The sequence below is a fragment of the Achromobacter veterisilvae genome (assembly GCF_900496975.1).
Taxonomy (GTDB): Bacteria; Pseudomonadota; Gammaproteobacteria; order Burkholderiales; family Burkholderiaceae_B; genus Achromobacter; species Achromobacter veterisilvae.
On the sequence record NZ_UFQC01000041.1, the window covers coordinates 1 to 55,850 of the forward strand.

The 55,850-nt window shown below is 67.8% G+C and carries 50 protein-coding genes and 1 tRNA gene (1 of these 51 running past the window's edge); 32 read left to right on the forward strand and 19 right to left on the reverse strand.

What is annotated here, in order from left to right:
- From AVE30378_RS26755 to AVE30378_RS26790, 8 genes are all read left to right on the forward strand, one after another.
- On the forward strand, positions 1-335 hold a 335-nt coding region (locus AVE30378_RS26755), incomplete at its 5' end, for a UDP binding domain-containing protein (RefSeq protein WP_279636211.1).
- A 12-nt stretch (positions 336-347) separates the two neighbouring features.
- Positions 348-1,373 (forward strand): SDR family oxidoreductase, encoded by a 1,026-nt coding sequence (locus AVE30378_RS26760; protein ID WP_129245324.1) that lies wholly within the window; start codon positions 348-350, stop codon positions 1,371-1,373.
- A 1-nt stretch (position 1,374) separates the two neighbouring features.
- The gene (gene murJ, locus AVE30378_RS26765) at positions 1,375-2,724 is read left to right on the forward strand and encodes a murein biosynthesis integral membrane protein MurJ (protein ID WP_129245326.1); all 1,350 of its coding nucleotides are present in this window, start codon (positions 1,375-1,377) and stop codon (positions 2,722-2,724) included.
- Positions 2,725-3,867, forward strand: coding sequence for a glycosyltransferase family 4 protein (locus AVE30378_RS26770; RefSeq protein ID WP_129245328.1), 1,143 nt, complete (start codon positions 2,725-2,727; stop codon positions 3,865-3,867).
- Between the two features lie 46 nt (positions 3,868-3,913).
- Positions 3,914-5,845, forward strand: coding sequence for an asparagine synthase (glutamine-hydrolyzing) (gene asnB, locus AVE30378_RS26775; protein WP_129245330.1), 1,932 nt, complete (start codon positions 3,914-3,916; stop codon positions 5,843-5,845).
- Between the two features lie 3 nt (positions 5,846-5,848).
- Positions 5,849-6,961, forward strand: coding sequence for a glycosyltransferase family 4 protein (locus AVE30378_RS26780; protein ID WP_129245332.1), 1,113 nt, complete (start codon positions 5,849-5,851; stop codon positions 6,959-6,961).
- On the forward strand, positions 6,958-8,115 hold the full coding sequence (locus AVE30378_RS26785; protein WP_165360313.1) for a glycosyltransferase family 4 protein: 1,158 nt from the start codon (positions 6,958-6,960) through the stop codon (positions 8,113-8,115). The genes AVE30378_RS26780 and AVE30378_RS26785 overlap by 4 nt, the downstream gene beginning before the upstream one ends.
- Positions 8,112-9,272, forward strand: a complete 1,161-nt coding sequence (locus tag AVE30378_RS26790; RefSeq protein ID WP_129245334.1) for a glycosyltransferase family 4 protein — start codon at positions 8,112-8,114, stop codon at positions 9,270-9,272. Before AVE30378_RS26785 ends, AVE30378_RS26790 begins: the two co-directional genes overlap by 4 nt.
- Positions 9,273-9,481: 209 nt before the next feature.
- On the opposite strand, the gene pgi is transcribed toward AVE30378_RS26790, so the two are convergent.
- Both pgi and AVE30378_RS26800 read right to left on the reverse strand, forming a co-directional pair.
- A complete protein-coding gene (pgi, locus tag AVE30378_RS26795; RefSeq protein WP_129245336.1) occupies positions 9,482-11,044 on the reverse strand; it encodes a glucose-6-phosphate isomerase in 1,563 nt (520 codons plus the stop codon).
- A 7-nt stretch (positions 11,045-11,051) separates the two neighbouring features.
- Positions 11,052-12,458: a phosphomannomutase/phosphoglucomutase gene (locus tag AVE30378_RS26800; RefSeq protein ID WP_129245338.1), complete on the reverse strand. Its 1,407-nt coding sequence runs from the start codon at positions 12,456-12,458 to the stop codon at positions 11,052-11,054.
- A gap of 321 nt (positions 12,459-12,779) precedes the next feature.
- On the opposite strand from AVE30378_RS26800, the gene AVE30378_RS26805 reads away from it, so the two are divergent.
- The 8 genes from AVE30378_RS26805 (at position 12,780) to AVE30378_RS26840 (ending at position 21,753) form a co-directional block, all read left to right on the forward strand.
- Positions 12,780-13,409 (forward strand): BPTD_3102 family carboxylase-like protein, encoded by a 630-nt coding sequence (locus AVE30378_RS26805; RefSeq protein WP_129245340.1) that lies wholly within the window; start codon positions 12,780-12,782, stop codon positions 13,407-13,409.
- Positions 13,410-13,488: 79 nt separating this feature from the next.
- Positions 13,489-14,904 carry an FAD-binding oxidoreductase gene (locus AVE30378_RS26810; protein ID WP_129245342.1) on the forward strand — a complete coding sequence of 472 codons (1,416 nt, stop codon included), beginning with the start codon at positions 13,489-13,491 and terminating at the stop codon, positions 14,902-14,904.
- 10 nt (positions 14,905-14,914) lie between these two features.
- Positions 14,915-15,631 (forward strand): response regulator transcription factor, encoded by a 717-nt coding sequence (locus AVE30378_RS26815; RefSeq protein WP_129245344.1) that lies wholly within the window; start codon positions 14,915-14,917, stop codon positions 15,629-15,631.
- Positions 15,628-16,980: a sensor histidine kinase gene (locus AVE30378_RS26820; protein WP_129245346.1), complete on the forward strand. Its 1,353-nt coding sequence runs from the start codon at positions 15,628-15,630 to the stop codon at positions 16,978-16,980. Before AVE30378_RS26815 ends, AVE30378_RS26820 begins: the two co-directional genes overlap by 4 nt.
- Positions 16,981-17,042: 62 nt before the next feature.
- Positions 17,043-17,792, forward strand: a complete 750-nt coding sequence (locus tag AVE30378_RS26825; RefSeq protein ID WP_129245348.1) for a phosphatase PAP2 family protein — start codon at positions 17,043-17,045, stop codon at positions 17,790-17,792.
- Positions 17,793-17,881: 89 nt separating this feature from the next.
- Entirely contained in the window at positions 17,882-18,610 is a 729-nt protein-coding gene (locus tag AVE30378_RS26830) for a FadR/GntR family transcriptional regulator (RefSeq protein WP_129245350.1), read from the forward strand.
- Between the two features lie 148 nt (positions 18,611-18,758).
- Positions 18,759-20,654: an LTA synthase family protein gene (locus AVE30378_RS26835; RefSeq protein WP_129245352.1), complete on the forward strand. Its 1,896-nt coding sequence runs from the start codon at positions 18,759-18,761 to the stop codon at positions 20,652-20,654.
- A gap of 196 nt (positions 20,655-20,850) precedes the next feature.
- Positions 20,851-21,753, forward strand: a complete 903-nt coding sequence (locus AVE30378_RS26840; protein ID WP_129245418.1) for an acyltransferase — start codon at positions 20,851-20,853, stop codon at positions 21,751-21,753.
- 25 nt (positions 21,754-21,778) lie between these two features.
- Here AVE30378_RS26840 and fahA read toward each other — a convergent pair whose 3' ends face one another.
- Both fahA and hmgA read right to left on the reverse strand, forming a co-directional pair.
- Entirely contained in the window at positions 21,779-23,098 is a 1,320-nt protein-coding gene (fahA, locus tag AVE30378_RS26845; protein ID WP_129245354.1) for a fumarylacetoacetase, read from the reverse strand.
- 94 nt (positions 23,099-23,192) lie between these two features.
- Positions 23,193-24,491 (reverse strand): homogentisate 1,2-dioxygenase, encoded by a 1,299-nt coding sequence (gene hmgA / locus AVE30378_RS26850; protein ID WP_129245356.1) that lies wholly within the window; start codon positions 24,489-24,491, stop codon positions 23,193-23,195.
- Between the two features lie 166 nt (positions 24,492-24,657).
- Between hmgA and AVE30378_RS26855 the strand changes: the two genes are divergently transcribed.
- Positions 24,658-25,569, forward strand: coding sequence for a LysR family transcriptional regulator (locus AVE30378_RS26855; RefSeq protein WP_129245358.1), 912 nt, complete (start codon positions 24,658-24,660; stop codon positions 25,567-25,569).
- 176 nt (positions 25,570-25,745) lie between these two features.
- On the opposite strand, the gene AVE30378_RS26860 is transcribed toward AVE30378_RS26855, so the two are convergent.
- The 4 genes from AVE30378_RS26860 to mutM all read right to left on the reverse strand — a co-directional run bounded on the left by AVE30378_RS26860 (position 25,746) and on the right by mutM (position 29,675).
- Complete coding sequence (locus tag AVE30378_RS26860) at positions 25,746-25,940, reverse strand: DUF2783 domain-containing protein (RefSeq protein WP_129245361.1); 195 nt, start codon at positions 25,938-25,940, stop codon at positions 25,746-25,748.
- Between the two features lie 18 nt (positions 25,941-25,958).
- Complete coding sequence (locus AVE30378_RS26865; protein WP_129245363.1) at positions 25,959-27,638, reverse strand: FAD-dependent oxidoreductase; 1,680 nt, start codon at positions 27,636-27,638, stop codon at positions 25,959-25,961.
- Positions 27,639-27,755: 117 nt separating this feature from the next.
- Complete coding sequence (locus AVE30378_RS26870) at positions 27,756-28,709, reverse strand: MBL fold metallo-hydrolase (RefSeq protein ID WP_129245365.1); 954 nt, start codon at positions 28,707-28,709, stop codon at positions 27,756-27,758.
- Between the two features lie 138 nt (positions 28,710-28,847).
- Complete coding sequence (gene mutM, locus AVE30378_RS26875; protein WP_129245367.1) at positions 28,848-29,675, reverse strand: bifunctional DNA-formamidopyrimidine glycosylase/DNA-(apurinic or apyrimidinic site) lyase; 828 nt, start codon at positions 29,673-29,675, stop codon at positions 28,848-28,850.
- Here mutM and AVE30378_RS26880 point away from each other — a divergent pair.
- The 10 genes from AVE30378_RS26880 to ychF all read left to right on the forward strand — a co-directional run bounded on the left by AVE30378_RS26880 (position 29,674) and on the right by ychF (position 39,556).
- Entirely contained in the window at positions 29,674-31,560 is a 1,887-nt protein-coding gene (locus AVE30378_RS26880) for a tetratricopeptide repeat protein (protein ID WP_129245369.1), read from the forward strand. The genes mutM and AVE30378_RS26880 overlap by 2 nt on opposite strands.
- Before the next feature lie 53 nt (positions 31,561-31,613).
- Positions 31,614-32,156: a lipoprotein insertase outer membrane protein LolB gene (gene lolB / locus AVE30378_RS26885; protein WP_129245420.1), complete on the forward strand. Its 543-nt coding sequence runs from the start codon at positions 31,614-31,616 to the stop codon at positions 32,154-32,156.
- A gap of 200 nt (positions 32,157-32,356) precedes the next feature.
- Positions 32,357-33,955 (forward strand): methyl-accepting chemotaxis protein, encoded by a 1,599-nt coding sequence (locus tag AVE30378_RS26890; RefSeq protein ID WP_129245372.1) that lies wholly within the window; start codon positions 32,357-32,359, stop codon positions 33,953-33,955.
- 88 nt (positions 33,956-34,043) lie between these two features.
- Positions 34,044-34,955, forward strand: a complete 912-nt coding sequence (gene ispE / locus AVE30378_RS26895) for a 4-(cytidine 5'-diphospho)-2-C-methyl-D-erythritol kinase (RefSeq protein ID WP_129245374.1) — start codon at positions 34,044-34,046, stop codon at positions 34,953-34,955.
- 1 nt (position 34,956) lies between these two features.
- A tRNA-Gln gene (locus AVE30378_RS26900) sits at positions 34,957-35,033 on the forward strand.
- Between the two features lie 140 nt (positions 35,034-35,173).
- Positions 35,174-36,124: a ribose-phosphate pyrophosphokinase gene (locus AVE30378_RS26905; RefSeq protein WP_006227587.1), complete on the forward strand. Its 951-nt coding sequence runs from the start codon at positions 35,174-35,176 to the stop codon at positions 36,122-36,124.
- Between the two features lie 146 nt (positions 36,125-36,270).
- Positions 36,271-36,888 carry a 50S ribosomal protein L25/general stress protein Ctc gene (locus AVE30378_RS26910; protein ID WP_129245376.1) on the forward strand — a complete coding sequence of 206 codons (618 nt, stop codon included), beginning with the start codon at positions 36,271-36,273 and terminating at the stop codon, positions 36,886-36,888.
- A gap of 97 nt (positions 36,889-36,985) precedes the next feature.
- On the forward strand, positions 36,986-37,582 hold the full coding sequence (pth, locus tag AVE30378_RS26915; protein WP_129245378.1) for an aminoacyl-tRNA hydrolase: 597 nt from the start codon (positions 36,986-36,988) through the stop codon (positions 37,580-37,582).
- Positions 37,582-38,367, forward strand: a complete 786-nt coding sequence (locus AVE30378_RS26920) for a CPBP family glutamic-type intramembrane protease (protein WP_129245380.1) — start codon at positions 37,582-37,584, stop codon at positions 38,365-38,367. Before pth ends, AVE30378_RS26920 begins: the two co-directional genes overlap by 1 nt.
- A 97-nt stretch (positions 38,368-38,464) precedes the next feature.
- Positions 38,465-39,556: a redox-regulated ATPase YchF gene (gene ychF / locus AVE30378_RS26925; protein WP_129245382.1), complete on the forward strand. Its 1,092-nt coding sequence runs from the start codon at positions 38,465-38,467 to the stop codon at positions 39,554-39,556.
- Positions 39,557-39,639: 83 nt separating this feature from the next.
- Here ychF and AVE30378_RS26930 read toward each other — a convergent pair whose 3' ends face one another.
- The 3 genes from AVE30378_RS26930 to AVE30378_RS26940 are packed head-to-tail and all read right to left on the reverse strand — an operon-like array spanning position 39,640 to position 42,019.
- Positions 39,640-40,272: a 4-carboxy-4-hydroxy-2-oxoadipate aldolase/oxaloacetate decarboxylase gene (locus AVE30378_RS26930; RefSeq protein WP_129245384.1), complete on the reverse strand. Its 633-nt coding sequence runs from the start codon at positions 40,270-40,272 to the stop codon at positions 39,640-39,642.
- 1 nt (position 40,273) lies between these two features.
- Positions 40,274-41,254 (reverse strand): Bug family tripartite tricarboxylate transporter substrate binding protein, encoded by a 981-nt coding sequence (locus AVE30378_RS26935; RefSeq protein ID WP_244235159.1) that lies wholly within the window; start codon positions 41,252-41,254, stop codon positions 40,274-40,276.
- A 39-nt stretch (positions 41,255-41,293) separates the two neighbouring features.
- On the reverse strand, positions 41,294-42,019 hold the full coding sequence (locus AVE30378_RS26940; RefSeq protein WP_129245386.1) for an RraA family protein: 726 nt from the start codon (positions 42,017-42,019) through the stop codon (positions 41,294-41,296).
- Positions 42,020-42,087: 68 nt separating this feature from the next.
- Here AVE30378_RS26940 and AVE30378_RS26945 point away from each other — a divergent pair, with 68 nt between their 5' ends.
- Entirely contained in the window at positions 42,088-43,020 is a 933-nt protein-coding gene (locus AVE30378_RS26945) for a LysR family transcriptional regulator (protein ID WP_129245388.1), read from the forward strand.
- Here the strand turns inward: AVE30378_RS26945 and AVE30378_RS26950 are convergent.
- The 3 genes from AVE30378_RS26950 to AVE30378_RS26960 are packed head-to-tail and all read right to left on the reverse strand — an operon-like array spanning position 43,007 to position 46,250.
- A complete protein-coding gene (locus AVE30378_RS26950) occupies positions 43,007-44,023 on the reverse strand; it encodes a Bug family tripartite tricarboxylate transporter substrate binding protein (protein ID WP_129245391.1) in 1,017 nt (338 codons plus the stop codon). The two genes, AVE30378_RS26945 and AVE30378_RS26950, sit on opposite strands and share 14 nt — an antisense overlap.
- Positions 43,972-45,036, reverse strand: a complete 1,065-nt coding sequence (locus AVE30378_RS26955) for an NADPH:quinone oxidoreductase family protein (protein ID WP_129245393.1) — start codon at positions 45,034-45,036, stop codon at positions 43,972-43,974. Before AVE30378_RS26955 ends, AVE30378_RS26950 begins: the two co-directional genes overlap by 52 nt.
- Complete coding sequence (locus tag AVE30378_RS26960) at positions 45,036-46,250, reverse strand: CaiB/BaiF CoA transferase family protein (protein ID WP_244235160.1); 1,215 nt, start codon at positions 46,248-46,250, stop codon at positions 45,036-45,038. The genes AVE30378_RS26955 and AVE30378_RS26960 overlap by 1 nt, the downstream gene beginning before the upstream one ends.
- A gap of 88 nt (positions 46,251-46,338) precedes the next feature.
- Between AVE30378_RS26960 and AVE30378_RS26965 the strand changes: the two genes are divergently transcribed.
- A complete protein-coding gene (locus AVE30378_RS26965) occupies positions 46,339-47,301 on the forward strand; it encodes a LysR family transcriptional regulator (protein ID WP_129245396.1) in 963 nt (320 codons plus the stop codon).
- A gap of 73 nt (positions 47,302-47,374) precedes the next feature.
- Here AVE30378_RS26965 and AVE30378_RS26970 read toward each other — a convergent pair whose 3' ends face one another.
- Entirely contained in the window at positions 47,375-48,388 is a 1,014-nt protein-coding gene (locus AVE30378_RS26970) for a Bug family tripartite tricarboxylate transporter substrate binding protein (RefSeq protein ID WP_129245398.1), read from the reverse strand.
- A 52-nt stretch (positions 48,389-48,440) separates the two neighbouring features.
- Positions 48,441-49,610, reverse strand: a complete 1,170-nt coding sequence (locus AVE30378_RS26975) for a M20 family metallopeptidase (RefSeq protein ID WP_244235161.1) — start codon at positions 49,608-49,610, stop codon at positions 48,441-48,443.
- Between the two features lie 80 nt (positions 49,611-49,690).
- On the opposite strand from AVE30378_RS26975, the gene AVE30378_RS26980 reads away from it, so the two are divergent.
- Positions 49,691-50,461 (forward strand): IclR family transcriptional regulator, encoded by a 771-nt coding sequence (locus tag AVE30378_RS26980; RefSeq protein ID WP_129245402.1) that lies wholly within the window; start codon positions 49,691-49,693, stop codon positions 50,459-50,461.
- A gap of 14 nt (positions 50,462-50,475) precedes the next feature.
- Here AVE30378_RS26980 and AVE30378_RS26985 read toward each other — a convergent pair whose 3' ends face one another.
- Together AVE30378_RS26985 and AVE30378_RS26990 are read right to left on the reverse strand one after the other, a co-directional pair.
- Positions 50,476-50,925, reverse strand: a complete 450-nt coding sequence (locus AVE30378_RS26985; protein WP_129245404.1) for a MarR family winged helix-turn-helix transcriptional regulator — start codon at positions 50,923-50,925, stop codon at positions 50,476-50,478.
- A 3-nt stretch (positions 50,926-50,928) separates the two neighbouring features.
- Positions 50,929-52,527, reverse strand: a complete 1,599-nt coding sequence (locus tag AVE30378_RS26990) for an MDR family MFS transporter (protein ID WP_129245406.1) — start codon at positions 52,525-52,527, stop codon at positions 50,929-50,931.
- A 396-nt stretch (positions 52,528-52,923) separates the two neighbouring features.
- Between AVE30378_RS26990 and AVE30378_RS26995 the strand changes: the two genes are divergently transcribed.
- Together AVE30378_RS26995 and AVE30378_RS27000 are read left to right on the forward strand one after the other, a co-directional pair.
- Positions 52,924-55,416, forward strand: coding sequence for an AsmA family protein (locus tag AVE30378_RS26995; RefSeq protein WP_129245408.1), 2,493 nt, complete (start codon positions 52,924-52,926; stop codon positions 55,414-55,416).
- Positions 55,413-55,799 carry an MOSC N-terminal beta barrel domain-containing protein gene (locus AVE30378_RS27000; RefSeq protein WP_129245410.1) on the forward strand — a complete coding sequence of 129 codons (387 nt, stop codon included), beginning with the start codon at positions 55,413-55,415 and terminating at the stop codon, positions 55,797-55,799. The genes AVE30378_RS26995 and AVE30378_RS27000 overlap by 4 nt, the downstream gene beginning before the upstream one ends.
- Positions 55,800-55,801: 2 nt before the next feature.
- Here AVE30378_RS27000 and AVE30378_RS27005 read toward each other — a convergent pair whose 3' ends face one another.
- Positions 55,802-55,850, reverse strand: the final stretch of a protein-coding gene (locus tag AVE30378_RS27005) for a benzoate/H(+) symporter BenE family transporter (protein WP_165360314.1). It continues 1,175 nt past the right edge of the window; only the last 49 of its 1,224 coding nucleotides appear in the window; its start codon lies off the right edge, out of view; the stop codon is at positions 55,802-55,804.

Here is a 55,850-nt window from a genome sequence, read left to right on the forward strand (position 1 = left end):
CCCGCGTGCTGGTGATGGGCCTGACGTTCAAGGAGAACTGCCCGGACCTGCGCAACACCCGCATCGTGGACATCGTGAAGGAACTGGGCGATTACAACGTGGCGGTCGACGTCTATGACCCGTGGGTGGACGGCGAAGAGGCCGTGCACGAATACGGCATCACGCCCGTGGCCGAACTCGAGGAAGGCAAGTACGACGCCGTGATCCTGGGCGTGGCCCATCACCAATTCACGGAAATGGGCGCGGCCGGAATCCGCAAGCTGGGCAAGCCGGAACACATTCTTTATGACTTGAAGTACGTGTTGTCGCCCGCCGAATCCGATCTGCGCCTGTAAGGAGGATGCCGCATGAGCACGCGCTTCGAGACCCTGATGCTGGAACTTGCCGCGACGCCGCGCAAGTGGCTGGTGACCGGCTGCGCCGGATTCATCGGTTCGAACCTGCTGGAGACCCTGCTGAAGCTGGGCCAGACCGTGACCGGCCTGGACAACTTCGCCACGGGCCACCAGCACAACCTGGATGAAGTCCGCGGCGCGGTCACGCCCGAGCAATGGGCGCGCTTCACCTTCATCGAAGGCGACATCCGGGACCTGGAGGCTTGCCGCCGGGCCGTGCAGGGCGCGGATTTCGTGCTGCACCAGGCGGCGCTGGGCTCGGTGCCGCGTTCGCTGAAAGACCCGATCACCACCAACGAGGTGAACATCGGCGGTTTCCTCAACATGCTGGTGGCGGCGCGCGACGCTGAAGTGAAGTCCTTCGTTTACGCGGCGTCCAGCTCCACCTACGGCGACCATCCCGCGCTGCCCAAGGTCGAAGAGAACATCGGCAAGCCCTTGTCGCCGTACGCGGTGACCAAGTACGTCAACGAGCTGTACGCGGACGTGTTCGCGCGCTCGTACGGCTTCGAGACCGTGGGCCTGCGCTACTTCAACGTGTTCGGCAAGCGCCAGGATCCCAACGGCGCCTACGCGGCGGTGATCCCCAAGTGGACGGCCGCGATGATCCAGGGCGAAGACGTCACCATCAACGGCGACGGCGAGACCAGCCGCGACTTCTGCTTCGTGGACAACGCGGTGCAGGCCAACATCCTCGCGGCCCTGGCGCCGGCGGAAGGGCGCAACCAGGTCTACAACGTAGCGGTCAGCGGCCGCAGCACGCTGAACCAGTTGTTCGGCTTCCTGTTGCAGGCCCTGGGCAAGCAGGGCGTGCCCTACGCCAAGAAGCCGGTCTATGCCGATTTCCGTCCGGGCGACGTGCGCCATTCGCAGGCCGATGTCGGCAAGGCAAGCCGTTTGCTGGGCTACGCGCCGACGCACACCGTGCTGCAGGGCCTGGAAGTGGCAATGCCCTGGTACACGCAATTCCTGCGTTGATTTGAAAGCACTCGTCAGAAAACTCGGCAACATCCACCCGGACCATCAGCGCATTTTCAAGGGCGCGTTCCGGGTGGCCGTGTTCCTGCTGTTGGGCAAGGCCGCCGGCGCCATCAAGGAGATGGCGGTGGCGTACCGCTACGGCGTCAGCGACGCCGTGGACGCCTACCAGTTCACGATGACGATGGCCACCTGGCTGCCCGTCACGATTGTGGGCGTGCTGTCGGTGGTCCTGATTCCGGTGCTGGTGCGCCTGCGCCGCGCCGACGAAGCCGAAAGAAATCTGTTCATCGGCGAACTGCAGGGCTGGGTCGCCGCCGCCGGCCTCGCGCTGGCCCTGTTGACCTGGCTTGCCTGGCCGCAGGTGCTGGGCATGTTGGGGCAAGGCCTGTCGGCCCGCGTGGGCGAGATGACCGGCCAGTTGCTCGTCGCGTTCGCGCCCGTGTCGGCGCTGTTGCTCGTGGCAGGCATCAGCGCCGCCCGCCTGCGCGCGCAGGAGCGGCATGTCAACACCTTGCTGGACAGCGTGCCGGCCGTCGCCACGCTGGCCTGGGTCATGCTGGCGGCCAGCGCCGACGGCGTGGGGCCGCTGCTGTGGGGCACGCTGGTGGGCTACGCCATCCAGACCGTCTGGCTCGCGTGGCTGGCGGCGCGCGCCGACGGCGGATTCTGGGGAGCGCCGCGCCTGTCGCTGCGCTCGCCGCACTGGCCCGAATTGATGAGCGCCGCCGGCGTCATGCTGATCGGACAGGTGGCCATGAGTTTCGTCGGGCCGCTGGACCAGTACGCCGCCGCCAACCTGGGCGCGAACGCCAACGCCACGCTGGGCTACGCCAGCAGGCTGCTGTCCCTGCTGCTGGGCATCGGCGCGGTATCGGTGGGCCGCGCGGCATTGCCCGTGCTGGCCGACGTGCAGGCCCGCGGCGATACCGGACGCGCCCGCGCCATGGCGTTGAAATGGTCGGTGCTGATGCTGGCCGCGGGGGGCGTCGCGGTGGCCGTGGGCTGGGCGCTGGCGCCCTGGGGCGTGTCGGTGCTGTTCCAGCGCGGCGCCTTCACGGCCGAAAATACCCAGGCCGTCGCGCACGTGCTGCGCTGGGGTCTGTTGCAGTTGCCGTTCTATTTCGGCGTGCTGATCCTGGTGCAGTTGCTGGCCAGCCAGAACCGCTACCGTGTCATGGCGGCCATCGCGGTGGCCAATTTTGCGCTGAAAGCTGTGCTGAACACCGTGCTGGCGCCCAAGATGGGCGCGGCCGGCATCATGCTGGCGACCAGCCTCATGTATGTGCTGTCCTTTGCGTGCTACCTGGCGGTGGCGTTGCGCAAGGCCGAACCCAAGGAGGCCGATTGAATGTCCCTGACCGATTCCGGCCGGCCCTTGCGCGTGCTGCTGTTCATCCATTCGCTGCACGGCGGCGGCGCTGAACGGGTGGCGGCCGACCTGAGCGCGCACTGGGCCGGGATGGGGCGCGACGTCATGGTGGTGACGCAGGAAAGCGCCGAGGGCGATGTTTACGCGCTGCATCCGAAGGTGCGCCGCGAAGTGCTGCACACGGCGGGCGAAGGCGGCGGCCTGCGCGGCATCTGGAGCAATGTGCAGCGCGTGCGCGCGCTGCGCCGCGTGGTCCGGTCGTTCCGTCCCGACATCGTGCTGGGCATGATGACGACGGCGTCGGTGCTGTCCGTCCTGGCCTGCGCGGGCCTGTCCTGCCGGGTGATCGCGACGGAACACACGCATCCGCCCTCGCAGACCCTGTCGGGCTTCTGGCAGCGCCTGCGGCGCCTGACCTATCCGCGCGCGGCGAGCGTCGTGGCCCTGACCCGGGGCACCGCGGACTGGCTGGAGCGGCACGTGCCGGGCTGCCGGCTGGCCGTCATCCCCAATCCGGTGCACTATCCCCTGCCGCGAGCCGAGCCCATCCTGCCCCCGATCGCGGGCGGCGGCCGCAAGCGCCTGCTGGCGGTCGGCCGGCTGCATGCCGACAAAGGTTTCGACCTGCTGATCCAGGCTTACGCGCAACTGGCGGCATCGCATCCCGATTGGGACCTGGTCATCCTGGGCGAGGGCGACGAGCGCCGCGCGCTCGAGGCGCAGGTGCGCGAGGCCGGGCTGGAGTCCCGCGTCTTCATGCCCGGGCGCGCGGGCAACGTCGGCGACTGGTATGAAAGCGCCGATCTGTACGTGTTGACCTCGCGCTTCGAAGGCCTGTCCAATACCTTGCTGGAATCCATGGCCAGCGGACTCGCCGCGGTCTCTTTCGATTGCGACACCGGCCCGCGCGAAATCGTGCGCGAAGGGGTCGACGGCGTGCTGGTCCGGCCCAACGGCGACGTGTCCGCGCTCGGCAAGGCGCTGGACGCCGTCATGGGCGACGAGGAACTGCGCCGCCGCATGGCGCAGGCGGCAATCGGCGTGCGCGACCGTTTTTCGGCCGCGCGCGTGCTGCGGAAATGGCAAGAACTTTTTGACGGCGTGCGCGGACAGGGCCGCTAGGGCCCGTTCGGCGCGCCGTTGCTACGGTGACCACGAGAACATCATCATGTGCGGAATAGTCGGTATCTGGGGCCCCATCGGGAACAAGGCGCAAGTGCTGGCGGAAAGCTGCCGCCGCATCCGCCACCGCGGGCCCGACAGCAATGGCTTCTGGGAAGACGCCGGCGCCGAACTGGCGCTGGCCCACGTCCGCCTGGCGATCCTGGACCTGACCGAAGCCGGCCACCAGCCCATGACGTCCGCCTGCGGCCGCTACGTCATGGTGTTCAACGGCGAGATCTACAACCACCTGGACATCCGCAAGCAGCTCGAACAATCGGCGCTGGCGCCGTCCTGGCGCGGCCATTCCGATACCGAGACGCTGCTGGCCGGGTTCACCGCGCTGGGCATCGAGGCCACGCTGCAGGCCGCGGTGGGCATGTTCGCCATCGCGCTCTGGGACCGCGCCTCGCGCAAGCTGGTGCTGGCGCGCGACCGCATGGGCGAGAAGCCGCTGTATTACGGCTATTCGGGCGCCGAACTGGTCTTCGCCTCCGAACTCAATGGCCTGATGCCCATTCCGGGTTTCGGGCGCGCGCTGAACCGCAACGCCCTGGCGTCGTTCATGCGGCACAACTACATTCCCGCGCCGCAATCGATCTACGAAGGCATCGCCAAGCTGCCGCCGGGCACCTGGGTCGAGTTCACGGCCGACGATACCCGCAGCCGCCGCATGCCGGAGCCGCGCGTGTACTGGTCCGCCCGCGAAGCCGCCGACACCGCCGCGCAGTCGCCGCTGTCGTTCGAGACGGACGCGCAGGCCGCGGACGCGCTGGAAGGCGTGCTGTCCAAGGCGGTCGGCGGCCAGATGCTGGCGGACGTGAGCCTGGGCGCGTTCCTGTCCGGCGGCATCGATTCGTCGACCATCGTCGCCCTGATGCAGGCGCAGAGTTCGCAGCCGGTGCGCACCTTCGCCATCGGCTTCCATGAAAAGGGCTACGACGAGGCGCAGCACGCCAAGGCGGTGGCCACGCATCTGGGCACCGACCACACCGAACTGTACGTGACGGCGGAAGACGCGCTGGCCGTGGTCCCCTCGCTTGCCGACACGTACGACGAGCCGTTCGCGGATTCATCGCAGATCCCGACCTCCCTGGTCACGCGCATGGCTCGCCAGCACGTCACGGTGGCGCTTTCCGGCGACGGCGGCGACGAGCTCTTCGGCGGCTATTCGCGCTATTTCCGCGTGAACAACTGGTGGCACCAGTGCGAACGCGTCCCCGCCGTGCTGCGCAAGCCGGCCGGCGCCCTGCTCAGCGCGTCGGCGCTGCTGCCCGGACGCGGCGCCTGGCGCGGCAAGGTCGGCAAGCTGGGAGAGCTCCTGCGCGCCGACACGCGCGGCGAGTTCTACCGCCGTTTCGTGTCGTACTGGGCCGATCCGTCCAGCGTGGTGAAGGGCGGCGCGGAACCTGTCTCGGAGTTCGCGCGCGCCATGCAGGGGTCCACCTTCGAATCCATGATGAAGCTCGATACCGTGACCTACCTGCCGGACGACATCCTGGTCAAGGTGGACCGCGCCGCCATGGCGGTCAGCCTGGAGACGCGCGTGCCGCTGATCGACCATCGCGTGTACGAGTTCGCCTGGAGCCTGCCGCACCAGTACAAGGTGCGCGGCGGCACGGGCAAGTGGCTGCTGCGCCAGGTGCTGCACCGCCACGTGCCGCAGTCTCTGGTGGACCGGCCCAAGCGCGGGTTCGCCGTGCCGCTGGCGGCCTGGCTGCGCGGCCCCCTGCGCGAATGGGCCGACTCGCTGCTGGATCCGGCGCGCCTGCGCCAGGAGGGCTGGTTCGAACCCGAGCCCATCCTGCGCAAATGGCGCGAGCACACGTCGGGGCACCGCAACTGGGACAGCCATCTCTGGGGCGTGCTGATGATGCAGGCCTGGCTGGACCGCTATCGCAACGGCAAGGACCAGGGAGGAACGGTTGGGAGCCTTTGACGAATGAAAATACTGATGCTGGTCAGTTCCATGCATGCGGGCGGCGCCGAGCGCGTCGCCGCGACGCTGGTCAACGCATGGGCGGAGCGCGGCGACACCGTCACCTTGACGCCGACCTATTCCTCCAAGGGCACCTGCTTCTACCCGCTCTCGGACAAGGTCGAGCTGGCGTGGCTGGCGGATCTGTCGGGCACGCGCGCCTCGGGCGCCATGGCCGCGTTCAAGCGCCTTCTGACGCTGCGTCGGCATATCCGCGACACCCGGCCGGACGTCGTGGTGTCGTTCCTGACCAACGTCAACGTGGCCGCCATCCTGGCCACGCGGGGCCTGGGCGTTCCGCTCATCGTCTGCGAGCGCACGAACCCGGTGGCCGAGACCACCACGGGCACGGTGTGGCGCAAGCTGCGCAGCTTCCTGTACCCGTTCGCCGACATGGTGACGGTGCAGGCCGAGGACACCGCGGGCCCGTTTTCGCGCCAGGTGCCCGGCATCAAGCGTCTGGCGGTCATTCCCAATCCCCTGCCCGCGCCTTTGCTGGACGCGCCGCGCGTGCGGCAGCGCGACGACGGGCCCCTCGAATTGCTCGCGATGGGGCGGCTGGTCACGGACAAGCAGTTCGACCTGCTGATCGACGTGTTCGCGCAGTTGGCGCCCGACTTCCCGGACTGGAACCTGCGCATCTGGGGCGAAGGCCCGGAGCGCGGCGCGCTGAAGCAGCGGATCGAGCGCCTGGGCCTGCAGTCTCGGGTCAGCCTGCCGGGCCGCACCGAGACGCCCTGGGACGAACTGGCGCGCGGCCAGGCCTTCGTGCTGAGTTCGCTGGTGGAAGGCTTCCCCAACGTGCTGCTGGAAGCCATGTCGCTGGGCCTGCCCTGCGTGGCGTTCGACTGCCCCAGCGGCCCGCGCGAAATGACGCGCGACGGCCAGGACGCGCTGTTGGCGCCCGCCGGCAACCGCGACGCCCTGCGGGATGCGCTGCGCCGGGTCATGGGCGACATTGCCCTGCGCGAGCAACTGGGCATGCGCGGCTCGATCGCCGTGCGGCAGCGCTATGCGCTGGCCAGCGTGCTGTCGGAATGGGACGAACTGTTCGAAGCGGTGAGGGAAGGGCGATGAGCGCCCGCGCGCTGCGTGTCCTGCACGTCATCACCGGCCTGGGGCAGGGGGGCGCGGAGTCGGTGCTGTTCCGCCTGGCCACGTATCCGGACGCGGGCGTGGAGCACACCGTCGTATCGCTGACCGACGAAGGCATTTATGGCGAGCGCCTGCGCGCCGCCGGCGTGGCGGTGCATGCGCTGGGCATGAAGCGCGGGCGGGTCGGCCTGCGGGGCTTCATGGCCCTGCGCGGGCTGATCTCCCGGACCCGCCCCGACGCGGTGCAGACCTGGATGTACCACGCCGACCTGATCGGCGGCCTGGCGGCCCGGCTGGCGGGCGTGCGCGCCATCGCCTGGGGCATCCGCAATTCGGGCGAGCATCTTGAACGCAGCAGCCGGTCGGCGCGCCTGGTGCTGCGCGCGTGCGCGCTGCTGTCGGGCCGCGTGCCCAAGGCCATCGTGTGCGCCGCGCAGAAGGCGGCGGAACGCCACGCGGACAAGGGCTACCGGCGCGAGCGGCTGGTGGTGATATCCAATGGCTACGACCTGTCGCGCTACGCGCCCGACAACGCGGCGCGCGCGCGCATGCGCGCGCAGTGGGGCCTGGAGGGGGACGCGCCGGCTATCGGCTGCGTGGCCCGCTGGGATCCGCTCAAGGACCACGCCAACCTGTTGCGGGCCGTCGCCGCGCTGGTGCGCGACGGCCGCGACGCCGGCCTGCGCTGCGTGCTGATCGGCCGGGGCATGACGGCGGAAAATCCCGAACTGGGCGCCTTGATCGACCGCCTCGGCCTGCGCGACCGGCTGGTGCTGGCGGGTCCCAGCGACGACGTGCCCGCGGCGATGAACGGCCTGGACCTGCACGTCCTGTCCAGTTGCGCGGAAGGCTTTCCCAACGTGGTCGCCGAGGCCATGGCCTGCGGCGTCTATTGCGTCGTGACGGACGTCGGCGACGCCGCCTACATCGTGGGCGATACCGGCGTGGTGGTGCCGCCCGAGCAGGCCGAGGCATTGGCGCGCGGCATCGAAACCGCCCTGCGCGAGGTGGCCGCGCGCGGCCGCGAACGCGCGGGCGAACCGGGTCGCGCCCGGGTGCTGGAGCATTTCGGCCTCGCGCGCATGGTGCAGGGCTATATCGCCGTGTGGCGCCGGATTTCGGGAGTCCAAGCATGAGCGCCGGGCGCCGCCTGCTGTTCGTCGTCAACAACCCGGCGTTCTTCCTGTCGCATCGCGTGCCGGTGGCGCTGGCGGCGCAACGGGCCGGCTACGAGGTCCACGTCGCCACGATGGACGGGCCCGCCGTCGCCGACATCCAGGCGCTGGGCATGACGCATCACGCCATCCCGATGACGCGCAGCGGCAAGCATCCCTTGCAGGAACTGGGTACGCTGCTTGCCTTGATACGGCTGTTCCGCCGCGTGCGGCCGCGGATCGTGCACCTGGTCACGATCAAGCCCGTGCTCTACGGCGGCATCGCCGCGCGCCTGACCGGCGTGCCGGGCATGGTCGCGGCGATCTCCGGGCTGGGCTTTGTGTTCCTGTCCAATTCGCTCAAGATGCGCCTGGTGCGGGCGGTGGTGGCGCGGCTGTACCGGCTGGCGCTCGGCCATCCCAACAGCCGCGTGATCTTCCAGAACGCCAGCGACCGCGATCTACTCAAGTCGCTGGGCGCCGTGCGCGACGCCCAGGTCGTGATGATCCGCGGGGCCGGGGTCGATCTGGACGCCTATCGGGCCTCGCCCGAGCCACCGGCGCCGCCCGTCGTCGTCACCATGGTGGCGCGCCTGCTGCGCGACAAGGGCGTGCAGGAGTTCGTCCAGGCGGCCCGGCTGCTGCGGGAGCGCGGGGTCTCCGTGACGATGCAACTGGTGGGCGGCGTGGACGCCGGGAATCCCGCTTCGGCGACCCAGGAGGACGTGGACGCATGGCAGCGCGAAGGTTCCGTCCACGCGCTGGGCGAACGTTCGGACGTGGCCGAACTGTACGCGGCCTCGCACATCGCCGTGCTGCCGTCCTACCGCGAAGGGCTGCCCAAGTCCCTGATCGAAGCCGCGGCCTGCGCGCGGCCGGTCGTGACCACCGACGTGCCCGGCTGCCGCGACGCCATCGAACCGGGCGAGACCGGCGTGCTGGTGCCGGTGCGCGATGCGCGGGCGCTGGCCGACGCTATCGCCCGTTTGGCCGAGGACGCCCCGCTGCGGCAGGCGATGGGCGCGGCGGGCAGGGCGCTGGCCGAACGCGAGTTCGACGTCGAGCGGGTTGCGCGCATCCAGGTGGAACTCTATGATGAGCTTTCCCGAGTGTCAGACACCCGTACGGGACGGTCTTGAAACGCGAGGTAGCCTTCGCGGGTGTCTGACACCCCTCTGCGGCAGAGGCGTCTTCGTTTCGTTGGTGTCAGACACCCGGGAAGACCGCTACAGGCCGCGCGGCCATCCCATACGGGTGTCAGACACTTTGCGGCGGATCCTCCCACGTGTCTGACACCCGTACGAGAAGCTGCCGCGAACACGAGACTGTCTTCCCGGGTGTCAGACACTCAGGAAGCAGAACTGCGCCGCGCAATCGCGTCGATCCAGTACCGCGTGGACGGGTCCTGTTCGGTCGCCTGCGGCGAATCCAGTTCGTGCATGATGCTCTTGGCCAGGGCCTTGCCGAACTCGACGCCCCATTGATCGAAGGGATTGATGCCCCAGATCACGCCCTGGGTGAACACTTTGTGTTCGTATAGAGCCAGCAGCGCGCCCAACGTGTAGGCTTCCAGGCGCGGCAGGACGATGAGCGAGGATGGGCGTCCGCCCGGGTGGACGCGATGCCGGGCCAGCAGCCGCGCGCGTTCCGGGTCGCTTTCGGTTGCCGAGGTTTCGGCCAGCGCTTCCTCGTAGGTCTTGCCGCGCAGCAGCGCGGAGCGCTGCGCCAGGCAGTTCGCGATCAGCAGTTCATGATGCCGCGCGTAGGCATGGGCAGGCTGTTCGCACAGGATGAAATCGACGGGCGCGCCCGCCGTGTCCTGGTGCATCCATTGGAAAAAGGTGTGCTGGCAGTCGGTGCCCGACATGCCCCACACCGCGGGGCCGGTGGGCACGCCGGCGGGGCTGCCGTCCGCGGTGGCGACCTTGCCCAGCGATTCCATTTCCAGTTGCTGGGCCCACGGAACGATGTGGTAGAGCCGCGAATCGTACGGGGCGATCACCAGCGAGTCGTAGCCCAGCACGCTGCGGTTGACCACGCCGGCCAGCGCCAGTTGGACCGGCGCGTTTTCTTCGATGGGCGCGGTGCGGAAATGCTCGTCCATGGTGGCGGCGCCGGCCAGCAACTGGTCGAAGACGTCGTTGCCCAGCGCCAGCGCGATCGGAAGGCCGATCGCCGACCACAGTGAATAGCGGCCGCCCACCCAATCCCAGATCTGGAAGATGTGGTCGGGCAGGATCCCCAGATTGAGCGCGGCCTCGACGTTGGCCGTGACGGCCACGACCTGCTTGATCGGGTCCGCCACGCCGGCGTCGCGCAGCCAGTTCATCGCCACTTCGGCGTTGGCCAGGGGTTCGGTGGTGGTGAACGACTTGGACGCGACGATGACAAGCGTGTCGTGCGGATCCAGCCGGCTCATGGCGTCGGCGACGGAATGCGAGTCCACGTTCGAGGCGAAGCGCACCTCGCGGCGGGCGCCGCCGTGGCGCAGCGCGCGCGTGACCAGCCTTGGCCCCCAGTCGCTGCCGCCGATGCCCAGGTGCAGCACGCAGCCGTAGCGGCCCGCCGCGTCGGCCTTCCGGACGAATTCCCGCAGGCGTTCGCGTTCGGCCAGCACGGCCTTGGCCACCATGGCCGGCGGTTCGGGCGCGCGCAAGGCGGTATGCCAGGCGGCGCGTTCTTCGGTCCAGTTGGCGTTGCCGCCGTCGAACAGCCGGGCGCGGGCCGCGTCGAATCCCTGCTGCGCCAGCAGCGCCGCTTCGGCCTTCTGCAGGGCGGGCGAATAGGCCTGCGCGCTCAGGTCCAGGCGCAGCCCCGGAGCGCTGATGAGGCGCAATTGTTCGCCCCGTTTCGGGGCGGAACGCGTCGCGGCGATGAACTCTTGCCACGCGGGGCTGTTCGATAAGGGCATGGGCGGTCTAGAAGGGCAGGTTGGCTTGCGGCGCGAGCTTGCTCAGTTCGCGGCGGAAGTCGGCTTGGATGCGTTCCAGCGCCGCGGCCGTCTGCGCTTCGAATCGCAGTACGACGACGGGCGTGGTGTTCGACGGGCGCGCCAGGCCGAAGCCGTCCGGGTACTCCGCGCGCACGCCGTCGATGGTGATGACACGCTGGGCGCCGGGGAATTGTCCCTGGTCCTGCAGGGCCTGGACCAGGGTGAAGGGCTGGCCTTCTTCCATTTCGAGCTTGAGCTCGGGGGTCGAGACGTCCTGCGGCAGGGCTTCCAGCACGGCGCAGGGATCGGCGGCGCGCGACACGATCTCCAGCAGGCGGGCGCCCGTGTAGAGCCCATCGTCGAAACCGTACCAGCGTTCCTTGAAGAAGATGTGGCCGCTCATTTCGCCGGCCAGCGGCGCGCCGGTCTCGGCCAGCTTGGCCTTCACCAGCGAATGGCCCGTCTTCCACATGAGCGGGACGCCGCCGGCCGCTTCGACCGACAGGCCGACGTGGCGGCTGCACTTCACGTCGTAGATGATGGTGGCGCCGGGATTGCGTTCCAGCACGTCGCGGGCGAACAGCACCAGTTGGCGGTCGGGCCAGACGATCTGGCCGGACTTCGTGACCACGCCCAGGCGGTCGCCGTCGCCGTCGAACGCCAGGCCCAGTTCGCAGTCGGTCTCGGCCACGCACTTGATCAGGTCCTGCAGGTTCTTGGGCTCGGCCGGGTCGGGATGGTGGTTGGGGAAGTTGCCGTCCACCTCGCAGAACAATTCGGTGACTTCGCAGCCCAGCGCGCGGAAGAGCGCGGGCGCGACGGCGCCGGCCACGCCGTTGCCGCAATCGATCGCGATCTTCATGGGCCGCGCCAGCTTGACGCCCGAGGCCACGCGGGCGACATAGGCCGCCATCAGGTCCAGTTGGCGGCGCGTTCCGGCGGGCGCGGCCGCGGCGGGGGCGGGGCCGTTCATGGCCGCGGCCAGCGACTGCACGTCATCGCCATAGAGGGCGCGCCCGCCCATCATCATCTTGAAACCGTTGTACTTGGGCGGATTGTGGCTGCCGGTGATGGCCACGCCCGAGCCGGTCTGCATGACGTTGGCGGCGAAGTAGACCAGGGGCGTGGGCACCATTCCGATGTCCAGGGTATCCACGCCGCCTTCCAGCATGCCTTCCTGCAGCGCCACCGACAGCATTTCGCTGCTCAGGCGGCCGTCGCGGCCGACGACCAGCGTCTGCACGCCTTGTTCGCGCGCGCGGAAGGCCAGCGCCGCGCCGAGCGCGCGGGCGAAGCGGGCGTCGATCAGGTCCGGCACGGTGCCGCGGATGTCGTAGGCCTTGAAGACTGCGGCGGGAAATTGCGTGTTGTTGCCCACGGCGGTTCCTTCCATAAGGGGTTACAGCGCGGGTCCTGGCTAGGTTTAATGGTAAACCCGCGAGTCAGAACGCGCCTGGCAAAGGGCCAAGGCGGAATTATCCCCCATTGGAGGTCGCCCTTCATCCGGCGGATGGCGTAGGGCATTTGCCGCCGGGCCGCCCGGGCGGGCCGCGCGCCCCGGTCTGGTGCGCGGACGGGGGCGATTCCGCCTTGTTCCGGTGCAAGTCGCCAGCGCCGCCGGAAGGCGCTTCCAGGGGGGCGGCGCATGGCATAAAACTTGCTCGATGCTCGAAGGTGATACGCTTGCTATGCAAGCAGAAAGACCGGAGGGGCCATGGGAGCCAAAGTTTCTACTGTCATGTCATCGGGAGGCGCCACCAGCCGGCGGGGTCCCCCCACGGACTATGCCGGGCCTGCCGCGGGCCGCGAGCGCCGGCTCGACATCCATGTGTTCGTCTCCGAATCGGGCGGCCTGGCCACGGGCCGCGCCTGGGAACGCTGCGTCTGGCGCGACGCCCGGGTCCTGATCGCCGAATGCCCGGCGCCGCACCTGCCGTCTTCCGTCGAGAACGCATTGCGCACCGTCGCCGCCGACGTGGCGCGGGATCGCGGCTGGCAGGGCATGGGCACGGTCGCTTTCGCGCTGGACGACCGCAGCGGCGTGTTCCGCGTGATCGACGCCGAGGCGCGGGCGCATTCGGGCGAGGCCGTTGCCGACTTCGAACCCGTCGCCGCGCATGCGCTGGAAGTGCGCATCGACGGCTGCGTCGACCGCCGCCTGCCGTGCACGCGGCTGCTGGTGTGCGGGGCGACCCGGGGCGAGGCCCTGCGCCGCGCCTACCGCGCCCTGTCCGAAATGCCCGGCCCCGCGGGCATCGACCGCGCTTTCCTGATGAACCGCATCGCGTCGCGGGCCTTTTGCTCCGGCCTCACGGGAACGCGGCTGGACCAGGCGGTCGGCTAGGTCGCTTCCGCCCTACAATAGTCCGCACCTTCCCCGATCCAGCGCCTGGGCGCGACCAGGCCTTTCTTGTGCGGCGCATATGAATTTGCTGAGCGATCTGCAATCCCTCCTGGGTTTTTCCCACGTGCTGACCGGCGCCGACGCCGAGTCCTACACGCTGGACTGGCGCCGCCGCTACCGCGGCGCGGCGCTGGCGGTGATCCGCCCGGGCTCCACCGAGGAAGTGGCGGCGGCGGTAAGGCTGTGCGCCAGGCACGGCGTGCCCATGGTGCCGCAAGGCGGCAACACCGGGCTGTGCGGCGGCGCGACGCCCGACGATTCCGGCACGGCGGTCGTCCTGTCCACCGCCCGCCTGACCGCGGTGCGCGCCCTGGATACCGACAACGACACCATCACCGTGGAAGCGGGCTGCGTCCTGCAGGCCGTGCAGGAAGCGGCCGCCGCGGCGCACCGGCTGTTTCCCCTGAGCCTGGCCGCGGAAGGCAGTTGCACCATCGGCGGCAATCTCGCGACCAACGCCGGCGGCACGCAGGTGCTGCGCTACGGCAACACGCGCGACCTGACGCTGGGCCTGGAGGTCGTGACCGCGGAAGGCGAGATCTGGAACGGCTTGCGCGGCCTGCGCAAGGACAACACCGGCTACGACCTGCGCGACCTCTACATCGGCAGCGAAGGCACGCTGGGCATCATCACTGCGGCCACGCTGAAACTGTTTCCGCGGCCGGTGGCCTCCTGCACCGCGCTCTTGACGCTGGACAGCATCGACAGCGCGGTGGAACTGCTGTCGCGCGCGCGTTCGGGCTTCGGCGCCGCGCTGACCGGCTTCGAACTCATGAGCGGCGCCTGCCTGCAGGCGGTCGTGCGGCTGTTCCCGCAGCAGCGCCTGCCGTTCGAAGGCGAGTCCGCGGCTTCCCCGTGGTTCGCCCTGCTCGAACTGTCCGACAGCGAAAGCGAGGCGCATGCGCGCGAACGCTTCGAGGCCGTGCTGGGATCCGCCATCGACAGCGGGCTGGTGAACGACGCGGCCATCGCCGCCAACGTGGCGCAAAGCAGGGCGCTGTGGCACCTGCGCGAGAGCATCCCGCTGGCCGAGGCCGAACTGGGCAAGTCCGTCAAGCATGACGTGTCCATCCCCATTTCTTCCATCGCCGGCTTCGTGCACAAGACCAACGCCTTGCTGCAAGCCCGCTTTCCGGGCGTGCGCCACGTGATCTTCGGCCACCTGGGCGACGGCAACCTCCACTACAACGTGGCCAATGCGCCGGGGCAGACCGAGGCCGAACTGCTGGCGCTGCAAAGCGAAATCTACGGCGTGGTGCACGACAGCGTGCACGCCCACGACGGTTCCATCAGCGCCGAACACGGCGTGGGCCAGCTCAAGCGCGACGAACTGCCGCGCTACAAGAGCCCCGTGGAACTGGCGTTGATGCGCAGGATCAAGCGCGCGCTGGATCCGCAGGGGCTCATGAACCCCGGCAAGGTCCTGCAGGCATAGGGCCCGAATCATGGCAGCCAGTCCCGCTGCGGGCGCGAATTGCAGAATCCTGATCGTCGAGGACGACGCGATCATCGCCGGCAATCTGTATACCTTCCTCGAGGCGCGGGGCTTCCTGCCCGATACGGCCTACTCCGGGCCGGCCGCGCTGCAGCGGCTGGCGGAGCAGCGTTTCGATGCCCTGATCCTGGATATCGGCCTGCCGGGCATGGACGGCAACGCCGTGCTGCACACGCTGCGCAACGACAGGCGGCTGGACGTGCCCGTGCTGATGCTGACCGCGCGCGACAGCCTGGAGGACAAGCTGGCCGGGTTCTCGCATGGCGCCGACGACTACCTGACCAAACCGTTCGCGTTGCTCGAGGTCGAGGCGCGCCTGCTTGCGCTGATCCAGCGCGCCAAGGGGGCGACCGTGGATTCCGTGCGCGTCTTCGGCCCCCTGCAGTACGACACCCGCAGCCGCGCCGTGTCCGTCAACGGCAATCCCGTCCACCTGACGCGCAAGGCCGCCCTCATCATCGACGCCTTGCTGCGCGATCCGGGCAGGGTGGTGTCGCGCGAAGAACTGGAATCCGTGCTCTGGGGCAATGAGCCGCCTTCCTCGGATGCGCTGCGCAGCCAGGTGCACCTGTTGCGCCGCGCGCTGGCCGACGCCGGTTTCGATGGCATCGAGACCGTGCACGGGACGGGGTGGCGCCTGTCCCTGGACGGCGGGACGGCGCCATGACGGTCGCCTCGGGCGGCACCCTGACCCAGCGCGTGGTGTGGGCGCTGACGGGAACGGTGGCGCTGTTCGTGACCGCGCTCGCCCTGCTGGCCTACCTGACCTTCGACCAGATGGAAGACGATCTGGTCAACGACATCCTGAACACCGAAATGGACCGGCTCGTCCAGCACGCGCGCGACAGCGACGGTTTCCTGCCGCGCGAAGGCGTGCGCGAACTGGGCGGCTCCATGCGCGCCTGGGTAAGCGTGGACGGCAACCGGCCCACCGGCATCCCCGAGGAAATCCTGTCCCTGGACAGCGGCCTGCACCTGATCGAGCCGGGCGCGTACACCTGGCACGTCATGGTGGCCGAAACCAGCCGCGGCAAGGTGTACCTGCTGTATGACGCCACCGACAACGAAGAGCGGGTCCATGACTTCGGCCTGATCGTGCTGGGCGTGGGCGCCATCTGCGTGGTGGGAGCCTATGCGCTGTCGCGGCGCGTCGCCGCCGTGGCGGTCGGCCCGCTGCTGGACCTGACGGACCGGCTGGCGACCTGGGCGCCCGGGTCGCCCGACATGGCCGTGACGCGCGACGACGAGGCGGGCCGGCTGATCGAAGCCTTCAACCGGGTGCAGAATCAGGTGGACAGGTCGATCGCCCGCGAGCGCGAATTCGCGGGCAACCTGAGCCACGAGGTGCGCACGCCCCTGGCCGCGATCCGTTCGGACAGCGAATTGATGCTGCTGACCCAGGCGCTGACCCCGGATCAGCGCCTGCGCCTGACCCGCGTGGTGGACAACGTGGATGACGTCATCGTGAGCCTGGAGAGCGCCCGCGCCATGGCGCGGGATCAACTGCGCCCGCCGGAGCCCGTGGACCTTTCCGCCTGCATGGAAGACGCCTGGCGAGGCTACGAGGCCCAGGCGGAGCTGGCGAAGCTGCGGCTCGACAACCAGATCCCCGCCGGGCAGGCCCGCACGCTGGATCGCTACGCCCTGCTGACGGTATTGCGCAACCTGGTCCGCAACGCGGTGGAACACGCCGCGCCGGCGACGCTGACCGTCCGCCTGGCCGCCGACGGCGGGCTGGAACTGGGCGACGACGGCAAGGGCATCGCCGCCGACGACCTGCCGTTCCTGTTCCGCCGCTACTACAGCGGCCGCATGCGGGATTCCGGCACGGCGGCGGCCGACGAAACGGCGCGCGGGCTGGGCCTGGCGATCGCCAAGCGCGTCTGCGACATGCAGGGGTGGTCCCTGACCGTCGAATCCTCGCGGCAAGGCGAGGCGCGGGGAACCCGTTTCACGCTGCGCTTCGAGGGCGGGGCGGATCTGCCGGCGGCGGCCGGCGCGCAAAGCCGGATTTGACGAAATTTCGACTGCGGGCGCCGTAGTCTCTGCGTTTTCCCGACGCGCCCGCCCCATCGACCATGCCGTTCCTATCGCTGCCCGCGCTACGCAAGCCGGCGGCCGCCCCGTACCTGTTCAGCCACGTCATCGCGGTCACGCTCGCCCTGGCCTGTCTGGCCTGGTGGACCAATGCCTCCGGGCTGGACCTGCGCATCGCGCAGGCGCTGTTCAACCCGGCCCTGGACGATTTCCCGCTGCGCGCCAACCGCTGGCTCGACCTGATCGGCCATCGCATGGTGCTGGCCTTGCCGGTGAGCGTCGCGCTGGCTTCCGTCGGGGTGGTGGCGGCCAGTTACCGCATCCCGGCATGGAGGCCGTGGCGCGGGCCGGCGCTGGCCGTGGCGGCGACCTGTCTGGCCGGGCAGCTCCTGGTGAACCAGTTGAAGCACCATACGACGCTGCCCCGTCCCTACGATCTGGATACGCTGGGCGGATATACCCCCTATCCCCAGCACTGGTGGACCTGGGCGCGCGCGAAGGCGGGCGGCGCCCTGCCCAGCGGCCATGCCGGCGCGGGCTATTCGATGCTGACCCTGTATTTCGCGGGCTGGGCGCTGGGGCGGCCGGCGTGGCGCTGGTGGGGCCTGGCCATCGGCGTGGCGGCCGGCGCGAGCTTCTCCGCCGTCCGCATCCTGCAAGGCGCCCATTTCCTGAGCCAGACGCTCTGGTCGGCGGCGCTGCTGTGGTTCCTGGCGGCGGCGTTCTTCTATCCGCTCATCGCGGGCGGCATCCCCGCCTGTCGCGGCGGCAACGGCGGGAAGCGCGCATGACGGTACGTTGTCGTACAACCTCCCACGTATAATCGGCAGGCGCGAGTTTTCAGTGTCTCGCTTTGTGCAACCGATTCCGGACCTCCCCGATGACCGCTCCCGCCGAACCCTCCGTCCTGCCGCGGCGCCGTCCCAGGAGCCTGGCCCAGGGCCTGGTGGAAAGCATCTCCGGGCGCATACGCGGCGGCGACATCCGGCCGGGCGACAAGCTGCCGACCGAATCCGAAATCATGCGCCAGTTCGGCGTCAGCCGCACCGTCGTGCGCGAGGCGCTGTCCCGGCTGCAGGCCTCGGGCCTGGTCGAAACGCATCACGGCGTGGGCACATACGCGCTGGAGCCCAGCGGCGGCGGCGACTTCCGGGTGGACCCGGCCGACATCGCGACGGTGCGCGACGTGTTGGTGCTGCTGGAGCTGCGCATCTGCCTGGAAAGCGAGGCCGCGAGCCTGGCCGCGGCCCGGCGCACCGACGCGCAATTGCAGGAGATGCGGCGCGCGCTGGACGCGTTCAAGCGCGCGCTGGAAAGCGGCGGCGACACGGTCACGCCGGACTTCCAGTTCCACCTGCTGGTCGCGCAATCCACCGACAACCGCTATTTCGCGGACCTCATGTCGCACCTGGGATCGGCCATCATTCCGCGCACCCGCATCAATTCCGCGAAGTTCGCGCATGAAGACCGGGCCGCCTATCTGGCGCGGGTGAACCTCGAGCACGAGGACATCTACAGCGCCATCGTGCGCCAGGACGCCGAAGGCGCGCGCGCCGCCATGCGCACCCACCTGAGCAACAGCCGCGAGCGCCTGCGGCGCGCGCAATAGGGCGACCGCCGGGTGGGCCGCGCCAAACCGCGTTAATCTTGCCCGTTTTCCTATTTTTTCGACGACGAGGCGGCATGGTTCTGCTCGGCATACAAAGCAGCGTTACTTTCATTGAGCCGGCATCCCCGGGCCGGCGGAGGGCGGATTCATGCGCCGGCTGACGCTACGGTTCATCATCGCCGTCCTGGCGCTGCTCACGCTTTCCCGCCTGGGCCTGGCCTTCTGGATGTGGGACCGCGTGCAGGCCGCCGGCGGCCTGGCGCCGCTGCTGTGGGGCGGCCTGCGCATCGACGTCTGCCTGATGTCCATGGTGATCGCGCTGCCGGCGGTACTCTCGCCCTGGTTCGGGCACCGGCCGCTGGCCGTGCGCATCACCGCCTGGTGGTTCCGCGCGTGGTGGATGCTGTACGCGCTGCTGGAAGTCTCCACGCCCCAGTTCATCGCGGAATACGACACGCGGCCCAACCGGCTGTACTTCATCTACCTGCTAAACCCGAAGGAAGTCGGGTCCATGCTGTGGCAGGGCTACAAGGGCGTGCTGCTGGCTGCCTTCGTGGCGTTGGCGCTTGCGGCATGGATGGCGGTCAAGCTGTTCCCGGCCCGAGTGCGCGACCCGTTCATGGCGTGGTGGAAGCGGCCGCTGGCCACGCTCGTGATCCTGGCGCTGGTGTTCCTGGGCGCGCGCGGCACGCTGGAGCACCGCCCGATCAATCCGGCCAAGGTCGCGTTCAGCTCCGACGCCATGGTCAACGCGCTGGCGCTGAATTCGCTGTACAGCGTGTTCGACGCGGCCTATCGCATGCGCGACGAACGCTCGTCGGCCGCGATGTATCCCAAGATGGCGGTGGACAAGATGAACGCCATCGTGCGCGAAGAGGCCGGCATGGCGGGCGCGCCGCTGGACCCGCGCTACCCCAGCCTGCACGAGCAAAAGGCCACGGTGCGGCGGGACAAGCCCCTGAACCTGGTGATCATCCTGCAGGAAAGCCTGGGCGCGCAGTATGTGGGCAGCCTGGGCGGGCGCGACCTGACGCCCAATATCGACAGGCTGGCCAAGGAAGGCTGGATGTTCCGTCGCGCCTACGCGACGGGCACACGGTCGGTGCGGGGCATCGAAGCCGTCACCGCGGGCTTTCCGCCCAGCGTGGCCGACGCGGTCGTGAAGCTGCCGCGTTCGCAGACCGGCTTCTTCACGCTGGCGCAGTTGCTGGGCAGGCACGGCTACCATTCGCGCTTCGTGTACGGCGGCGAATCGCACTTCGACAACATGCGGGCCTTCTTCCTGGGCAATGGCTTCGACGAGATCGTGGACCGGCCCAAGTTCGTGGATCCGGTGTTCGAGGGATCCTGGGGCGCGTCGGACGAAGACATGTTCAACCAGGTGGACCGCCTGCTGCGCGCCGACGGCGGTAAGCCGGTATTCACGCTGGCGTTCTCGGTCACCAACCATTCGCCCTGGGAGTATCCGGCCGGGCGCATCGCGCCGGTCGGGGATCCCGCCTCGGTGGACAACACGGTGCGCTACGCGGATTGGGCGCTGGGCCAGTTCTTCGACAAGGCCAGGAAGGCGCCCTACTGGGACAACACGGTGTTCCTGGTGATCGCCGACCACGATTCGCGGGTCTACGGCTCGATCCCGGTGCCGGTGCGGCATTTCCAGATCCCGGCCCTGATCCTCGGGGCCGGAATCGCGCCCCGCCAGGACGACCGCCTAGTCAGCCAGATCGACATGGCGCCCACCTTGCTGTCGCTGATCGGCCTGGACAACGTGAATCCCATGCTGGGGGCGGACCTGACCCAGCGCGACCCGAACCGGGCGATGATGCAATACGCGGACAACTTCGGATACCTGGAAGGCGACAAGCTGCTGGTGCTGGAGCCCTCCAAGCCGCCCAGGGAATTCCGGTACGAGGCGGCGCCGGTGGGCCGGGACGAAATCTACGAGCCGGCGCCGTCCGCGGATCTGAAGCTGATGGACGAAGCCCTGGCGCACGCGCTGTGGGCAAGCTGGGCATACCGCGAGGAGAAGTACCGCTTGCCCTGAGGTTCCCGTCCCGCCGGGCGGGGATCGTCGCATGCGGCCGCTTTGATCCTGCGCAAGCCATTTTGCGCCGGGCCGTCGCAAACTGGCGGCCATGACTTTTCCAGATCAGTCCCCGGAAGCGATCCGTGCCGCCGCTGCCGCGCAACGCGGCGCGGACGAGCCCGGCAATCCCGTTCAGCGGCGCCGCGCGTTCCCCATGCCGCGCGGCCGGTTCGCATGGATAACCGGCGCGGTCAGCGTCGTTCTGCTGGGCGCCAGCACGCTATTCTGGTGCCTGCTGCTGTTCCCCGTCGCGCTGCTGAAGCTGCTGCTGCCCTTCGCCGCGGTCAGGCGGCGGGTCGACCCGGTGCTCAACGCCATTGCGACCGCCTGGGTGTCCAGCAACGCCGGATGGTTCGCGCTGATCCAGCAGGCGCCATGGGACATCCAGGGCAACGCCGGGCTGCGCTACGCGGATTGGTATCTGGTCAACTGCAATCACCAGTCCTGGGCGGACATCTTCGTGCTGCAGTACTCGCTGAACCGGCGCATCCCGCTGCTGAAGTTTTTCCTGAAGCAGCAGTTGATCTACGTGCCGGTGATCGGCCTGGCCTGGTGGGCGCTGGACTTCCCGTTCATGAAACGCCACGGCAAGGCCGAGCTGCGCCGCAATCCGGCTCTGGGGCGCGAGGACCAGGAGGCCGCGCGGCGCGCCTGCGCGAAGTTCTCGCTGGTGCCGACCAGCGTGATGGTGTTCGTCGAGGGCACGCGCTTTACCGAGGCCAAGCGCGCCTCGCAGTCCTCGCCGTACCGCCATCTGCTCAAGCCCAAGGCGGGCGGGCTGGCGGTGGCGCTGAACGCGATGGGCACGCGCTTTCGTTCGATGATAGACGCCACCATCGCGTACCCGGAGGGGATACCCAGCTTCTGGGACCTGGCCTGCGGCCGCGCCGGCCCGGTGGCCGTGCGCATGCGGCAACTGCCGGTGCCGCCCGAGTTCTGCGGCGCCGATTACACCCGGGACAAGGCCTTCCGCACGGAATTCCACCATTGGCTGGGCCGGCAGTGGCAAGCCAAGGACGAGGAGGTCGAGAGGCTGATGGCGCGCCGCGCCAACTGAGCGCGGGCGCCGGCAGCCCGGGAAATCAAACGCGCGCCGGCAGCACCGTGCCCGAACTTTCCCCGAATCCGATCCGCGGGTATCCCGCCTTCACGCATTCGGCCCGCATGATGACCTGATCGCCATCCTGCAGGAAGGTGCGCTTCTCGCCCCAGGGCAGTTCGATCGGGCTCTTTCCGCCGTTGCTCAATTCAAGCAGCGAGCCGGCTTCGGATGCCTGCGGACCGGACAGCGTGCCGGTGCCCAGCATGTCGCCCGGTTGCAGGTTGCAGCCGTTGACCGTGTGATGCGTGATCAATTGCGCCACGTTCCAGTAGGCGTCGCGGAAGTTGCTGCGCGACAGGAAGGCGGGCGGCTGCTTTTCGGCGCGCGACTTCTCGGTGGTCAGCAGCACTTCCATCTGCACGTCGAAGGCGCCCTTGGCGCGGTTGGCGTCGGATGCCAGGTAGGGCATCGGCTGCGGCTCGGACGGGCCGCGGTTCCATTGCGTGCGGAACGGTTCCAGCGCTTCCAGGGTGACGACCCAGGGGGAGATCGTGGAGGCGAAGTTCTTGGCCAGGAAGGGGCCGAGGGGCTGGTATTCCCAGGCCTGGATGTCGCGGGCCGACCAGTCGTTCAGGATGCACAGGCCGAACACGTGCGATTCGGCGTCGGCCAGGGCGATCCGGTCGCCCTGCGCGTTGCCGGTGCCCACGAAGATGCCCAGTTCCAGTTCGTAGTCCAGGCGGGCGCAGGGGCCGAATTGCGGCGCTTCGCCCTCGTTGGCGGGGCGGGTCTGGCCGACGGGACGGGGGAACTTCTGGTCCACGCCGATGCTGGACGCGCGGCCGTGGTAGCCGATGGGCACCCACTTGTAGTTCGGCAGCAGGGGATTGTCGGGGCGGAACTGCTTGCCCACCGCGGTGGCGTGGTGCACCGAGATATAGAAGTCGGTGTAGTCCCCGATACGCGCCGGCGTGGCGTATTCCGCGTCGGCCTGGGCCGCCAGCAGCGGGGCGATGGTGTCGCGCAGCGCGGCGCCTTCGCGCAGCGCGCGGGACAGCGCCAGGCGCAGCGCGCTCCAGTGGGCCTGGCCCAGCGCCATCAGGCCGTTCAGGCTGTCGGCGGCGCAGGCGGCCAGGGCTTCGGCGGCCAAGCCTTCGAACGGCTGCTTGGCGGCCAGCGCGGCCAGGTCCAGGATCTGGTCGCCGATGGCGACGCCCACCCGGAACGGCTCGGAAGCGCCCTTGCGGCGGAACGAGGCGTAGGGCAGGTTCTGCACCGGAAAGTCCGACGCGCCCGTGTTGGCGCTGGCGACCCAGCTCTTCAGGGACGGATCGTGGGTTTCATTGATGGAGGGAGTCATGGCTGCGTGTCTCTTTGGGTTTAGTGATTCGTAACGCCAAACGGCGATGCGCTTGCGCGCATCGCCGCGGGTGGGGAAAGCCGGGGCTTTCGCGTCACGCCTTCTTGGGATCGAAATGCTTGGCGAGGCCCTGCCAGCACCGGTAATAGTCGCCCTGCAATTCTACCGAGGCCAGCGCCTGTTCCGTCGGGCGGATGACGCGCCGCGTTTCGAACATGAACGCCATCGTGTCGCGGATGTAGTGGGCGGTGCTGGTGTCGGCGTGGGAGGCCTTTTCGAAGGTTTCGGCGTCGGGGCCGTGGCCGCTCATGCAGTTGTGCAGGCTGGCGCCGCCGGGGGCGAAGCCGTCGGCCTTGGCGTCGTAGACGCCCTGGATCAGGCCCATGAATTCGCTGGCGATGTTGCGGTGGAACCAGGGCGGACGGAAGGTGTTTTCCATGGCCAGGATACGCGGCGGGAAGATCGCGAAGTCCATGTTGGCCGTTCCCGGGGTGTCCGAGGGCGCGGTCAGCACGGTGAAGATCGAGGGATCCGGGTGGTCGTAGCTGATCGAGCCGATGGTGTTGAAGTTGCGCAGGTCGTACTTGTAGGGCGCGTGCGTGCCGTGCCAGGCGACGACGTTCAGCGGGGAATGGCCGATGGAGGCGCGCCAGAATCCGCCAGTGAATTTGGCGATCAGCTCGAAATCGCCTTCCACGTCTTCATACCAGGCTACCGGCGTCTTGAAGTCGCGCGCGTTGGCCAGACAGTTCGAGCCGATCGGGCCCAGTTCCGGCAGGCGCAGCGCCGCGCCGAAGTTCTCCAGCATGTAGCCGCGGGCGGAGCCGTCCAGCAGTTCCACGCGGAAACGCACGCCGCGCGGGATGACGGCGATTTCCAGGGGCTCCAGGTCGATCAGGCCAAGCTCCGTGGCCAGCCGCAGGCGGCCCTGCTGGGGAACCAGCATCAGTTCGCCATCGGCGTTGTAGAAGTAGCGGCCCTGCATCGACCGGTTGGCCGCGTACAGATGGATGCCCACGCCGCCCTGCTCGTCGGGGCCGCCGTTGCCGCCCCAGGTCTTCATCCCTTCCAGGAAATCGGTGGGGGCCGTGGGGATCGGCAGCGGGCTCCAGCGCAACTGGTTGGGCGTCACGGGGCCGTGGCCGAACGTGCTGAGCCAGCCGGAGGCGCCCTCGAAGGGCTCGAAGGGCTTGTGCTGGGCGCCCGGGCGGATACGGTACAGCCAGGAGCGGCGATTTTCGCTGCGCGGCGCGGTGAAGGCGGTGCCGGACAGTTGTTCGGCATACAGGCCATAGGGACATTGCTGGGGCGAATTGCGGCCCAGCGGCAGCGCGCCGGGCAGGGCCTCGGTGGCGCAATCGTTGCCGAAACCGGTCTGGTATTGCAGTTCCATGGAATCCTCCTGGGCGGCGGCGCGGTGCTTGGCCGCGCGGCCTGGTTCAGATGGCCCGTCCGGACGGCGTCCGCAGGGCGATATGCCATTGTCGGAAAAAAACCCCGTTGCGGCTACGGGAATGCAAAAATAGAGACTATAAATTTTATGAATAGTAGGAGGCCCCATGGCAGAGCTGCGCGACGTCGACCTGAATCTGCTGCTGCTGTTCCAGCACCTGCTCGAAGACCGCAACCTGTCGGCCGTGGCGCGGCGGATGGACCTGTCGCAGCCGGCCGTCAGCAACGCGCTGCGCCGCCTGCGCGAAGCCTTCGGCGACGATCTGTTCGTGCGCACGGGGCAGGGCATGCTGCCCACGCCGCGCGCGCAGCGCCTGGCGGGCCCCGTCAGCGAAGCGCTGACCATGCTGTCGCAGGCGCTGCGGGACCAGGACGCGTTCGACGCCGCCACCAGCAGCCGCCGGTTCCGGGTCGCGATGACGGACGTGGGCGAAATCCATTTCATGCCCCGGCTGATGGAGGTGTGCGTGCAGGTCGCGCCGCAGGTGCGCATCGATTCCGTGCGCGTCCAGGGGCCGGACCTGCCGCGGGAAATGGAATCGGGACGCGTCGACCTGGCGATCGGCGCCTTCGATGAAATGGGGGCGGGCACCCTGCAGCGCATGCTGTTCCGCCAGGGCTACGCGACCCTGTTCCGGCAGGCGCATCCGACCGCGCATGCGGGCATGGGCATCAAGGCGTTCCGCGCCGAACGGCACTTGATCGTGTCGCGGGCCGCGCCCTACGGACAGGTCAACCAGTCCATGGAGCGCGCGGGCGTGGACCTGGCCGAACACTTCAGCGTGCCGCATTTCTCGGCCGTGCCGTACATCGTGAGCGCCACCGATCTGCTGGCCACGGTGCCCGAGAAACTGGCCGCCAGCGCCGCGCCGCCGTTCGGCCTGCGCTTCATGACGCCGCCGGTGAGGGTTCCCGCGCTACAGACCAATATGTACTGGCAGCGCAGGGTGGACCGCGATGGCGGCAACCAGTGGCTGCGCGCGCTGATCGTCAATACGTTCGCGGTCGGGGGGGCGTAGGATGGGTGGAGCGCGAGAGTTCTTAAGCTAGAACCCAGGCGCCCAACGCGCGAAACCCATGCGGCCGCAATCGATTGTTTTCCGGCCGATGCCAGGCACAATCTGCCCACGGCCGCATGGGTTGCGCGCGTTGGGCAGTTGCGTTCTTGTGCCGAAACTCTCGCGCTTCACCCATCCTACGGCGCCACCGAGGCGCGTGCCTGGCGCAGGGCTTCGCGCAGCACGTCCATGTCGCCGAGGTGGTTGGCCAGCAGCAGGATCAGCGCCGCGTTCAGTTCCTGGCTTTGCTCGTTGCTCAGGTCGCGGTGGGTGTCGATCAGGGCTTCGTAGAAGTCGTCCGGCGAGACCAGGTTGGTTTCGGTAATCAGCATGGTGAGTGACCTCGGAATTCAGGCGCGGCCCGTGGCGCGGTTGACCGCCGCGGCAATGGCCGCGGCGTCGAAGGCGCGCCAGCGCGCGGCGATGTGCTGGTCGGGGCGGATCAGGTAGGCCGTGCCGGCCTGCGCGTCGTAGCGCTTGCCCAGGCAGCCTTCGCGGTCCGTCACCGCGGCCAGCTCCCCGGGCAGAGCGGACAGATCGCATTGCGGGCTGGCCACCAGGACGGCCTTGACCGGAACGGGCGCCATGCGCAGCGCCTGCAGGGCGAGCAGCGTGTCGCGGCCGGGCAGGGCGTCGCCGCAGAACAGCGCCAGCGAGAATTCGCCGTCCAGTTGCGACAGCCACCAGTCCGGCGCGCCCCGCGTTTCCACCGGCGCGTCCAGGGCGACGGCGCCAGGCACCATGCGGCCCGCGAAGGCGTCCTCGTCGGGCGTGTTCAACGGTGAGCCCGCATAGGTGGCGGGCAGCGACAGGCGGCCGCTGTTGACCAGCGACCGCGCGAAGGGGTGGGTCTTGGCCAGGTTCAGGACCGCGTTGCGGAAACTGCGGCTGATGTCGCTCTTGGGCGTGATGAAGTCGGTGGCGCGCGACGAATTCAGGATGTTCTCGTCGGCGGCGTATTCGCGTTCGGTGCCGTAGCTGTCGATCAGCGTTTCGGGCGCCTGGCCGGCCAGCACCAGCCTGAGCTTCCATGCCAGGTTTTCCGCGTCCTGCACGCCGCTGTTGGCGCCGCGCGCGCCGAACGGCGAAACGCGGTGCGCGGCATCGCCTGCGAACACGATGCGTCCGTGGCGGAACTTGTCCATGCGCTCGCACGCGAAGGTGTAGACGCTGACCCATTCCAGTTCGAAGCGCGCGTCGGGGCCGAGCAGGGCGCGGATGCGCGGCAGCACGTTTTCCGGCTTGACGGCCTCGGCCGGATCGGCGTTCCAGCCTAGCTGGAAGTCGATGCGCCAGACATTGTCCGGCTGCCGGTGCAGCAGCACGGACTGGTTGGGATGGAACGGCGGATCGAACCAGAACCAGCGTTCGGTCGGGAAGTCCGCATGCATCTTGACGTCGGCGATCAGGAAGCGGTCGCGGAAGATGCGGCCATGGCTTTCCTGGCCGATCAGCTTGCGCACCGGCGAACGCGCGCCGTCGCAGGCGATCAGCCAGTCCGCGTGCAGCGGATACGAGCCGTCGGGCGTTTCCACGGTCAGCGTCACGCCGTCGTCCGCCTGGGCCACGGCGACGACCTTGTTCTTCCAGCGCAGATCGATGTTGGGTTCCTGGCGCGCCTGCTCGTACAGATAGCCTTCGGCGTAGTACTGCTGCAGGTTGATGAAGGCGGGGCGGCGATGGCCGGGTTCGGGCAGCAGGTCGAAGCGCCACACTTCCTGTTCGCGGAAGAACACCTTGCCCACGTTCCACGACACGCCCTTGTCGATCATGCGCTGGCCGACGCCCAGGCGGTCCCAGATTTCCAGCGTGCGCTTGGAAAAACAGATGGCGCGCGATCCGGTGGACAGGCGGAAGTCGTCGTCCAGCACGACCACGCGCACGCCCTGCCGGGCGAGGTCCAGCGCGGCGCTCAGCCCGACCGGGCCGGCTCCCACGACCACGACCTGGTGCCGCGCGAGCGCGCTGGCGGCCTGGTCGGCGTGCTTCTCATAGGCGAACTCCATCGCCTGAAAGTCGATGTCTCCCACGGTTGTCTCCTGTGTGGGTCATTTTGCTTTTATGTGCCGAAGCCGCGCAGCCAGTGCGGCGCGCGATTCCGGTCCCTGCTTGGCGGGGCGGAGCCGCCATGGGCGGCCCCTGCGGGATCAGCTTTCCAGTTGCGCCCACATTTCCAGGTCGCGCTTGTCCGTCCAGATGCGCGGGTCGGTGTAGCCGGTGGCCTCGTCATAGGCGCGCGACACGTCGAACGGCATGCAGTGGTCGAAGATCACCCAGTCGCTGTAGCGCGGCTTCATGAAGTCGTAGACCTCGCGGTAGATGGCCTTCAGGTCCTTGCCTTCGGCCACGCCGCGGTTCACGGCGCCGTACAGGTCGGTCAGGAAGGCGCGGGTGCCGGCCAGGCCCTGGCGGACTTCGGTGGCGTTCTTCAGCGCGGGGCCGCGGCCGGGAACCATTTTCTCGGCCTCGAAACCCGACAGCGCGTCGAGCGTCGTCGGCCAGTCGCGGAAGTAGGCGTCGCCGCAATACGGGGTGGACTGGTATTCGACCAGGTCGCCGGCGAACAGGATCTTCTGCTCGGGCAGCCAGGCGATGGTGTCGCCCTTGGTGTGGCCGCGGCCCACCTGCAGCAGCTTGACTTCCAGGTTGCCCAGGTTGACGGTCATTTCGCCCTTGAACGTCATCGTCGGCCAGACCAGGCCGGGCGGAATCGATTCGGCGTTGCGGAACAGGCGCGGGAAGCGGCCGATCTCGCTGGCCTTGTCCTGCTCGCCGCGCTCGGCGATCAGGTCGTAGGTGTCGCGGCTGGCCAGGATTTCCTGGGCGTTGTAGGCGGACGCGCCGAACACGCGCACGGCGTGGTAGTGCGACAGCAGGATGTACTTGATGGGCTTGTCGGTGACTTCGCGGATGCGGCGGATCACGTCCTGCGCCATGACGGGAGTGGCCTGGGTGTCGATCACCATGACGGCCTCGTCGCCGATGATCACTCCCGTGTTGGGGTCGCCTTCGGCGGTGTAGGCGTAGGCGTTGTCGGACAGTTTTTCGAACGAGACGACCTTGTCTTCCAGGTCGGCGTGCGAGGCGAATTGCTTGCTCATGGAGGCTCCTTCCACTGTTATAGGAATAGGGGAATGGAAGGAATATAGCGCGGCGTTAGTATTTGTGCAATACGTTTGCTATAAACGAATGCCCTTGTTTTTACAGGGGTTTCCCGCGAGTTTCCCCGGGGCGGAGGGTCAATTCCTTTGGCATTTCGGGCAGTAGTAGGTGGCGCGCTGGCCCTGCACGAAGCGCCGGATCGGGGTGGCGCAGACGCGGCAGGGCAGGCCTTCCCGTTCGTAGACCGCCGCGTGGATCTCGAAGTAGGCCCCGGGCTCGCCCGTCGCCCCGACATAGTCGCGCAGGGTGCTGCCGCCCGAGGTCAGGGCGTCGGCCAGGGTGGCGCGCACCATGTCCGCCAGCCGGTCGCAGCGGGCCGGCGACAGCTTGTTCGCCGGGGTCTTGGGGTTGATCCGGGCCCGGAACAGGCTTTCCGATGCGTAGATATTGCCCACGCCCACCACCGCCATGCCCGCCAGCAGCACCTGCTTGACGGCGGCGCCGTGGTTCTTGAAGTGGCGGTGCAGCCACGCGCCGTCGAAACGCGGGTCGAAGGGCTCGATGCCCAGCTTGGCCAGCAGCGGGTGGTCTTCGATGGGGCCGCCGGATTCGGGATGCCACAGCACCGCGCCGAAGCGCCGCGGATCGTGCAGGCGCAGCACAGCCTGCTCGAAGATCCACTCGACGTGGTCGTGCTTGCGCAGGAATTCGCCCGGGGCGACGCTGCGCAGCGATCCCGACATGCCCAGGTGCACGATCTGGGTGCCGTGTTCGAAGCGCAGCAGCAGATACTTGCCGCGGCGCGCGCACTCCAGCACGGCGCGGCCGCCGACCAGCGCCGGCAGGTCGGGCGGGATGGGCCAGCGCATGCGGGATTCGTGGACGACCAGCCGCGTCAGCGTCCGGCCGGTGATGACGGCGTCGATTCCTCGACGCGTAGTTTCGACTTCAGGCAGTTCCGGCATGAGCCAGTGTAAGATCATCAATTGCGTGTACGAAGATTGTGCCATCAACCGGACGGGCCGCGTGAAGTCGTCTTTCAAACCAATGAACATCGGGATTGCCGCGCTGGCGCTTGCGCTGGCAGCAATACTGACCCCGCCGGCGCAGGCCGCCGACAGCCGGACCCGCGATGCCACCGGGCCCCGCATGGCGCCCCAGAGCCGCCAGCCGGAAACCGAGGTGATCCGCCTGCGTCCAGGCCAACTGCCCTACGTATCGCTGACCGCCGACATCTTCTATCGCGTGCTGGCATCCGAAATCGCCGCGCAGCGGGGCATGTACGGCTCGGCGGCGACCACCATGCTCGGCCTGGCCCGGGACACCGGAGATCCCCGCCTGGCCCGCCGCGCCCTGGAATTCCAACTGGCCGGAGGCAACCTGCCCGGCGCGCTGGAAGCCGCCCGCGTGTGGGCGCGCCTGTCTCCCAACGATATCGAGGCCAGTTCCACCGAGCTGGCGCTGGCGGCCGCCAACGGCCAGACCAAGGGCCTGTCCCAGGCGCTGCGCAACCGCATCGACGCCTCCCGCGACAAACCCGCCGCCATCGGCCAGGCCCTGGCCGTGCTGAGCCGGCTCAACGACCGCCGCCTGGCCCTGCGCATCCTGGACGAATCCCTGAGCGACAGCGTGCGCAAGCTGCCCGCCGCGCACCTGGCGCTGGCGGACGTGGCCTCCGCCTCGGGCGACTACGAACGCGCCGCCCAGGAATCCCGCGCGGCCCTGGCCGCCGATCCCAGGTCCGAGGCCGCCGCCCAGCGCGTGCTGGAATACGGCTCCAAGGTGGATCCGCAGCGCGCGCAGGCCGAGGCCCGCGCCTACGTCGCCCGCAATCCCAATGCCCGCAAGGTGCGCCTGATGCTGGCCGGCCAATTGGCCGACAGCGGCGACTACAACGGCGCCCTGGCCGAATTGCAGGCCATGTCGCGCCGTTCCCCGGAGGATTTCGACCTGCTTTTCATGCAGGCCCAACTGGCCTACAAGGCCGGGCAACTGCCGCAAGCCAAGACGCTGCTCCAGCAATACCTGGACGTGCAGAACCAGCGCCAGCGCGCCACCGTGCCGGGCGCGACCGACGCCGGCGCCGCGGCCGCCGACGCCCACGTGCTGCTGGCCCGGATCGCCGAGGACCAGGGGCACTACGACGAAGCCATCGCGGAACTCGGCCGCATCGAAGACCAGACCCTGCGTTATTCCGTGCGCATGCGCCAGGCCGCGCTGCGCGCCAAGAGCGGCAACGTGGACGGCGCGCTGGCCCTGATCGACGCCGCCGGCCCCCAGGACGACGAAGAACGCACGCTGGGCGTGCTGACCAAGGCCCAGATCCTGCGCGACGCCGACCGCGTGCCGCAGGCGGTCTCGGTGCTGGAAGCGGCCGACCAGGCGATGCCGGACACGGTCGAGATCAAGTACGAACTGGCCATGCTCTATGAACGCCAGGACCGTCTCGCCGACCTGGAGCGCATGCTGCGCCAGGTCATCGCGCTGGACCCGGACCACGCGCACGCCTACAACGCGCTGGGCTACACGCTGGCCGACCACAACCAGCGGCTGCCCGAGGCCCTGGACCTGATCACCCAGGCGCTGGAACTGGCGCCCAACGATCCCTTCATCCTGGACAGCATGGGCTGGGTCAAGTACCGGATGGGCGATTCCACGGCCGCCGCCGACTACCTGCGCCGCGCCTACAGCGTGCGTCCGGAAGCCGACATCGCGGCCCACCTGGCGGAAGTCCTCTGGAGCCAGGGCAAGCGCGACCAGGCCACCGAACTGCTGCGCGCCGCGCTGCAGAAGGATCCGAAGAACAAGACCGTCCAGGACGTGATCAAGCGCCTGGGGGTCGGCCTGTGACCCTTGGCATTCCGCGCCCGCGCGGCGCCGCGGCGCTGTTGCGCTGGGCGCTGATGGCGATGCTGGCCGCCGCGCTGGCCGCCTGCACCACGCCCAAACCTATCGAAGGCGCCGGCGCCGACGCGTTTTCCCGCATCGGCCGCTTCGCGCTCACCGTCAACGAAGAAAGCGGCAAGCAGAACGCCGTGCAGGGCGGCTTTTCGTGGTCGGACGACGGCCGCCGCTACGTGCTGGACCTGACCAATCCGTTGGGTTCGACCGAGGCGCGCGTGGAAGGGCGGCCCGGCGCGGCCAGCCTCACCAAGTCCGACGGCACGCGCCTGGTCGCCGACAATCCCGATTCGCTGGCCGAGGAAGCGCTGGGCAGCAGCGTGCCCGTGTCCGGCCTGCGCGATTGGCTGCGCGGCAAGCTGGCCGCGCAACCGGAAGCCACCGAGGTGTCCCGCGACGAACTGGGCCGCCCCGCGGCCTTCGAGCAGGGCGGCTGGCGCGCGCGGCTGTCGCGCTACGACGCGCTGGGGCCGCAGTTGCTGGTCCTGGAACGTCAGGAGCCGGGCCGCCGCATCCTGCTGCGGCTGGTCGTCAACCAGCCCTGAATTCACGGTCTTATCCGGGTTAACCCTTATCACATCGCGTGAGTTTCAATCGAAGAAACAGGCGTCGCAAATTCGCTTTCGTTACTAATTGAAATATATTGTCTTGACTGAATAATTCTCCCTGCCCCCGTCCGCGGTTCGTGCCGAGGGCTGCAATGCGGCGTCGACGATCGTTGCCGCCGCCCTTATGGAGAATGGCTATGTTCAGGAACACGCGCATCGCGACGATGCTATTGGGAATCATCGCGATATTTTTCACCTTCCAGTTGCTGGTGGGAGGCATGGGCTTTGCCGCCTTGTGGCAAACCAACCAGGACGTCGCGCAGCTCTATCGCCTTTCCTCTCAGCAGGTCAATGCGGTGAATTCCGCCGCGCTGTCCCTGGTGGCGGCGCGCACCGACCTGAGCCGCTACGCGACCCGTGTCGCGCAGGGCAACGCCAGCGATGCGACGTCGCTGCAGCAGGCGCGCCAGCGCATCGTTTCGGCCGACCGCGCGTTCCAGGGATTTTCCGGCGGACTGGCCGCCGAGGAAAAAACCGAATCGGCCAGCCTGATCGATGCCTACGGCAAGTTCAGCGCCAATCTTCAGAACGTAAGCCGGGTGCTCGAGGCCGGCGATATGGATGCCTACTTCAAGCAGGGCACCCAGCAGGTGCAGGAACGGCTCATGAGCGAGCGCGACACCTTCATCCTGCGCGCCGAGGGCACGGGCCAAGGCGTCATGGACGAGATTTCCGTTTTCCACACCCTGTTCACATCCCTGCTGGCCGGGATCCTGGCGCTGGGCCTGCTGATGGCCGTGGGCGCGCACGTGCTGATCCGCCGCATGATCCTGCGTCCGCTGCTGGAGGCCGGCGAGATCTTCCGCCGCATCGCCGAAGGCGACCTGACGCGCCGCGTGGCGGACCGCGGCAGGAACGAGATCGGGGTGCTGCTGGCCGCGCTCAAGAGCATGCAGGACAGCCTGGTGCGCACCGTGTCGGCCGTGCGCCGCGGCGTCGATGAGATCAACGTCGGCGCGCGCGAGATTTCGTCCGGCAACGCCGATCTTTCCAGCCGCACGGAAGAGCAGGCCGCGTCGCTCGAGGAAACCGCGGCCAGCATGGAAGAGCTGGCCACGACGGTGAGGCAGAACGCGGATACCGCGCTTGAGGCAAACCGCATGGTGGCCGCGTCGGCGGCGGTCGCGCAACGCGGCGGAGAGGCCGTGTCCAGCGTGGTGGAAACCATGCGCGCCATTTCCGGCAGTTCGTCGCGCATCGCCGATATCGTCGGCGTGATCGACGGCATCGCCTTCCAGACCAACATCCTGGCGCTCAATGCGGCGGTGGAAGCGGCGCGCGCCGGCGAACAGGGCAAGGGCTTCGCGGTCGTGGCGAGCGAGGTGCGGACGCTGGCGCAGCGCAGCGCCGCCGCCGCCAAGGAAATCAAGCAGCTCATCGAGGATTCCGCGCAAAAGGTCGACATGGGTTCCGAGCAAGTGGAGAACGCGGGCGCCACGATGCGCGAAATCGTCGAATCCGTGCAGCGCGTGACCAGCCTGATGGGCGAGATCTCCGTCGCGTCCGAGGAGCAGGCCACCGGCATCGACCAGGTCAATCGCGCCGTCTCGCAAATGGATAGCGTGACGCAGCAGAACGCCGCGCTGGTGGAAGAAGCCGCGGCGGCGGCCGGCGCGCTGGAAGAGCAGGCGCGCCAGCTTGCCGGTTCGGTGGCGGTGTTCAAACTGCCCGAGGGCCGCGTGATCGACGCGGCGGCGGCCAGGCTGGCGCCGGGCGCCTCTCCGCGGCTCGCATGAGCCATGCCCGCCGCGCCGCCGTTCATGGCGCGCGGCGGCCGGCGCAGTCTGGCTAGAATGTCGTATTCCCTCGCAACGGTTGTCTTTCGTGACCTTTTACGACGTTCCCGCTCCCGCCAAAGTGAACCTCTTTCTGCACGTGGTGGGCCGCCGCGCCGACGGTTATCACCTGCTGCAGACCGCCTTCCGGTTCATCGACCTGTGCGACACGCTGCATTTCGACGCGCGGGCCGATGGCGTCATCAGCCGCGCCGCGGAGCTGCCGGGCGTGTCGCCGGAGCAGGACCTGACATTGCGCGCGGCGCATGCCCTGCAGCGGGCCACTGGCACGAAGCAGGGCGTGCAGATCGGGCTGGAAAAGCGCATTCCGCAGGGCGGCGGCCTGGGCGGCGGTTCCAGCGATGCCGCTTCGGTGCTGATCGCGCTGAACCGGCTGTGGGGAACGGGGCTGACCCGGCGCGAACTGATGGCCCTGGCCTTGCCGCTGGGCGCCGACGTGCCCGTGTTCGTGTTCGGGCAGTCTGCGTTTGCGCAGGGCGTGGGCGAAGAGCTTGCCGCGGTCGCGCTGCCAGAGCGCGCCTACCTGGTGGCGCAGCCGGATGCCAGCGTGCCGACCCCCGAGATTTTTTCGGCGCCCGATTTGACAAGAGATTCTTCTTGCATCACAATAGCGGACTTTCTTGCTTCGCCAACTTTCTGCTTCGGCAGGAATGACTTGGAGCCGGTGGTCTACCGCCTTTACCCGGAAGTGCTTGGGGCATCGCGGTGGCTTGCAGAACAGTTGAAGCCTTACGGCGTCGCGGTTCGCATGTCGGGATCTGGTGCGTGTTTGTACGCCGAATTTTCCGAACTTTCCGAAGCCGTTTTGGCGAAAACAGAAATTACCGCTATAATGCGCGGCGCTGATAAAACAATCAGCCAAACGCATCCACGGTTTCGGTTAGTGCGGGCATGTGCCGGATTAGCTGAGCATCCGTTGCGGAATTGGATTGCAAGATAGTTGGGGAGTCGCCAAGCTGGTTAAGGCACCGGATTTTGATTCCGGCATGCGAAGGTTCGAATCCTTCCTCCCCAGCCAACCGAATACATAAAAAAGCTGTTGAACACGCCTGTAAGACACTGGCCCGGGTTCAGCAGCTTTTTTATTTTCCGGGTCCGCTGGTGTATCACCCCCGCCTCATCTCGTCAGTGTCTTAAACGACCATCGCATCATCCATCATGGCAAACGATAGCTTCATGATTTTCACGGGCACCGCCAACACTCGGCTGGCCGTGGACGTAGTCAACCACCTCGATATGTCCCTGGGCAAGATGACCGTCGGTCGCTTCTCGGACGGCGAGGTGATGGTCGAGATCAACGAGAACGTGCGCGGCAAGGATGTCTTCGTCCTGCAGCCCACCTGTGCGCCTACCAACGACAACCTGATGGAAATCATGGTGATGGTCGATGCGCTGCGCCGCGCTTCCGCCGGCCGCATCACCGCCGCGATTCCCTATTTCGGCTATGCCCGCCAGGACCGCCGCCCGCGCTCGGCGCGCGTGGCCATTTCGGCGAAGGTCGTGGCCAACATGCTGCAAGTGGCCGGTGTCGACCGCGTCCTCACGATGGACCTGCACGCCGACCAGATCCAGGGTTTCTTCGACATCCCCGTGGACAACATCTACGCGGGCCCGATCCTGCTGGGCGACATCTGGCGCCGCAACTTCTCGAACCTGGTCGTCGTGTCCCCGGACATCGGCGGCGTGGTCCGGGCCCGCGCGCTGGCCAAGCAACTGGAAGCCGACCTGGCCATCATCGACAAGCGCCGTCCGCGCGCCAACGTGTCGGAAGTGATGAACATCATCGGTGAAGTCGACGGCCGCACCTGCATCATCATGGACGACATGGTCGACACCGCCGGCACGCTGTGCAAGGCGGCCCAGGCCCTGAAGGACCGCGGCGCCGGCGCCGTCTACGCCTATTGCACGCACCCCGTGCTGTCGGGCGGCGCCATCGACCGCATCGAAGCGTCGGAACTGGACGAACTGGTCGTCACCGACACCATTCCGCTCTCCGAGCAAGGCCAGGCCAGCGGCAAGATCCGCCAGTTGTCGTGCGCCGCGCTGCTGGGCGAGACCATCCTGCGCATTTCCAACGCGGAATCGGTCAGCTCGCTGTTCGTCGACTGAAGCCCGGCTCGATCGGACGGACAGCCCGAATACTCAGTTCTTGCGCCTTGCTGGTCGCGGCAAGGCGCAACAAACGCGGCGCGCGTTTTGCGCGCCGCGCATTTAACCGGTGAAGTCTCTTCACCTTATTGTTTTTGGAGTCATCCATGAAATTCAATGCCACTGCGCGTAGCGTCCAGGGTTCGAGTGCGAGCCGCCGCCTGCGCCGCGCGGGCCGCGTTCCCGCCATCGTTTATGGCGGTACGGCTGCCCCGCTGAACATCGAACTCGACCACAACGAGATCTACCACGCCCTGCGCAAGGAAGAATTCCACGCGTCGATCCTGCAAATGGCGGTGGAAGGCGCGGCCAAGGAAGAACAAGTCCTGCTGCGTTCGGTTCAATGGCACGCCTACAAGCCGCAAGTCCTGCACGTGGACTTCCAGCGCGTGGACGCCAACCAGGCCCTGCACACCAAGGTCCCGTTCCACTTCGTCAACGCTGAAATCTCGCCGGCCGTGAAGCTGGGCGGCGCCATCATCAGCCACGTCCTGACCGAGCTGGAAGTGACCTGCCTGCCGGCCGCTCTGCCCCAGTTCATTGAAGTCGACCTGAAGGACCTGCTGCCTGGCGCTTCGGTCCACCTGGCCGACATCAAGCTGCCCAGGGGCGTGACCTACGTCCCCCATGGCGGTGACGCCAACCCGCTGGTGGCTTCGGCCGTTGTCAAGGGCGGCGGCGCCGCTGCCGCCGAGGAAGGCGAAGCCGAAGCTCCGGCCGCCTAAGTCTGCCGCGGGCCCATGGGTCCGCTGGCGGCTTGAGCCCGAAACCCTGCGTGTGCATTTGCATGCGCAGGGTTTTTTGGTTTAAACACCCCCCATCATGTCTACTCCCATACGCCTCATCGTGGGACTGGGTAATCCAGGTCCCGACTACGAAACCACCCGGCACAACGCCGGCTTCTGGCTGGCCGACCATCTGGCGGACGATCTGCGCGCGGCTTTCGCGCTGGAGAAGTCCTTTTTCGGCATGGTGGCCAAGGCCCGCCTGGGCGCGGACAACGTCCTGCTGCTCAAGCCCACCACCTACATGAACCGGTCCGGCCAGGCGGTCGGCGCGCTGGTCCGCTTCTACAAGCTGGCGCCGGAGGAGGTGCTGGTGCTGCACGACGAACTGGACCTGATGCCCGGGCAGGTGAAGCTGAAGCAGGGGGGCGGCCATGCCGGCCACAACGGCTTGAAGGACATCCAGGCCGCGCTGGGCAGCCCCAACTTCTGGCGCCTGCGCATCGGCATCGGCCATCCGCGCACGCTGGGCCTGGCGCAGCAGGTGGCGGACTTCGTCCTGCACCCGCCGCGCCGCGAAGAACAGAAACAGATCGAAGCCGTCATCGACCGCTGCCGCGCCGTCGTGCCCGCCATGCTGGCCGGCGATTTCCCGCTGGCGACCCGCCAGCTCCATAGCGGCAACGACGCCTGATGAGCGAGACCGGCGACCGGGCCGCCGCGCCGCGCGGCAAGATGCGCTTCCGCAGCGAAGTCGCGGATTTCTGGCGGTTCCTGCGTCAGCCGCACCCGGTCGCGCGCCTGCCCGGACGCGCGGCCGGCAGCGGGCTGCTGGCGGACTGGTGGCCGGGCATCTCGCCGGGTCGCCTCCTGGCCTGGGCCGCGCTGCTGTGGGCCGTGAACCTTTTCGCGCTGGGGCCGGTGGCGGTGGCCGCCGCCGGGCTGGGCGGCGTCACGCACCGGCTCGACCCCACGAACATCCCGTGGCTGACCGCCGTGATATGGGCGCCGCTGGTCGAGGAGATGCTGTTCCGCTACGGCTTGCGCCGTCCGAAACAGGCCTTGTGGCTGATCCCTGCGATGCTGCCCGTGGTGCTGTGGGGCCCCAAGGTCTGGACAGGCCTCCTGCTGGCCGCGTTCGTGATCCTGGCGTGCTGGGGCGCGCGCCAGCGCCCCGAGCCCCTCAAGGCCTGGGACACGACCTGGCGCCGCTACTACCTGAAGCACTTCGGCCTGGTGTTCCACCTGGTCGCGCTGGCCTTCGCCGCCGTGCACCTGACCAACTTCGTGTACGCCAGGACGCCTTACTGGCTGCTGCCCCTGCTGGTGCTGCCGCAATGGCTGACCGGCCTGACGCTGGGCTGGATGCGCATACGGCGCGGCATCGGCGCGGCGATGCTCCTGCATTCGGTCTTCAACGCCGGCCCCATTTTGATGATCTGGCTCGTCATGCGCCTGGCCCCCACCGCCGCGAGCTAATGGGGCCGCAAGCCCCGCCGTTTCCGGAAAACCCATTCCGGCGGGCGGGGTAAACTAGAACGTTAACGATCAATACCGTAATTACCACAGGATTCCCATGGCTCTGCAATGCGGCATCGTCGGCCTGCCCAACGTCGGCAAATCGACACTCTTCAACGCTCTGACCCGCGCCGGCATCGCCGCCGAGAACTACCCGTTCTGCACCATCGAGCCCAACGTCGGCGTGGTGGAAGTGCCGGATCCGCGGTTGCAGAAGCTGGCTGAAATCGTCAAGCCCGAGCGCATCCTGTCCGCCACCGTCGAATTCGTCGACATCGCGGGTCTGGTCGCCGGCGCAAGCAAAGGCGAAGGCCTGGGCAACCAGTTCCTCTCGCACATCCGCGAAACCGACGCCATCGTCAACGTGGTGCGCTGCTTCGAAGACCCCAACGTCATCCACGTGGCCGGCAAGGTCGACCCCATCGCCGACATCGAAGTCATCGAGACCGAACTGGCCCTGGCCGACCTGCAGACCGCCGAAAAGGCCCTGCAGCGCCACCAGAAGACCGCGCGCTCCGGCGACAAGGAATCGCAGCGCATCGTCGCCGTGCTGGAAAAATGCGTGGCCCAGTTGAACGAAGCCAGGCCGATCCGCGCGCTGGACCTGTCGACCGAAGAAAAGGCCGACATCGCCCAACTGTGCTTCATCACCGCCAAGCGCGCCATGTACGTGGGCAACGTCGCCGACGACGGCTTCACCAATAACCCGCTGCTCGACCGCCTGACCGAATTCGCCGCCGCCCGCAACGCGCCCGTGGTCGCCATCTGCGCCGCCATCGAATCCGAGATCGTCGACCTGGACGACGCCGACCGCCAGGCCTTCCTGTCGGACATGGGCATGGAAGAACCGGGCCTGAACCGGCTGATCCGCGCCGCCTTCAAGCTGCTGGGCCTGCAAACCTACTTCACCGCCGGCGTGAAGGAAGTGCGCGCCTGGACCGTGCCGATCGGCGCCACCGCTCCGCAAGCCGCGGGCGTCATCCACACCGACTTCGAACGCGGCTTCATCCGCGCGCAGACCATCGCCTACGAAGACTTCATCGCCTACAAGGGCGAACAGGGCGCCAAGGAAGCGGGCAAGATGCGCGCCGAAGGCAAGGAATACATCGTGCAGGATGGCGATGTGATGAACTTCTTGTTCAACGTCTGACGCCCCTTCCGATCCCGGGAACACCCAGCAGCCCAGCCCGGCCTGTCGAACCGACAGGCCGGCGGCGCATACCGTCTGCGGCCCTACCGCAGGCCGAGCCTGTGCAGGGTGTCCGTCAACCCCAGTAACTCGGTCGTGAAGACGCCCTGTTCGATCGCCTTGCGTTGCCCGGCTTCCTTTTCCTCGCGCGCCAGGCTCCGCGATACGGTTTCTTCAAGCTCGGCCTGGGGGATCACGGCAACCCCGTCGCGGTCGCCCACGATGTAGTCGCCGGGGTGGATGAGCGCATCGCCTATCGTGACCGGCACGTTGATCCGGCCCGGCTGGAACTTGCCGGTGCCCTTGATCGACAGGCCGCGGCAGAACACCGGGAAGCCCAGCTCGATGATCAGGTTCGCATCGCGCACGCAGCCGTTGATCACCAGGCCGGCGATGCCGACCTGCATGGCCTGCAGCGTGAGCACGTCGCCCCAGGGGCCGGCCTCCATGAACGCCTTGGCGTCGACCACGAGCACATCTCCGGGGCGCGCTTTCTGGACGGCATAGTGCAGCATGAGATTGTCGGCGGGTCGGCAGTCGACGGTGAAGGCCGGGCCCGCCAGGCGCGTCGCCGGGTCGATGGGTTTGATGCCGTGGTCCAGCGCGCCTTTGGCGCCCTGGGCTTCGTAGACGGTGGCCGCGCCCAGTTGGCGCAGCGTGGCAAGCAGATCGGTCATCTCAGTCGACCTTTGCGCCAGTGCGTTTGACCAGGGATTCCCAGTAGGGCAGTTCCTTGGCGATGAAGCTTGCGAACTGTTCGGGTGTGCCGGTCACGTCGTCGGAACCCATTTCGTCCAGATTTTTGGCCACCGCCGGGCTCTTCAGCGTTTTGACCAGGCCTTGGTTAAGGCGTTGAACCAGGGCCGGGGGCGTCTGCGCGGGGGCGAAGATGCCGTACCAGTTTTCGATCACGAATTTTGCGTGGCCGAGTTCTTTCATGGTGGGCACGTCCGGCAGGCTCTTGGAGCGGGTTTCTCCGGTTGTGGCCAGTGCGCGGAGGCGGCCCGAGCCGAGCTGCGGGGCGATGGCGGTGGTGGTTTCAAAGGCCACGGGCACCTGCCCGGCTATCACGTCGGCCAGCGCCGGCCCTTGTCCCCGGTAGGGGATGTGCGTCATGTCCAGCTTCATGTCCAGTTTGAGCATTTCGCCCATCAGGTGCTGCGGGCTGCCGCTGCCGCCCGAGGCGAAGTTGAATTCGCCAGGTTTGTTCCGGATCAGCGTGAAGAGTTCGTTGGCGGTCTTGGCCGGCACCGAGGCATTGACGTAGAGCACCAGCGGGACGGCGGCTACTTCGGCGACCGGCGCCAGCGCGCTGACCGGGTCGTTGCGCAGTTTGTACAGATTCCGGTTGATCACGACGCCGGTATTGTTGCCCAGCAGCAGCGTGCAGCCGTCTGGCGCCGCGGTGGTCACATACTGGGTCCCGATGTTGCTGCTGGCGCCGCCCTTGTTTTCCACGATGACGTTGGTGCCCAATTCGTCGGCCAGGCCGGGCGCGATCAGGCGCGCCAGGATGTCGGTCGTGCCTCCGGGAGGGTAGGGCGAGATGATCTTCACGAGCTGGCAGGGATACGGCTCCTGCGCCAGCGCCGGGGCGGCGAGGGCGGCCGCCGCCAGGCCGAGGGCTCCGGCAGTCACAAAACGGGTAATCGACATCATGTCTCCTTGGATTATGTAGTTGTTGTCGGCGCCTGAAGATCAGGATCGGTCCATCAGCCTGTCCGGCGAGCGCTGCAGCGTGTGGTAGCCGAATTTCTTGCGCGCCTCGGCCAGCGGCATGCCGTTCAGGGCGGCATCCAATATCCTGGTTTCCAGGGCGTGCGTTTCCAGGGCCTTGCCAAGGACCTCCTGCATGCGGGCCTGCGGCACCACCACCACACCGTCGGCGTCGCCGATCACGAGGTCTCCAGGACACACCCGCACGTCGCCCAGGCTCACGGGCTCTTCGTATGCCTGCACTTGCACCCGATCCTTGCCGGTGCGCATAAAGGCGCCGCAGGCATACAGGGGATAGCCGGCCTCATCGGCTTCGGCGGTGTCGCGGCACACGCCATGCACGACGGTGCCGGCGATGTTCTTGTGCGCGGCCAGGCGGCTGAGAATTCCGCCCCATACCGTGCAGTCCGTCCTGCCGCCGTTGTCCAGCACGGCGACGGTGCCGGGAGCAAGCCGGTCGATGAAGTCGCCCACGGTTCCGGGCTGGGCGTGGTCTATCGGCGCGAAGCGGACGGTATAGGCGCGGCCGAAGAGCTTGGCCGGCCCTGCGACGGGCCGGATGCCTGGCGCGCTGCCGGGCAGGTTGAAGTAGTCGAGGGCGTCGGATACTTCGGCGGTGGAAAGCCCGCGGCTCAGGCGCAGCCATTCGGGTTCGTTCATATCGGGAATCAACAGGGTCTCCAGGTTCCGGCGCAGGAATGCGTGCATGTGATCCCATGTTCAGCTAATGAAAAGTGGAAAGCAATCAAGCATTTTTGAGCGTAAGATCAATTTCCATGAACCTGAAATCCCTGCAATTCTTTTGCGAAGTGGTCGAGACCCGCAACGCCAATCTGGCGGCGCAGCGCTTGCATGTGGTGCCCACGGCGGTCAGCATGCAGCTTGGGCAACTGGAGGCCATGCTGGGCGCGAAAGTGTTCGACCGTTCGACGCGGCCCATGACGCTGACGCCGCTGGGGCGCTTCATCTATCCCAAGGCCAAGGCGCTGCTGGCCGATGCCCAGCGCCTTTTCGACGAAGCCCAGGACATGGCCTCGGGCCATTTCGGCTGGCTCAGCATCGGGTTCACGCGTTCGACTATTTTTTCGGTGCTGCCCGATGCGGTGCGCCGGATGAAGGTGGACCTGCCCAAGGTGCGCATCGACCTGACCGAGATCCTCAGCGAACATCAGGGGCAGGCCTTGCGCAGCGGGCTCATCCACGTCGGCCTGTCGCGCGCCATGGGGCCGCGCGCCGAAGAGGACGACCTGGATTATTTCCCGCTGTTCGATGATGCGTTGGTTGCGGCGGTGCCTTCCGCGGGGGCGTTTTCAAAGCGCAAGCGCCTTACGCCCGGCGATCTGGCCGGCATGCCTTTCATCAGCTATCCGAAGGATCCGGAAAGCAGCTTTGCCCGCTCCACCATCCAGGCGCTGGAGCAGGCCGGCGCCAGGGTGCGCGTGGGATACGAGGCGAAGGAGATTCACACCGCGCTGGGCCTGGTCGCCGCCGGCCTGGGGTATGCGCTGGTCGGCAGGTCGGTTGCCGACGACAGCCGCAGCGATATCCTGTTTCTACCCGTCCAGGGCCTGACGGCGACGGCCCAGGTCTACGCGGTGCGCGCCAAAGGCGTCTCGCACCGCCTGGCCGACGATTTCATGAAGATCATCGTGGAGCAATCGGGCGCGCGGGACCGGGCCGGGGCAACCCGGTCCGCTATTGCGGGGTAATACCCGCCGCCGTCACGATACCCCGCCATTTCTCGCCTTCGGCCGCGTTGAACCGGGCGAAGGCCTCGGGCGTGGATCCGACGGGCTTGGCGCCCATGGAGGCGTACTGGCTGATCACGTTCGGCTGGCGCAATGCCATCGCCGCGTGTTCCGCGAGCTTGGCGGCGATGGCCGGCGGCGTGCCCTTGGGGGCCCACAGGCCGTACCAGGTGCTGATGTCGAAGCCGGGGAAACCCGATTCGGCCATGGTCGGCACATCCGGGAATTCCGCCACCCGCCGCGCGACCGTGACCGCCACCGCGCGCAGCTTGCCCGATTTGATGAATGGGGTGGCCGATGGCATCGAGTCGAACATGAATTGGATCTGTCCGCCGACGAGGTCCGTCAGCGCCGGCGCGCTGCCCTTGTAGGGTACGTGCTGCATTGGCAAGCCGGTGCGCGCCTTGAAGGATTCTCCGGCAAGCTGCTGGGCCGAGGCGCTGCCGGCCGAGCCGAAATTCAATGGCTGGGCTTTCCCCAGCGCCACCAGGTCCTGCGGGGTTTTCACGGGGCTGGTCTGCGGCACCACCAGCACCAGCGGTACATCGGCTAGCTGCGTGATCGGCGTGAAGTCCTTGAACGCGTCATACCGCATGGAACGATAGATATACGGATTGATGACGTGGAGCGATGCGTTCGCCAGGAAGGTATAGCCGTCCGGCGCGGCGCGGGCCACCAGGTCCGCGCCTATCATGCCGCTGGCGCCGGGTTTGTTGTCGACGATGATGTTCTGGCCGATGGTCTTGGACATCTCGGCCGCGACCAACCGGGAGACGATGTCGGTGGGGCCGCCCGGAGGGTAGGGCACCACCATCGTGATCGGACGGTTGGGATAGTCGTCCGCGGCGCAGGCGGGAGCGATGGCCAGCGCGCCAGTGCATGCGACGGCCAGGGCAAGCGCCGCGCGCAGATTCAGGATGTTGCGTCTCGTGCTGCTGCCGCGATGGGCGGTAATGGATTGCATGGGCTAGTCTCCGATATTATTTTGAGCGCCACTTTGCCCACGACCTGACGGCTCTCCAATGCCTGGAGCGCGGCGGCGAGTTCGGCGATCGGATAGACCGCCGTTACTGCGGGATGGATGCGCTGACTGCGCGTCCAGTCGAACAGGGTCGCCATGGCCCGCTGCATGGCGGGCGCGTGGACCACGCGCTCATCCGCCGGGGTCCAGCCGATATAGCGCCCGAAAAAGAAGCCGTGCAACGCGATGTTCTTCACGAGCAGCAGGTTCAATGGCGCCTGCGGTACGTCGCCGCTGGCGAATCCCACCGACAGCATGCGCGCGTTGGCCGCCGCGGCCCGGATCGCCCGGCCGAACGCGGCGCCGCCCACGGGATCGAACACGATGTCGGCGCCGCGGCCGGCGGTCAGCGCTTTGACGGCGGCGGCCATGCCGTCGTCGGCCGCCATGGCGTGGAAGGCGCCCGCGTTACGCGCGGCCTGGCGCTTTGCCTCGGTGCTGGCGCAGGCGATGACGCGCGCGCCCAGCAGGGCGGCCAGTTCCACCGCCGCCAGGCCGACGCCCGAACCCGCTCCCAGTACCAGCACGGTCTCGCCGGGCTGCATGGCCGCGCGCCACAGCAGGCCGCAGTACGCCGTGCCGTAGGATATGGGAACGGGCAGCGCCTGGAGCGGATCGAGGCCGTCCGGCACGGCGTAGACGGTGTACTCGGGCAGCGTCAGCCGTTCGGCGTAGCAGCCCCAGCGCGCCAGCGCCACGACTCTGTCGCCGGGACGCAGGCGCGTCACCGCGCTGCCGCAGGCAAGCACCTGGCCGACGGCTTCGGTGCCTGGCACGAAAGGCATCGGCGGGCGTGTCTGGTAGCGGCCTTCTATCAGCAGCTTGGTGGCATGGCTGACGCTGGCGTAATGCACCGCGATGGTGACTTCGCTGGGGCCGGGGGATGGCGCGTCGGACGTGTCGAGCAGCGCCACGTCCCGCACCGGGCCGAATCGTTCGCAGAGCAGGGCGCGCATCAGCGGGGCTCCTTCTGGGCGCAGCCCTGCACCAGCGCGCCGGCCGCCAGCAGCGCCTGGATCTCGGGCGGGCTCCAGCCCCAATCGCCCAGGACTTCGCGGGAGTGCTGGCCTATCGCGGGCGAGGCGGCGAGCGGGCGGCGTTGCGCCAGGCCTGGAAGCGGCGCGTAAGGTAGATTGCCCACGCCGGGCTGGACCAGCGTTTGCAGGAGGCCCACGTGCGCGGCCTGCGCATGGGAGGCCAGATCGTCGTAGTCGCGCACGCGAGCATGCAGCACGTCCTCGCGCGTCAGCCGTTCGGTCCAATGGGAGGACGGCCGGGTGGCGAGCTGCGCGGCCAGCTCCCGGTGCAGTTCCTCACGCCGCTCCATGCGGCCGGCATTGTCCGCATAGGCGGGGTCGAGCAGCCATTCCGGGCGTTCCAGGGCGCGGCAGAGCCGGGCGAACTGGTCGTTGTTCAGCGCCAGCACCGACAGGCGTCCGTCGGCGGTGTCGAACACGCCGTTGGGCGCGCTCACCGGTCCGGCGCGGCGCGCGCCCGCCATGCCGTAAGCCAGGATGTCGTTGGCCTGCAGCGCGGCGCAAGCCTGGAACAGGCTCAGTTGGACGTGTCCGCCCGTCCCTGTCCGGGCCTGCCGGTACAGCGCCGCCATGGCCGCCTGCGCGGCGTAAAGCGCGGTGGCGATATCGGCCATCAGTACGCCGATGCGGCGCGGCACGCCCGCCTCGTCCTGGTTGGCGTACATCAGGCCGCTGTCGGCCTGCATGACGGAATCGGACGCGGGGGCGTTGGCGTAGGGGCCGTCTTCGCCGTAGCCGCTGATCGATACGTACACCAGGCCGGGCGCCCTGGGCGCCAGGTCCTGGTAACCCACGCCCATGCGGGCGGCCACGCCCGGCCGGAAATTCTGGATCAATACGTCGGCGCTGTCTGCCAGGCGGCGCAGCGCCTCGCGCCCTGCTGGGTGGCGGGCGTCCAGGCAGACGCCGCGCTTGCCTGCGTTATAGGCCGTGGACAGCGCGCTGTGCGCGCCGGCCACGGTGCCCACGTGGCGGCCCCAGTCGCCGGCGGGAGGCTCCACCTTGACGACCTCCGCCCCGTGCTGCCACAGCATCTGCGCGCAATACGGGCCGGCGATGCCCTGGCTGATATCGAGCACGCGCAGGCCGAAAAAAGGACCGTGGTTCACTTCGGCGGCAACGGCGGAGTCCATGGCATTCCGGGGAAAGAGTCGATGAGCCGATGGTAGACTCGGCCCGTCGGCTGGACAATCTGCGTAGTTGTGCCTTGAATGGTGAACCATGATTGACAAAGAGCTGGACCTGAATCTGGTGAGGCTGTTCGTCGCAATGGTCGAGTCGCGCAATCTCAGCGCCGCCGCCGATCGCTGCGGCATGACGCGTTCGAACATGTCGCATCGGCTGAAACGGCTGGAACTGGCAATGGGGTCTCAGTTGCTGCGCCGCACGACCCGGCATGTCGAACTGACGCAGGCTGGTCAGTTGCTCTACCAGCACGGCGTGCGCCTGCTGGACGAAATGCGCGCGGCCCAGGCCTCCATCCACAGCCTGGACGGCAGCGTGCGCGGCGATGTCCGCATCCGCCTGCCGACGGGCCTGGGCCATTTGTACCTGGCGCCCGTGCTGCTCGATTTCACGCGCCGCTATCCGGATATTTCATTGCGCGTACACATCAATGACGCCATCGGCGACCTGGTGTCGGCCGAGGTCGACATGGCGTTGAAGATCACCTCCGCGCCGCCGGAAGACCATGTCGCGCGCCGCATCTGCGACGTGCAATGGTGTCTGTGCGCCACGCCTGCTTTCCTGAGCGACCACGGCCCCATCGTGCAATTGGAGCAACTGGGCCGCTGTACGCTGATTGCGCCCCAATCGCTGGGCAGGCGCTTCGATCTGCGTTGCAAGCGCGCTCATGGCGATCCCCTGCTGCTGCGCGTGGCGCCGCGCCTGCAATCCGGGGACTATCCGTTCCTGCGTGACGCGGTGCTCGCGAGCCTGGGCGTCGCGCTGCTTCCGCGCTATGCTGTGTGGAGCCAGTTGCGCGAGGGCGCGCTGGTCGAAGTGCTGCCCGAGCTGGAGCCCGAAGGCGTGGGCGATGCGATCTACCTGCTGACCGCGCCCAATCGTTTTCCGTCAGTGGCGACGCGCACCCTCGTGGACCACTTGCGCGAGCACATCGAACGCCATCGCGGCGATTGGCAGCGTGCACAGGCTGGTCAGGCGGAGCCTCCCGCCGTTCAATAGCGTCCCGTCGGCAGCACGTCGGCCAGCCACGCGCCGGGCGGGCTTTGCGCGCGGCCGGCCCCTGGCGCACGCCTCAGCCCGCCTGGACGTATCCCGTGGCGCGGATCATTTCCCTGTGCTTCGCGATTTCGGCCGCGTAGGCGGCGGCCGCCTCGTCCAGGCTCATGCGGGGCGAGACGTTGCGGCCGTCCGCCTCCAGCTTGGCGACGACGTCTCGGTTCTCCAGGGCTTGCCCGATGGCCTTGTTCAGCGCTTCCTTGATCGCGAGCGGGGTTCCCTTCTTCACGTAGTAGCCGGCGTAGCTGGCGTATTCGAAGTTGGCCAGGGCCGGCGTTTCGGTGATGCTGGGCACTTTCGCCAGCACCGCGGGCCTGTTGCGGGACAGGACCGCAAGCGCCTTGAAGCGGCCGCCCTGGATCATCTCCAGCATCGAAGCCTGGAAGGGCATGATGCTGAAGTCGATCTGGCCGCCCGCCAGATCCTGGATGACGGGCGCCGTGCCGCTGTAGGGCACGTGGGTGAAGGGTACCTTCACGGTCTTGCCCAGGTACTCGGTGATCAGGTGATAGAGCGAGCCGACGCCCACCGTTCCGTAGGTCAGGGAGTTCGATGCGTCGTGCTCGCCGGCCAGTTTCAGGAATTCATCCACGGTGTTGGCGGGCAGGCCGGCGCGCACCAGCAGCACCAGGTGCGTCACGGTGATGGGCTGGATGCTCTCGAAGGCGTCCGGCTGGTAGCGCACGGCGCGATTGGTCAGGGGCGGAAGAATCAGTTCGTTCTGCGTGCCCTGGAAGAACACGCCGCCGTCGGCCTTGGCGTTCAGCACTTTCGAGGCGGCGATGGTGCCGGTGGCGCCGCCCAGGTTCTCGACCACGACGCGCGCGCCCAGGCTGTCGCCTATCGGGCCGCTGAGGATGCGGGCGCTGACGTCGCTGGGGCCGCCGGCGGGATAGGGGACCATCATGCTGACCGGCCCGGCCGGATAGGCTTGCGCGTGCGCGGTTTTCATCCATGCGGCGGGGGCCAACGCCAGCGCCGTGCCGGCCTTGAGGAGGGCGCGGCGTGTCTGCAATGCGTGTGAAGTCATGAAAAGCACCTGGTGAGAATGCCGGGCGGAAAGGCCGCGACGTTTGCGCCGCTTACCACTGGGTGTGGGCAAGCCGCAGTATCGTGTTGAGCACCGCCTGCCCGCGAGGGACGATGGTGCCGATCTCGCAATATTCATCCTGCGTGTGGAACTTCCCGCCCACGGGGCCCGTGCCGCACAGCGTGATGGCGCCCAGGCTGGACGTCACGCCCGAGTCCGCGCAGCCGCCGCTGAACTCGGCTTCCGCCTTGTGGCCGATCGCGCCCAGTTCGGCCTGGTACAGCTCGAACAGCCTGCGGGACTGGGCGGTGGGCACGAAGGGCTTGAATTCGCCGGTGATGTCCAGCCTGGACAAGGTGCCGGTGATGAAGGGTCTGTCGCAAATGCAGCGGATCTTGCCGACCAGGGATTCGCGCTGTTCGAGGTCGAAGATGCGCAGGTCGATCGCGGCGGTGGCGGAGGGCGCGGAAGTATTGACGGACAGGCCGCCGTTCACCAGGCCGACGTTGACGGTGACGCCCGCGTCCAGGTCGGTCAAGGCGTCCAGCGCCACGACTTTGTGCGCCAGTTCGGAGATCGCGCTGATGCCCTCGGCGAAGTTCGCGCCGGAGTGCGCCGCCTTGCCTTCGATTTCCATGTTGAAGAACACGCCGCCCTTGCGTCCGGTCACGACGTTGCCGGACGGGCGTCCCGGTTCGGCGTTGAACACGAAGCCCGCCAGCTTGCCGAAATGCGCGATCGCGTCCTTGCTGAGCGGCGATCCGATTTCCTCGTCGCAGGTGAACAGGCCGGTGACTTCCGGAGCGCCTTCGCCGTAGCGGGCGAGGGCGGCCAGCAGGAAGGCGTTCATGACGATGCCCGACTTCATGTCGGCCACGCCCGGGCCGTAGGCGCGGGCCCCGTCGATGCGGAAGGGCCTGCGGGCCGCCTCGCCCGCCGGGAAGACGGTGTCGCAATGCCCCATCAGCAATACGGGCTTGCCCGTGGGGCTCGCGCGGTTCACGGTGACGGAGATCGCGGCTTCGACGCCGCCTGCGTAGTGGGAGACCGTTTCCAGCCCGTGCGCCGCGAAGAACGATTCCAGCCGCCGGAATACGCGCGCCACGCCGGGTTTGTCAAAACTGCCTGAGTCGATATTGACGATATCCTCCAGCAGCGCAAGCATTTCCGGCTGCCGGCTTTCGAGCCATTGCGCCGCGGTGAGTCCGGCCTCGAGATTCATTGCGTGTTCCTCAGGTATTGTTATTTAATACTTGGTATTATTATGTGCTACTTGAGAAAACCCGTACATTAGGTAAAACGATGACGACCAACGCACTGTACGTAGGGTCCGTGGGCAAGGCCTTCCGGGTCCTGGACTGTTTCAAGAACGCATCGGGCGACCTCGGCCTGATGGAGATCATGGCCATGAGCGGCCTGGACAAGAGCGCGGCCCAGCGCTACGCGCACACCTTGTGCGCCGAAGGCTATCTCGAGCAGAACGCGCAGACGCGGCGCTACAGGCTGGGCACGGGCATGCTCAACCTGACCTTCCATTTCCTGCGCATGCATGCGCTGGTCGAGGCGCTCAATCCCATCATGCTGGAACTGTCGAAGTCCACGGGCGAGAAGATCAGCCTGTCCCTGCTGGATGGCAACGAACTGGTCCACGTCATGCGGCACCAGACCCACACCGAGCACTACCATGCATCGCTGGTCGGGCGGCGCGTCCCGCTCTACTGCACGGCGGGCGGGCGGGCCGTGCTGTCACGGCTGGAGGAGGCCGAGGCGTCGTCCCGCCTGGCGGCCGTGGAATTGGCAGCCCATACGCCCAAGACCCTGATTGCCGCCAAGGCGGTCAAGGCCGAGGTGAAGAAGGCCCGCGACCAGGGCTATGCCCTGGTCGTCGACGAGTTCATCGTGGGAGAGGTCAGCCTGGCCGCAGCGGTGACGAATGCGCAGGGCTCGCCTTACGGGGCCCTGCACCTGTCGGGTTCGTCCAATGCCTGGACCGGAAAGGACTACGCCGCGAAGTTCGCGCCGTTCCTGCTGCATGCGATCGCGCAGTTCGAGCGCCGCAATCCGCCCGAGTAGGCCGGCGCCGCGCGTCAGCCCTGCGAAGGCTTGTCCGCGGCGGCATGCAGGAAGTTCTGTTCCAGCACGCTGAGCACGCGGTTCAGGGTGTCGATGTCGGCCGCGGACAGTCCCTTGAGCGACTCTTCGAAGAAGGCCGCGCGCCTGGGCAGGGCGTCGTTCACGACCGCCTGCCCCGCCGGCGTGAGGCTGGCGTTGGTCAGGCGGTTGTCCTGCGGATCCACGGCGCGCGCAATCCAGCCCAGCTTTTCCATGGCCTGCAGTTGGCGCGTGAGGGAAGCGGGATCCAGGCGGCAGCGTTCCGCCAGGTGTTTCTGCGAACACTGGCCGCATTCATGCAAGGCCAGGAGGATGCGCCAGCGGGGCAGGGCGTGGCCGACCCGGCCGCTGAACGCGCTCTGCATGACGCGGTAGGTCAGGCCCATGTGCTGGATGACCTGCAGGCCTTGTTGCTGTTTCGGCAAAAGCTATTCTCCGACGCTGGCCGGCTCCGGCTTGGAGGGGCGGACCAATTGAACCGGGGGCACGCGCCGCACGCACCAGAGGGCGAAGACGGCGACGGCCAGGGCGATGAGCTGCCCTTCATGGATGGCGCTGACGAGCGCGACCCGCGCGATCTCGATCAGCGACGTTCCATCCTGGCCCTGGTGCGCCAATTGTGCCAGGAACTGCGTCTGCGCCTCGGGATTGACCAGCATCTGGGGATCGTTCAGTTCCGGCAGCCAGCGGGCGGACGCCCCGCGCAGGGTGGATTCGACTCCGCTGAAATAGCTGTGGCTGACCATGGTGCCGACGATCGCCGTGCCCAGCATGCCGCCGATCATGCGCAGGGATTGCAGCAGCGCGGTCGCGATGCCCAGGTGGCTGCGGCCCGCGGTCTGCTGGGCGAAGACCGTGAGGTTGGGCATGATGAAGCCCATGCCCAGCCCGGCCATCAGCATGTACGCGGCGATGACCGCGTGCGAGGTATAGCTGTGGGTGGTGACGATGCCCAGGCACGACAGCGCCATCAGGATGAAGCCCGCGTACAGCATGCGGTTCGGATGGCGGATCCGGGTGATGATCCGGCCGTTCACGATGCTGCCCACGGTGATGAAGACGACCATGGGCGTGATGAGCAGCCCCGCTTCCTGGGGCGACAGGCCGAAGCCGCCCTGCAGCAGCAGCGGCGCGTAGAACAGCAGCGAATACATGGTCACGCCGACCAGCAGCGCCAGCGTGAACAGCATGGCCAGGCCGCGGTTGCGGAACATGTCCAGCGGCAGCAGCGGGTGCGGGCAGCGTTTTTCCCACCAGTACAGCAGGGCGAAGGCGGCGGCGCTGCCCGCGCCGAGCAGCAGGATCGCGCCGCTCAGCCCTTCCTGGGGCAGCAATTCGACCAGCAACTGGAGGGAACCCAGGGCCAGCGCGACCAGCAGCGCGCCCTGCCAGTCCAGGCGCACGGGGCCGGCCGTGTGGTTGCGCAGGTGCGGCAGGTAGCGCGTGACGAACCAGAGGCCCAGGGCGCCGATGGGCAGGTTCACGTAGAAGACCGAACGCCAGCCGTAGTGTTCCGTCAGCGCGCCGCCCAGGGTCGGGCCCACCGCGTTGGCGATGCCGAAGGCGGAACTGAGCATGACCTGCCAGCGCAGCCGCACGTGGGGGTCGGGGAACAGGTCGGGGATGGAGGCGAACGCGGTGCCCACCAGCATGCCGCCGCCGATGCCCTGCAGCGCCCGGGCCAGCACCAGGGTGAGCATGCTGTCGGCCGCGCCGCACAGCGCCGAGGCCAGGGTGAAGAGCACGATGGCCGTCACGACGAACGGCTTGCGCCCGTAGTAGTCGCCCAGCCGGCCGAAGATGGGAACGGTGATGACGGAGGTCAGCAGGTAAGACGTCGCTACCCATGCATACAGTTCGAAGCCCTTGAGTTCGGCCACAATCGTGGGCAGCGCCGTGCCCACCACGGTCTGGTCGATGGCGACCATCATCATGACGAAGCACATGCCGAGCATGGCGAGCAGGGTTTGCCGGAAGGGAAGCACCTGGCCGGGTGAGTGCGGGGTGCCGGAAGCGGGGGCGGGCATTGTTGGATAGATCAATGATTGATGTGTCAATCATTCTAGCCCTACAATGCGGCGGACAGAAAACCGTCAGCTTTCCCGCCCGGTTTTTCGCGGGGCCGGGGGCCCGCGGCCCAGGATATTCCGGGGAATGTCCCGGCGGCCTCGCGAAGCCGGCCCGATTTGTTACGATAGCGTTATCTGTGCGCCGGCCGGGCCGGCGCCATTCACCTGGCCTTCCTTGGCAGACCCTCCCCGTTTTGGCGCCGCGGCCCTGGCTCGGCAAGAGCGAGGGCACGCCTGAAAGGCCGACGGCGTCACATGCCCGGCGGTTTTTTCCTCCGGCAAAGCACCATCCCCGCGTTCCGGCGCGATGGACGGCATTCAAGGATTTCCAGTCGAGGTACCGACGGGGCGGCAATGAAAACGTGGTTCAAGCGCATTTTGATAGGCCTGGTGGTGTTGGTTGTCGTGGCCGTCGTTGGCCTGGCCATCTTCTTGCTGACATTCGACCCCAATGCGTACAAGTACAAGCTGGAAGAGCTTGTCCAGCAACGCTATCACCGCACGCTGACGATCGACGGCGAGATCGAGCTGTCGCTGTTCCCGCGCATCGGGCTGTCGGTGCAGGGCGTGTCGCTGTCCGAGCCGGATAGCGCCGAGACCTTCGCTTCCATCGAAAGCACCCGCCTGGCGGTCGCGGTGTGGCCCTTGCTGTCCAACAGCTTCGTGGTGGACCACGTGGCCATCAGCGGCCTCAAGGCGCGCGTGATCCGGGACAAGCAGGGCATGTTCAATTTCAGCAACCTCGTGGGCGGCACCTCGCCGATCACGGCGGTGCCGGCCAATCCGGCGGAAGCGCTGGTGGGCGCGGCCCAGACCGCGGCGCAGGCCATCACCAACGGCAGCCTGCCGCAGCCGCGCAACAACATGCAGATCGACATCGCCGGCCTGGACCTGAAGGACGGCGAAGTGCAATTGCAGGACGCCATCACCGGCATGGCGGTGGCCGTCACCAAGATCAACGCCAATACCGGCCGCGTCACGTTCAACCAGCCGTTCGACGTGCGCCTGACCGCGCGCGTCGAAGGCGGCAACCCGCGGGTCGACGCCAACCTGACCGGCCAGGCCTTGCTGACGCTGGACCCATCCGCCAAGCGCTATGCCGCGCAGAAGCTCGACCTGCGCATGGACGGCAAGCTGCCGGGCGCGGAAGCCAAGAGCCTGGCCATGCGCGGCAACCTGGCGTTCAACGGCCAGAAGTCGGCGCTGGACGTGGCCGGCCTGGAAGTCGTGTTCCAGGGCGACGTCACCGATCCCGCCGCGCGCGCCACCAATGTGGAAGCCAGCGTCGCCATGCCCAAGCTCTCGATCGACCCGCACAAGAGCCAGTTGCAGATCGAAAAGCTGGCCATCCGCGCCAAGGGCGGCGTGGCCGACGGCCCGTTCGAAGTCGCCGTGGACGCGCCGGCGCTCAATATCTCCCCCGCCTCGGCCACCGGCGAGGCGCTGACCGGCCGCGTGCGCCTCGCCGGCCTGGACGCCAGCTTCGGCCTGAACGGTATCAGCGGCAACGCCGGCGAGCTCGACATCAAGGAAGCCAAGCTGGACAGCACGTCCAAGAACGGCGAACGCGTGGTCAAGCTGAACTTCGCCTCGCCGCTGTCGCTGAATCTCCTGCAGCGCAGCGGCGGCCTGTCCGCCTTGCGCGGTGATGTGAACATCACAGACCCGGGGCTGCCCAAGGGCAGCCTGCAGATCCCCGTGATCGGCAGCGTGACGGCCGATCTGCTGAAGGACCAGGCGACCAGCAAGATCAACGCGGTGCTGGAGGGCGGCAAGTTCGACCTGAGCGCCGACATCACCAAGCTGAGCGACGCGCCCCGCGTGAATTTCGCGCTGGCCGTGGATACGTTGGACCTGGACAAACTGGTGCCGCCCGCGGCGGCGCCCGCAGCCAAGCCGCCCGCCGAAGGCAAGAAGGACGAAAGCAAGCCGGCGCAGCCCGCGCCGGCGCCCGCCGACGATTCGATCAACCTGTCCGCGCTGATCGGCCCGAGCGTCAACGGCACGCTGAAAGTCGGCAAGCTGGTGGTGCGCGGCCTGAAGGCCGACGACGTCGGGGCCTCGGTGAAGCTGGACAAGGGCAAGCTGGAAATCACCAGCCTGACGGCGGGCCTGTACGGCGGCAAGCTGGCGGGCGCCCTGACGGTCGACGCCGCGCAGGGCAACCAGTTGGCCACCAAGATGTCGCTGGCGGGCATTGCGATCGAACCGTTCCTGATGGACCTGGCGCGCCAGAACGTGCTTAGCGGCACGGGCAGCCTGGCGCTGGACCTGAAGACGGCCGGCGCCAACGCCTATGCCCTGAAGAGCGGCCTGGGCGGCACCCTGCAACTGCGCCTGCGCGACGGCGCGGTCAAGGGCATCAACCTCACGCAGACGCTGCGCGAACTGAAGGCGGCGTTCAAGCCTGAGTCGCAGGACGAGACCGTTGCCGCCGACACCAGCAAGCAGACGGCATTCTCCGAGATGGACGCGGACCTGGCGTTCACCAAGGGCGTGGCCGCCGTGAAGCGCCTGAACGTCGTTTCGCCCCTGCTGCGCGTGACGCAGGGCGAGCCGGCCACGATCGATTTCGTCAAGAGCGAACTGGACCTGGTGGCGCGCGCGCGCGTGGTCAATCCGGCCGCCGATCCCGAAGGCAAGGAACTGATCGACCTGAAGGACGTGACCATCCCCGTGCACGTCAAGGGGCCGTTCGAGAAGCCGTCCTACACGCTGCTCTGGAAAGACGCAGTGGGCTCCATCCTGAAGCGCAGCCTGGAGAACAAGCTGCGCGAAGCCGTCACCGGCAAAGGCAAGAACGGCGGCGCCGTCGACAAGGCATTGAAGGGACTGCTGGGCAAATGAGCGCCGAACACTTCCAACCCATTGCCGAATGCGGGGTCACGCCGCAGCCGGAGGCCGCCGGCTATCATCGCCAGTGGCTGATCGCCAACGATTCCGGGCAGTGGCTGAACCGCGGCCTGTGCCCCCGGCTGGCCGAGGTGTCGGTCGAACTGCGGCTGGGCTACCTGGTGCTGAAGGCGCCCGGCATGCTGCGCATGGATATCCCGCTGGACGTCATCGAAGACGACGACAGCGTGCGCTACAGCATGAAGGTCGGTGAACAGGCCATCGACGTGATCGACGAAGGGGAGCTGGCCGCCGCCTGGATCTCCAACTTCGTGCAGGTGCCTTGCCGCATCATGAAGGTGCACCCCGACACGCCCGTGGCGGCCTGGCCCGCCTAGCGTCAGGCCTTCGCGCCGGCGCGCTTGTATTCGAATGCCGCGTGGGCCAGC

Bases quoted from the DNA above. Each gene is read 5' to 3' on its own strand.
- AVE30378_RS26975 (WP_244235161.1), bottom strand. From the start codon at position 49,610: ATGAATCTCGAGGCCGGACTCACCGCGGCGCAATGGCTCGAAAGCCGG.
- AVE30378_RS26995 (WP_129245408.1), top strand. From the start codon at position 52,924: ATGAAAACGTGGTTCAAGCGCATTTTGATAGGCCTGGTGGTGTTGGTT.
- AVE30378_RS26785 (WP_165360313.1), top strand. From the start codon at position 6,958: ATGAGCGCCCGCGCGCTGCGTGTCCTGCACGTCATCACCGGCCTGGGG.
- AVE30378_RS26815 (WP_129245344.1), top strand. From the start codon at position 14,915: ATGGCAGCCAGTCCCGCTGCGGGCGCGAATTGCAGAATCCTGATCGTC.
- AVE30378_RS26930 (WP_129245384.1), bottom strand. From the start codon at position 40,272: ATGACCGATCTGCTTGCCACGCTGCGCCAACTGGGCGCGGCCACCGTC.
- pgi (WP_129245336.1), bottom strand. From the start codon at position 11,044: ATGCCCTTATCGAACAGCCCCGCGTGGCAAGAGTTCATCGCCGCGACG.
- AVE30378_RS26805 (WP_129245340.1), top strand. From the start codon at position 12,780: ATGGGAGCCAAAGTTTCTACTGTCATGTCATCGGGAGGCGCCACCAGC.
- AVE30378_RS26855 (WP_129245358.1), top strand. From the start codon at position 24,658: ATGGCAGAGCTGCGCGACGTCGACCTGAATCTGCTGCTGCTGTTCCAG.
- AVE30378_RS26770 (WP_129245328.1), top strand. From the start codon at position 2,725: ATGTCCCTGACCGATTCCGGCCGGCCCTTGCGCGTGCTGCTGTTCATC.
- AVE30378_RS26780 (WP_129245332.1), top strand. From the start codon at position 5,849: ATGAAAATACTGATGCTGGTCAGTTCCATGCATGCGGGCGGCGCCGAG.
- AVE30378_RS26965 (WP_129245396.1), top strand. From the start codon at position 46,339: ATGATTGACAAAGAGCTGGACCTGAATCTGGTGAGGCTGTTCGTCGCA.
- AVE30378_RS26820 (WP_129245346.1), top strand. From the start codon at position 15,628: ATGACGGTCGCCTCGGGCGGCACCCTGACCCAGCGCGTGGTGTGGGCG.
- AVE30378_RS26760 (WP_129245324.1), top strand. From the start codon at position 348: ATGAGCACGCGCTTCGAGACCCTGATGCTGGAACTTGCCGCGACGCCG.
- mutM (WP_129245367.1), bottom strand. From the start codon at position 29,675: ATGCCGGAACTGCCTGAAGTCGAAACTACGCGTCGAGGAATCGACGCC.
- AVE30378_RS26905 (WP_006227587.1), top strand. From the start codon at position 35,174: ATGGCAAACGATAGCTTCATGATTTTCACGGGCACCGCCAACACTCGG.
- AVE30378_RS26940 (WP_129245386.1), bottom strand. From the start codon at position 42,019: ATGCACGCATTCCTGCGCCGGAACCTGGAGACCCTGTTGATTCCCGAT.
- AVE30378_RS26935 (WP_244235159.1), bottom strand. From the start codon at position 41,254: ATGATGTCGATTACCCGTTTTGTGACTGCCGGAGCCCTCGGCCTGGCG.
- AVE30378_RS26920 (WP_129245380.1), top strand. From the start codon at position 37,582: ATGAGCGAGACCGGCGACCGGGCCGCCGCGCCGCGCGGCAAGATGCGC.
- AVE30378_RS26970 (WP_129245398.1), bottom strand. From the start codon at position 48,388: ATGACTTCACACGCATTGCAGACACGCCGCGCCCTCCTCAAGGCCGGC.
- AVE30378_RS26955 (WP_129245393.1), bottom strand. From the start codon at position 45,036: ATGCGCGCCCTGCTCTGCGAACGATTCGGCCCGGTGCGGGACGTGGCG.
- hmgA (WP_129245356.1), bottom strand. From the start codon at position 24,491: ATGGAACTGCAATACCAGACCGGTTTCGGCAACGATTGCGCCACCGAG.
- AVE30378_RS26860 (WP_129245361.1), bottom strand. From the start codon at position 25,940: ATGCTGATTACCGAAACCAACCTGGTCTCGCCGGACGACTTCTACGAA.
- AVE30378_RS26835 (WP_129245352.1), top strand. From the start codon at position 18,759: ATGCGCCGGCTGACGCTACGGTTCATCATCGCCGTCCTGGCGCTGCTC.
- AVE30378_RS26890 (WP_129245372.1), top strand. From the start codon at position 32,357: ATGTTCAGGAACACGCGCATCGCGACGATGCTATTGGGAATCATCGCG.
- AVE30378_RS26980 (WP_129245402.1), top strand. From the start codon at position 49,691: ATGACGACCAACGCACTGTACGTAGGGTCCGTGGGCAAGGCCTTCCGG.
- AVE30378_RS26840 (WP_129245418.1), top strand. From the start codon at position 20,851: ATGCCGCGCGGCCGGTTCGCATGGATAACCGGCGCGGTCAGCGTCGTT.
- pth (WP_129245378.1), top strand. From the start codon at position 36,986: ATGTCTACTCCCATACGCCTCATCGTGGGACTGGGTAATCCAGGTCCC.
- AVE30378_RS26945 (WP_129245388.1), top strand. From the start codon at position 42,088: ATGAACCTGAAATCCCTGCAATTCTTTTGCGAAGTGGTCGAGACCCGC.
- AVE30378_RS26810 (WP_129245342.1), top strand. From the start codon at position 13,489: ATGAATTTGCTGAGCGATCTGCAATCCCTCCTGGGTTTTTCCCACGTG.
- AVE30378_RS26825 (WP_129245348.1), top strand. From the start codon at position 17,043: ATGCCGTTCCTATCGCTGCCCGCGCTACGCAAGCCGGCGGCCGCCCCG.
- lolB (WP_129245420.1), top strand. From the start codon at position 31,614: ATGGCGATGCTGGCCGCCGCGCTGGCCGCCTGCACCACGCCCAAACCT.
- AVE30378_RS26950 (WP_129245391.1), bottom strand. From the start codon at position 44,023: ATGCAATCCATTACCGCCCATCGCGGCAGCAGCACGAGACGCAACATC.
- AVE30378_RS26870 (WP_129245365.1), bottom strand. From the start codon at position 28,709: ATGAGCAAGCAATTCGCCTCGCACGCCGACCTGGAAGACAAGGTCGTC.
- AVE30378_RS26830 (WP_129245350.1), top strand. From the start codon at position 17,882: ATGACCGCTCCCGCCGAACCCTCCGTCCTGCCGCGGCGCCGTCCCAGG.
- AVE30378_RS26990 (WP_129245406.1), bottom strand. From the start codon at position 52,527: ATGCCCGCCCCCGCTTCCGGCACCCCGCACTCACCCGGCCAGGTGCTT.
- AVE30378_RS27000 (WP_129245410.1), top strand. From the start codon at position 55,413: ATGAGCGCCGAACACTTCCAACCCATTGCCGAATGCGGGGTCACGCCG.
- AVE30378_RS26790 (WP_129245334.1), top strand. From the start codon at position 8,112: ATGAGCGCCGGGCGCCGCCTGCTGTTCGTCGTCAACAACCCGGCGTTC.
- AVE30378_RS26800 (WP_129245338.1), bottom strand. From the start codon at position 12,458: ATGGAAGGAACCGCCGTGGGCAACAACACGCAATTTCCCGCCGCAGTC.
- AVE30378_RS26910 (WP_129245376.1), top strand. From the start codon at position 36,271: ATGAAATTCAATGCCACTGCGCGTAGCGTCCAGGGTTCGAGTGCGAGC.
- fahA (WP_129245354.1), bottom strand. From the start codon at position 23,098: ATGACTCCCTCCATCAATGAAACCCACGATCCGTCCCTGAAGAGCTGG.
- asnB (WP_129245330.1), top strand. From the start codon at position 3,914: ATGTGCGGAATAGTCGGTATCTGGGGCCCCATCGGGAACAAGGCGCAA.
- AVE30378_RS26880 (WP_129245369.1), top strand. From the start codon at position 29,674: ATGAGCCAGTGTAAGATCATCAATTGCGTGTACGAAGATTGTGCCATC.
- AVE30378_RS26960 (WP_244235160.1), bottom strand. From the start codon at position 46,250: ATGGACTCCGCCGTTGCCGCCGAAGTGAACCACGGTCCTTTTTTCGGC.
- ychF (WP_129245382.1), top strand. From the start codon at position 38,465: ATGGCTCTGCAATGCGGCATCGTCGGCCTGCCCAACGTCGGCAAATCG.